The organism is Vibrio sp. 1731 (assembly GCF_033339955.1).
GTDB classification, from domain to species: Bacteria; Pseudomonadota; Gammaproteobacteria; order Enterobacterales; family Vibrionaceae; genus Vibrio; species Vibrio alginolyticus.
This window is the reverse complement of the sequence record NZ_JAWOVO010000023.1, coordinates 1-57,671: the sequence shown is the minus strand read 5'-3', so window position 1 is coordinate 57,671 and position 57,671 is coordinate 1. Positions and strand designations below refer to the sequence as shown.

Here is a 57,671-nt window from a genome sequence, read left to right as displayed (position 1 = left end):
GATGTCGCTGATGATGTGTCTTCCCTTCATCATTTCTCGTTAATAAGTGCGTTAGTTTTTGCTGACCGTTCTTGGTTGTCTAAGGAAGATTGGCAAGCGCTCAGGGACAGTGGTTTACTGCATTTGGTCTCCATTTCTGGTTTACATATTGGTATGGCGTTTACTTTTGGGCTAGTCGTGGGCGGTACCGTTCGTTATCTATTACCCCAATACCAGTTGTTACCTAGCTTATATGGGCTGATCTTCGCTGTTGCCTACGCTTGGTTAGCGGATTTCTCTCTGCCTACTACGCGAGCAGTGTCGGTATGCGTTGTTTACGTTCTCCTGAAGTATACTCTGGTGCACTGGACTTCTTGGCGAGTTCTTTTGCTTGCAGTATCTCTACAACTGCTTGTCCAACCTTTTGCATCCTACAGTATGAGCTTTTGGTTATCGTACCTCTCCGTTTGTGCGGTATTGTTCGCAATTAATTTGATTCGACATCAAAGGGGAGGTTGGAAAGCGCGATTAAAAGCGTTATTGCTTACTCAATTGATGTTGAGCGCTTTAATCGTACCTGTTAGTGGCCATTTCTTCTCCGGTTTTAGTTTGTCCTCAATAGCCTACAACTTGGTATTTATTCCTTGGTTCGGATTTATCGTTGTACCTTTGATGTTTCTAGCCCTGTTCTCATCTTTGTTTCTTGAAATGATAGCGAAGCCTCTGTGGCATTTGGTGGACTGGTCATTACAGCCATTGAGCACGTCAATACAGTACGCAGTAGGTTCTTGGCAACCCATTAGCATGGAAATGACAATGCTGGTTATGGTGATAGTGGTTTGCTTAATATTTCAACGGTTCATGTCTCAGTACGCGTGGTATTTGTTACTCGGCATCGTTATTAGTATCAAGTTTGCAGCGGAGTATGAACCGCATTGGCGTATCGATGTATTAGATGTAGGTCATGGCCTTGCAGTGGTTGTAGAAAAAGACGACAAGGTGTTGCTGTATGACACTGGTAAAGCATGGCAAAGTGGCAGTATCGCAGAGCAGGTCGTCACTCCGGTTTTGCATCAACGAGGTTATGAAAGCATAGATACACTGATTCTAAGCCATTCCGATAATGATCACGCAGGCGGCCGCTTTTTCATTGAAGATGCCTTTTCTCCACAGCGTAAACTTAGTAGTCAATTCTTTATCGGATATGAACCTTGCACTAGAGGCGACCAATGGAAATGGCAAGGATTAAAGATGGAAGTGCTCTGGCCTCCTGCACTTGTTCAACGTGCGTATAATCCGCACTCCTGTGTATTACGACTTACTGACCCTATTTCTAACTTTAGTATGCTTTTTACTGGTGATATTGAGGCCATTAGCGAGTGGATTTTGCTTAGAGAACCCGGAAAGTTACAAAGCGATGTGATGCTAGTCCCTCACCACGGGAGTAAAAGTTCATCGAATCCTCGATTTATCGAGGCGGTGAGCCCGAGTGTGGCGGTTGCTTCTTTAGCAAAAAACAATCGATGGGGAATGCCAGCGGAAAATGTCGTTGCTTCATACCGAAAGCTTGGCATTACTTGGCTTGATACTGGTGAGGGTGGTCAGGTAAGCTTCCTTATTCACCGTGATAATTGGCGCTCAGAAACCAAACGTAGCGATACATTTGAGCCTTGGTATAGGCAGATGCTGCGTAAGGGAGTAGAATGAGAGTCTTAATGTAAGAAAATAAAGCACTTCTATGTCGATAAATACTGATGAAACGACTTGGCAGACGTTTAAGCGTCTATGGCAATTTATTCGCCTTTATAAGTCAGGTCTTGTCGTTGCAGTCATTGCATTAGTTATTAATGCCATATCAGATACCTATATGATTTCCCTGCTAAAACCACTACTCGATGAAGGTTTTGGGAACGCTGAATCTGATTTTTTACGCACGCTTCCATTGATTATTTTTGCCATGATGTTCATCCGTGGCATAAGTGGATTTGTCTCCACCTACTGTTTGAGCTGGGTATCTGGCAACGTAGTTATGCAAGTCCGTCGCATGGTGTTCAATCACTTTATGCATATGCCAGTGTCTTACTTTGATAAGGAAAAGACGGGCAATTTATTGTCGCGTATAACCTACGACTCAGAGCAAGTGTCAGCGGCAACTAGCCAAGCGTTGGTGAGCATTGTCCGTGAAGGCGCAAGTATCATTGGTCTGTTAGTTTTGATGTTTTACAACAGCTGGCAGTTGTCGCTAGTGCTGTTTGCTGTTGCTCCCGTTGTAGCATGGGGTATTGGTGTTGTTTCTAAACGTTTTAGAAAAATATCCAAAAATATGCAGACCATGATGGGTAACGTAACTGCATCAGCAGAGCAGATGCTGAAAGGCCATAAAGTTGTGTTGAGCTATGGCGGCCAAGACATCGAACGTAAACGATTTGAAAAAGTCAGCAACCAAATGCGTCAACAAAGCATGAAGTTGGTGACGGCTCAAGCGGCGGCTAACCCTATCATCCAAATGATTGCATCACTTGCAATTGTTGCCGTTCTTTATTTAGCAAGTATTGATTCGATTAAAGAGCAACTGACTCCAGGTACATTTACTGTTGTCTTCTCTGCAATGTTTGGTCTGATGCGCCCACTTAAAGCGCTGACTAACGTTACTTCTCAGTTCCAACGTGGTATGGCCGCGAGCCAAACGCTCTTCGCGTTAATTGACCTCGAGCCTGAGAAAAACGAAGGTAAGTTGACAGTTGAACGCGCAAATGGCGATGTTTCAGTTAAAAACGTAAGCTTTACTTACACTGGTGCAGAAAAACCAGCATTGGAAAATGTCAGCTTCGATATTCCAAGAGGAAAAACGGTGGCGCTAGTTGGCCGTTCTGGCTCAGGTAAAAGTACCATCGCGAACTTGTTCAACCGCTTCTATGATGTTGACAGTGGATCTATCACATTAGATGGGCATGATATTCGTGATTACGAGCTAAAGAATTTACGCCAGCAATTTGCACTAGTATCGCAAAATGTTCATTTGTTTAATGACACGATAGCAAACAATATTGCGTACGCAACGGATGGCCAATATGAGCGCAGTGATATCGAGAAAGCGGCAACACTCGCGCATGCGATGGAGTTCATCAGCAAAATGGATGATGGACTTGATACCATGATTGGTGAAAATGGTGCTAGCTTGTCTGGTGGTCAACGCCAACGTGTTGCGATTGCGCGAGCTCTATTGCGTGATGCTCCAGTGCTGATTCTTGATGAGGCAACTTCGGCTTTGGATACCGAATCCGAGCGAGCTATTCAAGCTGCACTTGATGAGCTGCAAAAAGATAAAACGGTACTTGTAATAGCGCACCGCTTATCCACAATCGAGAAAGCCGATGAAATTCTTGTGGTTGATGATGGTGCCATCATTGAACGTGGCAACCACGCTGAGCTTATTAAGAAAAATGGTGCGTATGCACAATTGCACCGTATTCAGTTTGGTGAATAAGCGCGGTGATTGAAAAAATCTGGTTTGAAAACCATCCAATAAAATACCTCTTGTGGCCGCTTTTGTGGCCACTGAGTTTATTATTTGGAACGATAAGCAAGTCAAAGCGAAAGCAATACCAAACTGGCCGCAAGCAAGCTTATAATGCGCCAATACCTGTTGTTGTGGTTGGCAATATCACTGCTGGTGGCAATGGTAAAACACCAGTTGTTGTGTGGCTTGTTGAGCAACTACAGCAAATGGGCTTTAAGCCGGGGGTTGTTTCTCGTGGTTATGGGGCAAAGGCTCCTGCCTATCCGTTAGTGCTAAAAGAAGATACGCCAGCGAAGCATTGTGGCGATGAACCTAAGTTGATTCATCGCCGTACAGGAGCACCTGTTGCGGTAGATCCTGTGCGTTCAAATGCAGTGAAAGCACTGCTAGATTTGGATGTGGATATCATAATTACGGATGATGGATTACAACATTATGCGTTAGGCCGTGATATTGAGTTAGTGATTGTGGATGGGAATCGCCGGTTTGGGAATGAAAGCCTGATTCCATTAGGTCCTTTACGTGAAGGTATTGAGCGACTTAAAGAAGTCGACTTTATCATCACCAATGGCGGTCAAGCGCATACGGGCGAAATCGCAATGGCTTTAGCACCCTCTAAAGCTATTAATCTTAAGACTAAGCAACATGTGGATGTCTCGGAGTTGAAAGATCTCGTCGCATTTGCGGGCATTGGGCATCCTCCGCGGTTTTTTCATACACTAAACTCGATGAACGCAGATGTTAAAGTCACAAAAGGTTTTGCTGACCATCAAGACTTTGATCAACAAGAATTAGAAGCATTGGCTCAACAAGGGACCAATGTGGTTATGACCGAGAAAGATGCCGTCAAGTGCAGCCATTATGCGCAAGATAATTGGTGGTATCTGCCTGTATCTGCCCAGTTTGAATCAAACGATGCAGAGCAAATTTTAAATAGAATAAAAGAGGTTAAAGCGGCTTATGGATCACCGTCTACTTGAGATTGTAGCTTGCCCTGTTTGCAAAGGTAAGCTGACGTACGATAAAGATAATCAAGAGTTGATCTGCAAATTGGATCGCCTTGCTTACCCGATCAAAGAGGGTATTCCAGTTCTGCTAGAGCCTGAAGCTCGCACTATGAGCATGGATGAGGGACGCTAATGTCTTTTACGGTTGTCATCCCTTCGCGCTACGCATCGAGCCGTTTGCCTGGTAAACCGCTAGCGGATATTGGTGGTAAGCCTATGGTTCAGTGGGTTTATGAACAAGCGCTACAAGCGGGTGCGGAAGATGTCATCGTTGCAACTGATGACGAGCGTGTTGCGAAAGCGGTTTCGTCATTTGGTGGTAAAGTTTGTATGACCTCTCCCCACCACGAATCAGGTACGGAGCGTCTTGCCGAAGTTGTTGAAAAGATGGCTATTCCGTCAGACCACATTATTGTTAATGTGCAAGGGGATGAGCCTTTGATTCCGCCGTCCATCATTCGTCAGGTTGCTGATAACTTATCTGGGTGTGAAGCCCCGATGGCGACGTTAGCTGTAGAAATAGACTCGGAAGAGGAAGTGTTCAACCCGAACGCTGTTAAAGTTGTCGCAGATGAGCAAGGCTATGCGATGTACTTTAGTCGAGCAACCATCCCCTGGGATCGCGATAACTTTGCTAAACAAGACAAAACCATTGCCAACCCATTAATGCGTCATATTGGTATTTATGCTTATCGAGCTGGTTTCATTAATACGTATGTCAACTGGGCACCAAGTGCATTAGAGCAGATTGAGTGTCTTGAGCAACTGCGAGTGCTTTGGTACGGTGAAAAAATTCATGTGGCGGTAGCGAAAGAAGCACCAGCAGCAGGCGTTGATACGCCCGAAGATCTAGAAGCCGTGCGCGCGATTGTTGCAAAGCAAGCGTAACAAATGCTCATATAGATTTAAGAATAAACAAGGCTCCTGAATTAGGAGCCTTTTTGTTTTACTTGTATCGCGGTATTAGTTAAATGTTAGTGTCGTATTGGTTCCGTTTAGGGCAGGTCGCTAACACCTCTCGGTGACCGGTGTCTTTCACTTCTTGGAGAATGACATCAAAGCCCCATAATCGATACACGTGCTTTAGAACTTCTTCGTAACTATCATCAAGTGGGATGCGGTTGTGAGGAACGTACTGCAACGTAAGCGAGCGATCACCACGGACATCGACATTAAACACCTGAATGTTTGGCTCAAGATTAGATAAGTTATACTGAGCGGCTAGGGTTTCTCTAATGCGTTTATAACCCATCTCATCGTGTATCGCAGCGACTTCAATAAAGTTCTTATGATCATCATCGTTGATCGCAAACAACTTGAAATCACGCATTAATTTCGGAGAAAGGTATTGGCTAATAAAGCTTTCATCTTTGAAATTATGCATCGCGAAATGCACTGCATCTAACCAGTCGGTTCCTGCCAAGTCTGGAAACCACTCCTTGTCCTCATCAGTTGGTTCTTCACAGATACGCTTAATATCTCGGAACATGGCAAAGCCTAACGCGTAGGGGTTAATGCCATTAAAGTAAGGACTGTTATAAGGCGGCTGAGCCACGACACTGGTGTGGCTATGTAAGAACTCTAGAATGAACTTTTCAGACACCAAGCCCTCATCATAAAGATGGTTGAGTATGGTGTAGTGCCAGAACGTTGCCCAGCCCTCATTCATGACTTGCGTTTGTTTTTGCGGATAAAAATACTGACTGATCTTACGGACGATCCGAACAACTTCACGTTGCCATGGCTCTAACAACGGAGCATGTTTTTCGAAGAAGTAGAGCAAATTTTCCTGAGGCTCGCTTGGGAATCGCTCTTTAATGTCTTCCTCTTTCGTCTTGGCTGTTGGTACCGTGCGCCAAAGCTCATTAACTTGAGATTGTAGGTATGCTTCGCGTTCTTCTTGTCTTGCTTTTTCCTCTGTAATTGAGATTTTCTCTGGACGCTTGTAGCGGTCTACACCAAAGTTCATTAACGCGTGACAAGAGTCGAGAAGCTTTTCCACTTCTTTTACGCCATATCGTTCTTCACATTCGGCTAAGTACTTTTTGGCGAACAGCAGATAGTCGATAATAGAACTGGCGTCAGTCCACGTTTGGAATAGGTAATTACCTTTGAAAAAAGAGTTATGGCCGTAACACGCGTGCGCTATAACGAGTGCTTGCATTGTTACCGTATTTTCTTCCATCAAATAAGCAATACAAGGGTCGGAGTTAATCACAATCTCGTAGGCTAGCCCCATTTGACCATGTTTATAGTTCTGCTCTGTTTGGATGAATTTTTTACCAAATGACCAGTGATTGTAATTGATTGGCATGCCGATACTTGAGTAGGCATCCATCATCTGTTCTGAAGTAATCACTTCTATTTGGTTAGGGTAAGTGTCTAGGCGATAATGCTCCGCGACACGCTTAATTTCTTTGTGGTATCGCTCTAACAGCTCAAATGTCCAATCTGGTCCATCTGGCAACACTTTACTGTTACGCTTCTTAGGCGCCTCTCCTGAGAGGTTTCTCGTTGCGGTATTCATCGCTAGCCTCCTTACGCCGTTTCTTTTTGGAATAGTTCACGAAAGACTGGGAAAATATCCTCCACAGAGCGAATGTTTTTCATTGCGAAATTAGGAAACTCTTCAGTGAGTTTTTCGTACTCATGCCATAGAGTTTGGTGCGAGCGCCGTGTGATCTCTATGTAAGAGTAGTACTGACAGTTTGGAAGTAATTTGTTCACTAATAGATCCCGGCACCTTGGCGAATCATCTGCCCAGTTGTCACCGTCGGATGCTTGAGCTGCATATATGTTCCACTGACCAATCGGGTATCGCTCTTTTACTATTTCATCCATTAACTTGAGTGCGCTAGATACAATGGTGCCCCCGGTTTCTTGTGAGTAGAAAAATTCGTGCTCGTCCACTTCCTTCGCTTGGGTATGGTGGCGGATAAAGACGACTTCGACATTCTCGTAGGTACGAGTTAAGAACAAGTACAAAAGAACATAGAAGCGTTTTGCGATGTCTTTCGTTGCCTGATCCATCGAACCGGATACGTCCATTAGACAGAACATGACCGCTTGGCTCGATGGTACCGGGCGTTTCTCATAGTTCTTGAAGCGTAAGTCGAAGGTATCGATGAACGGCACGCTTTCGATTTTCTTGCGCAGTTCTTCAATTTCAGCCTTCAAGCGGTTCTCTTCAAACTGCTGAGCAGGTTCAATATTTTTGATGCGAGCAAGTTCGTCTTCTAACTCTTTAAGAAGTCGTTTCTTACCGGCAGTCATTGCAGTACGGCGCGCAAGAGATTGTTGCAGAGAACGTACTACGGCGATATTGGAAGGGATACCGGCAGTTTGAAAGCCTGCACGGTGTGTTTTCCATTCAGTGATTTTGGCAATTTGGTTTTTTTCTAGATTAGGCAGCTCGAGATCTTCGAACAAAATATCGAGGTACTCATCTTTTGATATTTGGAATACAAATTCGTCTTGGCCTTCTCCATCTGGACTGGCGTTCCCTTCTCCTGAGCCGCTACCCTGACCGCCACCTTTGGGACGCTCAATTTTATCACCAGCAATAAATTGATCGTTACCGGGATGAACTCGTTCGCGAACACCACCTTTGCCTTGATGAAATATAGGCTCATTGATGTCTTTGTGAGGGATAGAGACGTCTTCGCCCGTTTCCGTATTCGTAATCGAGCGTCGATTCACTGCGTCTGCTACCGACTCTTTTATTTGCTCTTTGTGGCGCTTCAAGAAGCGCTGTCGATTAACAGCGCTCTTGTTCTTGCCATTGAGCCTTCGGTCTATAAATTGCGCCATGAAATAGCCCTCTTCATGTTTCACAAGCGACCTAACTCAATACTGGGTTAGGATGACTTACGTACTCGTAGGTACCACTCAGAAAGTAGGCGAACCTGTTTCTCGGTATAGCCTTTTTCCATCATGCGAGCGACAAAGTCGTCGTGCTTCTTCTGATCTTCAGAAGAGGTTTTCGCATTAAATGAGATAACCGGAAGTAGCTCTTCGGTATTGGAGAACATTTTCTTCTCGATTACTGTGCGCAGTTTTTCGTAGCTGGTCCAAACCGGGTTTTGACCATTGTTATTCGCTTTCGCACGAAGCACAAAGTTAACGATTTCGTTTCGGAAATCTTTCGGGTTAGAAATACCAGCTGTTTTTTCGATCTTCTCTAGCTCAGCATTCAGTGAAGAGCGATCAAATAGCTGACCAGTTTCTGGATCTCGGTACTCTTGGTCTTGAATCCAGAAGTCTGCATAGGTGACATATCGGTCGAAGATGTTTTGGCCGTATTCAGAGTAAGACTCAAGATAAGCGGTCTGAATCTCTTTACCGATAAATTCAACGTATCGAGGTACTAGGTAGCCTTTCAAGAACTCGAGATATTTCTCTGCTGTTTCAGCAGGGAACTGTTCGCGCTCAACCTGTTGTTCAATCACATAGAATAGATGTACAGGGTTGGCTGCCACTTCGGTTTGGTCGAAGTTAAATACGCGTGACAAAATCTTAAAGGCAAAACGTGTTGAGAGACCGTTCATGCCTTCATCGACACCAGCATAATCACGATACTCTTGATAGCTTTTTGCCTTTGGATCCGTATCTTTCAGCGTTTCACCGTCGTATACGCGCATCTTAGAGAAGATGGACGAGTTCTCAGGCTCTTTAAGTCGAGAAAGAATACTGAATTGTGCCAGAGTCTCGAGTGTGCTTGGTGAACAAGGGGCTTGAGATAACTCACTGTTTTCGAGAAGTTTTTGGTAGATTTTGACTTCTTCTGAAACACGTAGACAGTAAGGTACTTTCACAATATAAACACGGTCCAAGAACGCTTCATTGTTCTTGTTGTTACGGAAGGTCTGCCACTCAGATTCGTTTGAGTGAGCCAGAATCATACCGTCGAATGGAATCGCAGAAAGGCCTTCTGTACCGTTGAAGTTGCCTTCTTGCGTTGCTGTTAGCAGCGGGTGAAGCACTTTGATTGGTGCTTTGAACATCTCAACGAATTCCATTAAACCTTGGTTTGCTTTACACAGCGCACCGGAGTAGCTGTAAGCGTCTGGATCGTCTTGCGAATAGTGTTCAAGCTTACGAATATCGACTTTACCAACCAATGATGAGATATCTTGGTTGTTTTCATCGCCTGGTTCAGTTTTGGCAATACCGATTTGGTCAAGGATAGAAGGGCGTACTTTCACTACTTTAAATTTGGTGATATCACCACCAAACTCGTGAAGACGTTTAGCGGCCCAAGGAGACATGATCGAGCGAAGATAACGGTGCTCGATGCCATACTCTTTTTTCAAAATATCGCCATCTTCTGTGGCTTTGAATAGGCAGAATGGATGGTCATTCACTGGGCTGCGTTCGCCGTTAGCAGTAAGAACATAAATAGGCATCTGTTCCATCAGAGCCTTAAGCTTTTCTGCAAGCGAAGACTTACCACCGCCGACAGGGCCGAGTAGGTAAAGAATCTGCTTACGCTCTTCTAGACCTTGCGCCGCATGTTTTAGGTAAGACACAATTTGTTCTATGGCATCTTCCATGCCATAAAAGTCTTTAAAGGTTTCATAACGAGAGATAACACGATTCGAGAAGATTCGGCTTAGTCTCGGATCTTTTGCCGTATCGATTATCTCTGGTTCACCAATCGCCATCAGTAGGCGTTCTGCTGCATTAGCATAAGCGCTTTTGTCATCTTTACACAGGGCTAAAAACTCCTGTAACGACATCTCTTCATCTTTTGCAGCTTCATATCTTGATTGATAGTGGTCGAAAATACTCATGTCGCTTTCCCCTTTAATAGTCAGTCTACCGACGAACGTTGATTCAGGCTTTCCACCAACAGTTATGCTCGTTGTTGTTTGAATATACGTCCTGTTATCACATTTGGTTCGTACAGAATGTAAGATTGGCGACACCAAAGACTTTGCTTTATGGACGGTTTTTTCGTTACAACGGTGAGCGGTGGATATGAATTTTTCAATCACAGCCTTTCTCTACTTAAGCCTAGTCGGGGATTTGCAATTTTGCTTAACAATTATGAATTTATTGTAAAAGTGACATTTGAATCACTCTTTTATTTAGGACGAATTTATGTCGTGAATAGGTGCAATAGAAATCAAATATTTGGCAAAGACGGAAGAGTCTCAGTGATTCGTTGTTCTACATTGAGCAAGGCAAGTGAAAGAGGTAGGAAGAGAGCAAAGTCTTAGATAAGTTTGTGACAGGGTAAATAACAAGGAGAGCGGGCGCTCTCCTCATTCTTAGATGACCATTTTATGCGCTGAAGATTTGCGCTAGTTCGTTTTCACATAAATGATACTGACGAGGGCAGTTACGCCAAGTTTGCAGCATACGGCGGTATTTATCTAGCATCGGCATTTGGCTGTTAAAGTGATGATCTGCCTTGTCAAACTGAGGGTACAAACCTTCAGAATCGATGAGAAAACGTACGTAATGTACTTGTTGCGCTTCTGAAGCGATATCAAATCCCAAGAACTTCAAGCGACGTTGATCCACGTTGCTGCGATCTTCATCGTCTAGCATGTTGTAAGATTCTTGCATCGCATGATACATCTCCATAACGTCGATGATCTCACGACATTCTGCTTCTGAGAGGCAGCCGAAATCTTTGTTCAACTCTCGCATTTGTAGTTCATAACCACGTTCAACGATCGTTTGTAAGCGTTTGTATTTGGCCGCATTACTTGGATCAAGTTGAGACATAAGGTTGTATTGGTTTGATAGAATCAAACGTTGAGCGTTTGACATTTCCATGGTGACCTCACTAGATATCTAATACATTTTTAATGTGCTTAGGTTAACGCTTAAGACATGAGTGAAACATGATCTCAACACATATTTAATACTAAAAAATGGCAAGAACTGTCACTTTTGACCAGTTTGAAAACACTTATTTATGGTAATGATTGTATATGTAGTCTCGGTCTGAAAATACTCTCAGCCACTCTGGCTTGAATACGGTTAAAACCGCCAGTGCCATACCATTTAATAGACCTTCTGGAAAGGCGAGCAACGGCACAAAAACAAAGTAGTTATGTTGAATGGTTTCCCAATCGTAGTGACCAACTGATAGGTGATAAAAAGAGTTAATGATGAGGTGCAGACTTCCTGTTATCGCGCCATTGAAAAATCCAGCAACGAAGATGAAAACAAAAATGTTTCGTGGCAAGTAGTGGTAACTCAGAAGAAACACTAAGTAACTAATGAAAATCGGAATTAGGGCAGATAGAACTAACGACGTGGGTAAGAGTAGCAAGGGCACATCATGTAGTAGGTGGTTGACCAACATAGCGGGAATGCTGAGTAGAAATGCCATGCGCCAACCATACATCATCGTCAGCGTTGTTAGTGCAAGAAAATGAATCTGTAATCCTTCTTTTACACCTGCTTGAGCGGCCCATAAAATACTGAAAAAGAAGAGCGTTGCAAAAACGAGGTGCTGAAATCCTTTCTCTTTTTCCAGTTTTGGCCAAACGACTTTTTTCCAATCTGGTAGGCAGTAGACTACTACTATCCAAATTGAGACAACAAGAGAGCCTAAGTTAAACAAATCCATGTTACTTCCTTCCTATGCGAACATGACGCAATCATTTCTATCGTTCTTTTTATACCTAAATGACCGCAGAGAAACTCACTGATAAGGCTTAGATATAATCAAAAAAATACCAGCAATAAGCTGGTATTTTAAAGAGGTTAGTCTTGCGGTTCACTTAGTATTTTACGTTATCGTTGTATTGAGCAAGAATGGATTGAATTTCATCCATGGTTTCTTTCGGTGGCGGGTTTACGCCTTCGAGTGGGTATTCTAAGCCTAACGCTTCCCACTTATGAGCCCCTAATTTGTGGTAAGGAAGTAACTCGACCTTTTCGATGTTATCCATGTCTTTAATAAATTCACCAAGCATGTGTGCTGCTTCTGGGTCATCTGTGTAACCAGGCACGACGACATAGCGAATCCATGTTTTCTTTCCGATTTTTTGTAAGTAACGAGCAAAGTCCAATGTGCGTCGGTTGGATACACCGATGAGATCTTGGTGCACTTCGTCTTTCATGTGTTTGATGTCAAGCATGACTAAGTCTGTTGCATCCAGTACTTCATCGATAACATCAGTGTGCTTACGAACATAACCGTTAGTATCTAGACATGTATGAATGCCCTCGGCTTTAGCTGCGCGGAAAAAATCACGTACGAATTCCGGTTGAAGCATCGCTTCGCCGCCAGAACAAGTAACGCCACCACCTGATGCATTCATGAAGTGGCGGTAACTTTTCGCTTCGGAAATGATTTCTTCAACCGTGACTTCTTTGCCATCATGCGTGTCCCAAGTATCGCGGTTATGGCAATACTTACAGCGCATTAAACAACCTTGCAAGAAGACGATAAATCGAATACCAGGTCCGTCTACGGTACCACATGACTCAAATGAGTGAATACGACCAGCTGTTGACATCTTTTGCTCTCATTACTAGTAAATTCTAGCTGTTATTTTATTACAAAAAGCAGGGTTAAAACAGCTTTGTCGGTACTAAAGGCAAGGTTATTTGAAGAAAGAAAATAGGTAGAGCCAATCTACATAAACGCTTGAACACGAGGTGGTTAATACCTACCCCGAGAACTTGCCGTGTATCTAGATTGACTTCGATGCTGGGATAATCCAGTTTTTAGAAAAAGGCGAACACGGAGAACGAGCCTGTCCCATAAACATCGGTTTGGGCTTCTTCATAATCCGGTGTTTTAATTGTAAAGGTGATGCTTGCACCGTAATTTTGGTTGTACCAAGATACTCCCGCGACGGCACTTGCTTGCCAATTTTGCAGTGTGACGTCGTATGGCGCTGACGGTTCAGGAATGCCAGGACGATCTCCTTCGATAGTCATGTCATTAAAGCGGTAACGACCTTCAAACCCGGTGAACAAGAACCAACTCGACGTGTTCTGAGCGATCATACTTGCTGAGAAAGGGCTTTCGACACTGATATTGGCGGCTCCGATGCTATTCGCTAGGTTTGTACCCCAACGAAACATGACGCCTTGAGAGACATCACTACGGAAGTTACCCGCATTGATGTCGTTAATGTTGGTGATCTCCCATTGTGTTTTTTGTTCTTCGCTGCGCATCAATTTGTTAAATACGCGGTAACCAAGGCTGAACGCCACTTTATCTTCAATCTGGTAATCCCAACCTTGAGGGTCCGTCGATCCTGTTATGCCGTGAACGATTTCTTGCGCCTTTTCTGATAGCGAACTTTCACCCGTAGTTCCTATGGTGAAATTGTACCGTACAGCTTTGTCACTCGTTAGGGAAAGGTAGTTGATTTCGGTGTGTAGGTAACCGGCATATGGGCGATCATTGATTAGTGGATAATCGGCTTCAATGTCGCTTGGAGTCCACATCTTGTGGCCAAGAACCAACTCTATTTTATCGATATTGGCGTGCTCTGAGTTAGCTAGACTCAGCCATTTCCATTGGCTTTCTTGTGTCAGTTGGTCTGTCGCGTAAGAAAGGAAAACACCATTCGTATAGTCTTGATCGACGCCAAAAATACCATCGTTGTCGATGGTAAAAGAAACCGTAGACTTAGTGGATGCTATTGCAACTGGAGAAAGAAGGGTAAGAATAATTAATTTACTAAATCTCATAGACTTTATTTGCTAACTTTTTTCGCATCATACGTAAGAATGCGGGCAAAAGTCTTTCGCGATATCACAACTTTCATTCAAGAAATAAAAAAAGGCTGATGCTACTTAGCATCAGCCTTTGTTGTATTACTAGAACGTTATTTCGCTATAGTCTTATAGAGACTCAGTGAATGTACGCGCGATTACGTCAGCTTGTTGCTCTGCAGTTAGAGAGTTGAAGCGAACAGCGTAACCAGATACACGGATTGTTAGCTGAGGGTATTTCTCTGGGTGCTTAACTGCGTCTTCTAGAGTTTCACGGTTAAGAACGTTCACGTTTAGGTGTTGACCACCTTCGATACCCGCTTCGTGGTGGAAGTAACCATCCATAAGGCCAGCAAGGTTAGCGCGTTGTGAACCCTCATCTTTACCTAGTGCGTTAGGTACGATAGAGAATGTGTAAGAGATACCATCTTGTGCGTCAGCAAACGGCAGTTTAGCAACTGAAGTTAGTGATGCTACAGCACCTTTCTCGTCACGACCGTGCATTGGGTTTGCACCTGGAGCAAATGGAGCACCAGCACGACGACCGTCAGGCGTGTTACCAGTTTTCTTACCGTAAACCACGTTTGAAGTGATAGTAAGAATTGACTGAGTAGGGATTGCATCACGGTAAGTCTTAAGCTTACGGATTTTGCCCATAAATACAGAAACAAGTTCACATGCAATATCATCAACGCGTGGATCGTTGTTACCGAATTTAGGGTAATCGCCTTCGATTTCGAAGTCGATTGCTAGACCGTCTTCGTCACGAATTGGCTTAACTTTTGCGTATTTAATTGCAGATAGTGAGTCAGCTGCAACAGATAGACCAGCAATACCACAAGCCATAGTACGTTTAACGTCACGGTCGTGTAGAGCCATTAGTGCCGCTTCGTAGCTGTACTTATCGTGCATGAAGTGGATAGCGTTTAGTGCAGTCACATATTGTTTCGCTAGCCAATCCATGAAGTGGTCCATTTTCTCCCACAGTTCATCGTAGTTAAGAACATCGCCTTCGATCTTAGGCATTTGCGGGCCAACTTGGATTTTTAGCTTCTCATCCACACCACCGTTGATGGTGTAAAGCATTGTTTTCGCAAGGTTCGCACGAGCACCGAAGAACTGCATTTGCTTACCAACAACCATTGGAGATACACAACATGCGATCGCGTAGTCGTCAGAGTTCATGTCTGGACGCATTAAGTCGTCATTTTCGTACTGAATAGAAGAAGTATCGATAGATACTTTCGCACAGAACTTCTTGAAGCCTTCAGGTAGTTGCTCAGACCAAAGAACAGTGATGTTTGGCTCTGGAGAAGGACCCATAGTGTATAGTGAGTTTAGGAAACGGAAGTTTGTACGAGTAACTAGCGTACGACCGTCAAGACCCATACCACCCATAGACTCAGTTGCCCAGATAGGGTCGCCAGAGAATAGATCATCGTACTCAGGAGTACGTAGGAAACGAACCATACGTAGTTTCATTACGAAGTGGTCGATCATTTCCTGAGCTTGTTCTTCAGTTAGCTTACCAGCCGCGATATCACGTTCGATGAAGATGTCTAGGAACGTAGAAGTACGACCTAGAGACATAGCCGCACCGTTTTGAGATTTAACAGCAGCTAGGTAACCGAAGTAAGTCCACTGAATAGCTTCTTGCGCAGTTTCAGCAGGACGAGAAATATCACAACCGTATTTTGCAGCCATTTCTTTGATTTGACCTAGAGCACGGTGTTGCTCTGCGATCTCTTCACGAAGCTGCATTGTCATTTGTAGGTCTTCGCCGTTCTCAAAACGCTCTTGTAGAGAAGAGAACTGCGCGAATTTATCCTTCATTAGGAAGTCAATACCGTATAGCGCAACACGACGGTAGTCACCGATGATACGACCACGACCGTATGCATCTGGAAGACCAGTCAGTACGCCAGATTTACGACACGCCATGATTTGAGGAGTGTAGATATCGAAAACGCCTTGGTTGTGAGTTTTACGGTATTCTGTGTAGATTTTTTTAACTTGTGGGTCTAGCTCGCGGTCGTAGGCTTTGCATGAACCTTCAACCATGCGGATACCACCGTTAGGGATGATCGCACGTTTTAGAGGAGCGTCAGTTTGAAGACCTACGATAGTTTCTAGGTCTTTTTCGATGTAGCCTGCATCGTGAGCAGTGATGGTAGAGATAACTGAAGTATCAAAATCAACAGGAGCGTGAGTCGCGTTCTCTTGTTTGATGCCTTCCATTACCTTAGCCCAAAGCTTGTTAGTCGCTTCAGTACCTTCAGAAACTAGGAAAGATTCGTCGCCTTCGTACGGAGTGTAGTTCTTCTGAATGAAATCACGAACGTTTACTTCGTTTTGCCAGTCGCCTGCAGCAAAACCTTCCCAAGCTTTAGCAAATTGCTCTGCCATGACATACCTACCTTTTTAGTAGAAAAAAATACGTACTGCTTCGCCGTTGAGCCAGCTATCCCCAGATAAAAGAGGGGAACAGTACACTCTTATGAATAACAATATTTATAGTCTTAAATTTACGTATTCGATTTACAAAACTATAAATATTGTCACTAGTATTAACGTTTCTCTTTTTAAGCAACAGTTAGAGGTTAAACTAAAATTTTTTTGCAAACCTTAAACTAAATCAATAAATCCTCAAAAATCTCGATAAAAATGGGGTAGCGACGAGCGCTACCCACAAATTTCTGGACTGCTAGCTTATAGCCAAGCTTGGATGCCATACTGGCCTTCAAGCATACCAACTGCAAGCATAGCAACTAAACAGATAACAAGTACGCTTACTGGGATCACAATCTTGTCTACAAATGATAGGCGAGACGCGCGCTCTTTATCTCCAATTAAACCGTTGTTATCTAAAAGCATAGTTAGTGCCCAAGCTAGAACTGGGTTAACAACGGCAGAACCAAAGATACAGATACCTGCTGCTTGTGAGTCTTTCGAGTCCTTCACCATCTGCATGCCAGCTTCAAGCAGTGGTAGAGATACACCAACGAGAAGAGCAACGCGCATAACTGGAGGCCATACTGCAACGTCCATAGGAAAACCAAGGATTGCAACAATAATACATAGAGAGCCTAGTAAGATGGCACCAGCAGGAATAGGGCGTTTCGCGATTGCAGCAGGGATCATGTAAGTCCCCCAAGATGATGTGATGTTACCACCACCCACTGCAGTACCAACCATTTGGCGAACGGAACACATTGTCATTGTGTCATCAACGTCCATCAGCACTTTCTCACTCTTACGTGGGTAGTTCATCTCTTGGAAGATACGGTGACCCAAGAAGTCAGGTGACCACATTGCTACCGCAAGAATCGCGAATGGTAGTGAAGCGATGAAGTGTTCCATATTAGGAAGACCAAGCATCCAACCTTCTTCTGTGGAACCCCACCAGTAGATTGGATTTAGGTTTGGAAGGCCTGTCTCGGTTACGAATTTAATATCGAAGCCTGCGCCAAGAGCAAGTGCGATTGCAAGCCCAGTGAAGGCACAAACAGGGATCGCTAGCCAGCGTTTGTTCACTTTAGCAAGGAACGCGTATAAGCCAATGGTAACCGCAAGAACAATTAGACCGATGTAACCCATGCTACCAGCGGCAACCGTATCGGATTGCAAACCAACAGCCCAAGCTTGAATAGAGTTAATTTGGCTCATGGTTCCGGTTAAACCTAGGAAAATAAGAAGGCCACCAGCCGTACCTTCAGAGGTGAGGTTAACCAGTTTTGACCCACCTTTTAAGAGGCTCAAAATCAAACCAAACACACCAATGAGAATTGCTAATGCAAGAGGGTGAGCACCAGCAAGAGCGATGGTACCAATAAGAGGGATCATTGGGCCGTGGTTGCCTGCTAGGTTGGCTTTAGGGTTAATAAAACCAGAGGCAAGTACACAGAAAAGAAGTGCAGGGATGAGCATTTCTACACGCGCAACTTCGATAGCAAAGTCCTTGCCTAAGTTTACGTGGTCCCATGCTGCAGTAAGACCTTCAGCCCAAGACATCATTACCGCAGAGTACATTGCGATAATACCGATAGTACCAGCAAGTGCTGGAACAAGGTCTTCAAGCTCAAAGCGGAAGTCACGACCTGGCAAGTTCAAGCCAAAACGACGTGGCTTCATAATTTGTAGTTCGTGGTCTAGGTAGTCTGAACGGCTTGCGAACTCAGATGCTGGACGATGAAGCTCACGGTAGCTCTTGGTCTCGATATCTGAATCAGAGTGCGTTTTGTTAACTGCGTCTGACATAGATTCCTCATATATTTAAAAGTTATGAATTCTTCATTCAATTGTGTTAATCCGCATCCTGCGGCACGCTTATGCTAGCTATTGTTAGATTTGTTACACGTCGACACTGTGCCTAAGCATAGCTAATAACTTATTGTGTTGAGGCACAAAAAAAAGCCTCATCTTTTGGCAGGAGTCTAGCAAGATAGCCATTTAGGGTGATTGATTTAGATCACTTTAAGAATGGTTGTGAAATAAAACTACAGAAAGTTTCTGGCATGCGAATGAGATGCGGAGATCTTGTGTAATTTCATTACACAAGTTGCATAAAATTAGAACTTTTTGTCCTTTTGCACGAGATGCAGATTAAATGTCAATATTCACGATGATTATATAAAGCTGGCTTTATTCTTGCTTTGGACAGAGCAAAGACAATTTTTTGGCTAATCATTGCCGCTCAGTTTAGGAAAAAGACATGAAACAGCTTAAAGTACTGCCACTAGTGGCAATCATCTCAGGGTTAATGGTCGGTTGCGGCGGCGGTGGCGGCGGTGGCGGTGGTGCAGCGCCGAAAACTGCGTTTACTTTTGATTTTGCTATACCAGCAACAATGACTGAAAGTGAAGCAACTACGAAAGGTTGTACTGTATATGACCACAAAACTGAACTGAACGGCGATAAAACGGTTTTAACCTATAGTGCAGCGTCAAAAGAGCAAGTGACCAACTATGTTATCGGTTACTACTCTGATGCCGATGGCAAAAGATCCGGAGACATTATCAAACCTACCACTGATAACTTTAAGTTTTATCTTGAAGATATCCCTGACGGCGGCTTTGTGACGTTTCAAGCAATAGAATTTAACGGCAAAGAAGCTCGCGTAAACACGTTTTCAAAAGAGTTCTTGCAAGATAAGAAACTACGTAATGCTACTTTTGCACTAAACCGAGACTCTTTGAACAAATGCTTTACTGGCGGTAACTTAGCAAGCAATAAGTTTACTAACTTAGATTACCGAAACGCTGAATCAGGTGGCGGAGATTACAACTTTGTCTCGCAAACCGATATTTTCACGTCTCCGAACCCTGATATGTTGCCTACTGATGAACTGATGGGGCTTAAAGGTGAACCAACGGCATTGTTTCAGTATGAATCAGGTTCAAGCGACAAAGCGCTTTACCAGTATGGTATTGGTTCGTGGGGAACTGGTGAGATAGCCTTAGTTAGAGCGGATAATACGTCAAACATTTATTCGTCTTCTGACTATACTTACGACTCGCTCAACATTGGCTTTGTTACTAACGGCTTTGCATATGACGCGTTGAAGCTGGATAAAACGGCCGTTGAATATAATCGCCCTAGTGCAACGAATAAAGAAACTTGGGTATACATGGCGTTCTCAGAGAATCAAGTTAATGGTTGGGAGTCTCTACTTAACGAAACGATCTCTGACGGATGGGATATTGACGTTGATCCGAGTGCTTACTTAAATATTGATAACCTGCCGAACACAAAACCAAGTGTATCAGCGCAAGGAAGTGCAGAGTCCGTGATTGATCTGGACATGGGCTTAACATCGTCTACTGAAGGCTTTACTCGTGTCGCTTACTTTGCAACTTCAGGCGACTACAGAGTCACACATCGCATTTTCACAACAAGTGATAGTGATTCTGTTGTTGTTCCAGAATTGCATTACTACAACTTCCCAACATCGGCCGTTAACGGTTTGAAAGTTTCAGCTTCGGACGATTTTAATCGCACTGCTTTGGTAGTGAATGAAGATAGTAATATTGATTCTAAAGTTTTCATGAGCTTCTTCTCCAATGGTGAAGCGTCAGAGCCTGAACTAGATGAAGACCTAGATGGCATCATTACTTCTGAAAAAGAAGGCTTAGAAAATGAAGTGACATTACGTACTTCAAACTCGTTGGTAGTCAGTCGTTTTAATTAATTCATTGCGACCTCGAATAGGTTTCAATTAACACTTTTGTAAATTTATTAAGCCCCTTTGAAAGGGGCTTTTTTATATTTAATATTCAACTTTTGAAGAATATGTTGCTATATATTGCATATTAATTTGTCTATCGTATCTTTCTATTCGAATTATTTAGGTTAATAATTTGTTGCAAGTTTCAAAGGGCGGTGCTAATTTGTTCCGAATTAGAGAGGGCGGAGTCCCTTAATTGCAGTGACAAAAACACAGGGAGTAGGGCGCATGAATGATGTACCAGCGCTAGATATAAAAGACCTGCACAAAACATTTGGACAAAATGAAGTTTTAAAAGGCATTTCACTTGCCGCGCACAAAGGAGATGTTATCTCCATTATTGGCTCTTCCGGCTCAGGTAAGAGTACCTTTCTCAGATGTATCAACTTGCTAGAAACGCCTACCGCGGGCGAAATTTGGGTAAATGGTGAATTAATCCAAATGAAGAACAGCAGAGCAGGTGAATCTGTTCCTGCTAATGAAAAGCAAGTCCAACGTATTCGCTCACGCCTGGCAATGGTTTTCCAAGGTTTCAACCTCTGGTCTCACCTAACCGTACTAGAAAACGTGATTGAGGCGCCTGTTCATGTCTTAGGCGTTCCAAAAGCTCAAGCGATTGAAAACGCAGAAGTCTTGCTTAAGAAGGTAGGCTTGTATGAGCGTAAAGATTATTACCCTGGGCACTTATCTGGCGGCCAGCAGCAACGTGCAGCTATTGCCCGTGCGCTAGCAGTTGACCCAGAGGTGATGTTGTTTGACGAGCCAACTTCTGCGCTTGACCCAGAACTTGTAGGAGAAGTTCTGGGGGTAATGAGAGATTTGGCAGATGAAGGGCGAACTATGCTGGTGGTCACGCACGAAATGGCGTTTGCGCGTGACGTATCAAACCATGTGATGTTTTTACATCAAGGCTTAGTGGAAGAACAGGGAAATCCAGCTAAGCTATTTACAAACCCGGATTCAGAACGATTACAGCAGTTTATCTCATCCATTTACTAATATTTGTTAGGCGGCAGACTATTGCCTCCTAAGCCAACACAACAAACAAAACGAAATAAAATAGCAATCACAGGAGTATGGAAATGAAAAAGTGGTTATTAGCAGCAACGATTGCTGCAACGGCAGTATCAGGTGTTGCCCAAGCGAAAGAATGGAAAACAGTTCGCTTTGGTATCGAAGGCGCTTACCCTCCGTTTAGCTGGACAGAAACTGATGGCTCAATAAAAGGCTTTGACGTAGACATGGCAAATGCACTCTGTGAAGAGATGCAAGTGAAGTGCAAAATCGTCGCTCAAGATTGGGATGGTATTATTCCTTCTCTGCTTGCACGTAAGTACGATGCCATCATCGCAGCAATGTCTATCACTGAAGAGCGCAAGAAAAAAGTCGATTTCACTGGCAAGTACGCACAAATCCCAAATAAATTTATCGCTAAGAAAGGTGCGGGTCTAGATTTTGATAATCTTAAAGATGTCAAAATTGGCGTGCAACGTGCGACGACACATGACAAGTACTTAACTGACAACTACGGCGATGATGTTGAAATTGTGCGTTATGGCTCTTTTGATGAAGCGTATCTTGATCTAGAAAATGGTCGAATTGCTGCCGTTTTAGGTGATGCGTCTGCTCTAGAAGAGGGTGTGATCAACAAAGCAGGTGGCGAAGCTTATGAGTTTGTTGGACCATCGTTAACCGATCCAAAATGGTTTGGCGAAGGTATGGGTATCGCTGTTCGTAAACAAGACAAAGATCTAACGAAGAAACTCGACGCAGCAATTATTTCACTACGTGAGAAAGGTGTTTACCAAGAAATTGCTGGTAAATACTTTAACTACGATGTGTACGGTGAATAAACCGTAATTAAGCGACCGTTGGCTTGTTCCTAGAAGTAGTCAACGGTCGATTTTTTGAGTTTAGGGATTAGGAACTCACCTATGCTAGATTTACAAGGATACGAAGCTTCGATTTTGAAAGGAGCTTTAGTAACAATAGAAGTTGCAGTGCTTTCACTCATTCTCGCCATGGTCTTAGGCATGCTTGGCGCATTAGCTAAGTTAGCGCCTTACAAATGGGCAAGGGCGATTGCCACTCTTTACACCACCGTCATTCGCGGCATTCCAGATTTGGTTCTGATGATGCTAATTTTCTTTGGTGGACAAATACTTTTAAATAACAGCCTTTACTCCATCAACGAAACGCTCAACGAGTGGTTTGCCTCGAGTGATCCAAACCATGAATGGACGTCTTACTTACCTGATTATATTGATGTCAGCCCATTTATAGCTGGTGTACTCACGATTGGTTTTATCTTTGGCGCCTACATGGCGGAGACTTTTCGTGGAGCGATCATGGCGGTGGACAAGGGTGAATTAGAAGCGGCGAAAGCTTATGGGATGAGTTCTGCTTTATCGTTTAGAAGAATCTTACTTCCTCAGATGATTCGTCATGCATTACCTGGATTTGGTAATAACTGGTTAGTGTTACTTAAGACCACAGCGTTAGTTTCCATTATTGGTCTGGATGACATGGTGAGAATGAGCTCATTGGCAGCAGGTACAACGAAAATGCCGTTCACCTTTTACATGGCTGTCGCGCTCATCTTTCTATTTTTTACCAGCGTTTCGACCGGGCTACTCAAGCTTGTTGAGCGTAAGTTCAGTATTCATGCGAGGTAAGTTATGGACTTTTCTTTGATTATTGAAAGCTTTCCAACTTATCTTCAGGGACTTTGGACAACAGTTTGGTTAGTGGGATTAGCGTTGGTTATTGGCTTGTGTGTCTCTATCCCATTAGCCGTGGCACGTAATAGTACCAATTACGCTCTAAGCTTACCTTCTTGGGGATTCATTTACTTTTTCCGTGGAACGCCGCTATTGGTTCAGCTGTATTTGATTTACTACGGTATGGATCAGTTTTTCCCTGTTAAAGATACCTTGTGGGAGAACGCTTGGTTCTGTGCTTTGGTCGCTTTTATTCTTAATACATCGGCTTACACCGCAGAAATTATTCGTGGTGCGATTAATGGTTTGCCGAAAGGTGAGGTGGAAGCTGCGAAAGCCTATGGCATGAGTAAGTTTATGACATACAGACGTATTATCTTGCCGAGTGCATTGCGTCGAGCATTACCAGCTTATTCCAACGAGGTCATATTTATGCTGCACGGAAGTGCAGTCGCGGGCATCGTTACCATCATGGATTTAACTGGTGCTGCGCGTCTAGTTAACTCGCGCTACTATGCACCATTTGAGTCTTTCCTGACGGCGGGGCTGTTCTACATGGCACTGACGTTTATGATTTTGTGGTGTTTCAAAGTGGCAGAGAAGCGTTTCTTAGCTTATCTACGTCCTTTAAGCTAATTATCAATAGAGGCAATAGCACCGGAATGGGTGCTATTGCTTTTGATAATTTTGTTATCTTCATTCCTATTTTTCCAGCCGATGTAAAAGACTCTTTCTTATTATTCATTAACTTACATTAACATTCGGTAAACTCATTGTTTAGTAAGTAAAAATGAAAAAAACAATTCTATCGTTGGGCATTGCCGCCTTAGTCACAGGATGTGGTGGGGGAGAGGGAGAATCACAACCTAATGCTCAAGTAAAACCAACGCCAGCTCCAGTTCAACAAGCTCTTGAAACTGGTAATGCACTGCTCGTTTCTGACCCGAGCGATTTCATTCGAGAAAGTCGTCAGGTTGTAGAAGCCCACAAGATGCAGTCGAATACGATCAAATCTGCAATTGCGAAAAACCTTTCAGGTCTTTATTGGGATCCAACCCATGATGCTGCGATCTTGACACCTCAGTATGGCTTCAACGACACCATCTTGATGACCAATAAGGCCATGGCAAGCGGTTACAAAGATCAAGCTCTGTCAATTGGCGTTGCCGGGGAAAAGTCTAATGGTCAACGTTACGCACTATTAGGTAGCAACCCATTTAGAACGGCACAACGTTTTCCCGACTCTTCCAACGCAGCGATGACGAAATGGTTAAGTAATCTGGTCACTTGGTTGTCGGGCGGAGTTACTTCAAACGTCGTCATCGCGCAAATGGACCAGTCTTATTACTTTCCGGATGAGCAAGCGACTCGGAATTGGCTAAAAGACAATGTTTCACAAGAGTTGGCGTTTAACGAGGCCAACCTATGCGATGGTTCGAAGCTACTTAGCTGCTTGCAAACCAATACTCCAAACTTATTGATCTTGTCACAGCATCTGCAATCTGGAGATACCAACAAACCAGTACTCGAGGCTCTGGAATACGCTGAGCAAGCCCAAATTCCTGTTCTATACCTGCATCGGGATGGAGGACTAACTGATCTTGGCCAAGACATTTTGGAAAAATTCCATGTTGATTATGTGGGAGATAACTATTGGCGTAAGTTAGGTTTGGTCGACTGGGAACCTTCATCGTTGATGAACGTTGTGCCGGACTCTGTCATCACACAACAAGCGCTGTTGTCTCGTTTTGAATCTCAAAATTTCAACGTTGACTTGTCAAAGTGTGATGACAAATCCTGCCCTGACACTGCGAATATGGACAGTCAATTTTATGCAGGGGCAAACAGCATTCGCCATTGGTTGCAAAAGCTTGATGAACAAAAAGTAGATTTGTTTAATCAAAACGGCTACCAATACGAAAAACTCATGGTATTGCTGGCTGATCATTATCGTCAAACGGTTGTCTTCCCGATGGACAAACAGTCAACCCAAACGACCGAATTCCTAAAGTCGTACTTTGCCGATTACGTGCAATACAACAGCCGAAGCGTGAACCCAAAACAACCAAATATGGGGAACTTCAGCCGTAGTGAGTTTAGCCCTGAAATAAAGAGAATCAGTGCAACGATTAATATGGAATCAAAGCGTAACTTCCGTTCGGCTGGTGTGTATGCGCTTCCTGGGGAAACTTTTACGGTTAAACGTAATGACAGCAATGATGTGGCGACTAAGATTGTCATCAACACTTTAAGAAGTGGTGCAACTCATGAGTTCAGCAAAGATGGATACACGCGACCAAAACTGCTGACTTCATTCGGCTATGAAGTGAAGCCGGGTGAAACCATCACGCTGACTTCTCCTTATGGTGGTCCAGTACAGGTTCACTTTGACAAAAATGATGTTCCGGTTGAACTGAAATTTAATCATGTGGCACAGCATCCAGTTTGGAGAAGTGAGAAGGACAACGACGCTTTTATTCAACAGTTAGAAGCCAATTTATTCGATTGGGCTGAACTGATCACGCCTGGATTTGAGGTACACTCTAAACGTGACAAAATGCTTGAATCTGTCAACGATGAGATGTGGTCGACACCAGCTGAAATGGCGCTAGCGACAGAAGAGTATGTTCATAACTACCCACATGTCTTGGCTGGTTTCCAAGGGCCGGGGATCGATGAGGTTCCGGAAATTATCCAGTATGCCAAAAATCAAGGTTGGGAAATCGCCAATATTGATATGGTGAAGCATATGAACGCTGACCAAGCGACGTGTGGTTATGGTTGTTCGGGTAACCCTTACGATGCTTACTGGTCATTCAGCCCACTCGGTCACGGTGATTTACATGAGCTTGGTCATGGTTTAGAAAAAGGTCGATTCCGATTTTCAGGCTGGGAAGGGCATTCAACGACCAATTACTACTCGTATTACAGTAAGTCTCGTTTCTTCCAGAATACGGGGAAAGTTTCAACTTGCCAAAGTTTGGATTTCAAAGGCCAGTTTGAATTATTGCAAGCAAGCCGAACTCAAGCGGATCCAAACGCTTACATGGCAGCGCAAAATCAAACTGGTTGGAGTTGGGGAGCTCGCGTTTACATTCAAATGATGATGGCGACGCAGCATGAAGGTGTACTGCAAAATGGTTGGCATTTATTGGCGCGATTGCACCTGATTGAACGTGAGTTTAACCGCTTAAAATCGGATGATGCGCTTTGGAATGAGAGACGATTGAGTATTGGTTTCGCCAACTACTCTCGTGAAGAGGCAAATAGCATCTCAAACAACGACTGGTTGCTTATTGCTCTGAGCTACATCTCTCAGCGAGACATGACGAGCTATTTAGATATGTGGGGCTTCTCGTTCACAGAAAAAGCGAAACAGCAGGTTGTGGCGCTGAATCTACCGCCGATGCCGCTCACTTACTTTGCAAGCAGCAATACCGGCTACTGTCTGAACGAATTTGCTCAAACACCGATAACTATTGATGGTCAAACGGTTTGGCCGCTGAATCAGTGATTAAATAGTAATTTGTATGAAAAAGGGAGACTGAGTCTCCCTTTTTATTGGACTAAGCTTAGCGTTGAGTCTCGCTTATAGCTTTGCAATAAATTACTTAAATGTCGACCAGATTGGTGCGTGATCTGAAGGCTTCTCGATACCACGAAGCTCATAGTCGATACCAGATTCAATACACTTTTCCGCTAGAGAAGGGGTTGCCAAAATGACATCAATTCGTAGGCCACGGTTATCATCAAAACCGCGAGAACGGTAGTCAAACCACGAAAATTGATCGTTCACCTCTGGGTATAGCTTACGGAAGGTGTCCACAAAGCCCCAGTCTAGTAAGGTTTTCAACCATTCGCGCTCTTCAGGTTGGAATGAACATTTACCTGTTTTTAGCCAACGTTTACGGTTTGGTTCGCCGATACCGATATCTGCATCAATAGGGCTGATGTTGATGTCACCCATAACAATCAATTGCTCGTCGTTATTGTGATGATCGTTTAGGTAGGTCATCAGATCTTTATAGAATTGGCGCTTGTATGGGAATTTGGTTTCGTGGCTGATGTTATCCCCTTGAGGGAAATAGCCGTTTAGCACAGTGACCTTTTCGCCGTTTTCATTTAAAAACGTTGCCATGATCATGCGCTTTTGATGTTCCTCGTTATCCGTCGGGAACCCTTTTTGTACGTGTAGAGGCTCTTGCTTACAAAGCATTGCTACGCCGTAATGTGCTTTTTGACCATGAAAATACACTTTGTAGCCCATGGCTTCGACAGCTTCAATCGGGAATGCTTCATCGTGAACTTTAATTTCCTGAAGACCAATCACATCAGGTTGGTGTTTGTCGATTAGCGCTTGGAGTTGGTGCAGTCGCGCACGTAGTCCATTGATGTTAAAGCTGATTACTTTCATTATTTATCCTTTTGGGGGCGTACTTTTTTATGAATAGTATCATTGTGTAAGAGCACTGAAAATGAGTCTCGGTGAAAGGATTGAAACGCTCTGAGCTACTTTGCTTTTAATTTGTTTTCTAAGTCGTTTTGCACGATCTTTAAAGCGTTAAGCGCAACTTCTGGATCTATCTCATTGCTCTCAAGCAAATAGATTAAATCGACAGCCAGTTTGATCTCTTCAGGTGCGTCATCTAAAGGCGAGGTTGGTTGATCAGCCATTATTGATGTTTTTCCCTATGTGTAATTTGGTTCTCTAGCTTAAGAAGTGCTGCTTCACAACGCGCTAAACGTTGCTCGGTTGCTAGTAATACTTTTTGAGCGTCGGCACGCATAAAACTCGGAGCGCTTTCGACAGCACGTTCTTTTTCTAACACCATCTCGCGCAAGCGTCTTGCCCACTCTTGGTGTTGAGCGAGTTCCTGATAAAGCACGTTGATAGGCTTGCGGAAATAGCTGCTATGTTTGATTTCATTCTTACGAATTTTAGTGGTAGAAATCTCGCGTTGAATTGCACCGATTTGCGCCACTAACCGTTCAGTGAGGTACTCAGCACGCAAAGCGGTGAGCTTACCTTCATTTTGCTCACGCACAATCGCATCCAGCGTGGCTTTTGCTTCTTTTACGCAAGGAGTAAGTAAGCGAGAGCGGCAACCAAATAAACGCTCATCAAAAAGCGGAACATGATGTTCGCCTCTTTGACGGTCAAGAACAGCGGCTTGCTTCGCCATTTGTTCTAGATTTTCCTGGAGTTGAGAAATGTTCATGACAAACCTACAAACCATGCGTCATAAGCCAATTTAATGGCTAGTATGCTGACGACAGTAACAAATACAGGACGAATGAATTTAGAACCAAATCTAATAGCGGAGTGCGCGCCAACAAAAGCACCAGCCATTAAACATACTCCCATTGTTAAGCCTAGCACCCAGTTGATGTGTCCGAGGAATGCAAAAGTGATCAAAGAGGTAAAGTTACTGGTAAAGTTCATTGCTTTTGCTAAGCCAGAGGCGAGCAAGATATTCAGTCGGTACAGCGCCATTGAACTTACTGTCCAAAAAGCCCCAGTTCCAGGCCCTGCGAGTCCGTCGTAGAATCCTATGGATAAGCCTTGCATGTACTGTTTTTTATGAAGTTTTGGGCAAGGCTCGGGTATTGGACTTTGATGAGCAGAGTGGGGCGTTTTATGAAAAACGGTATACAACGCTGCCGCCAAAATAACAAGCGGCAATCCTTTTTCCAGCCAATCCGTACTAATCGCATCTACAAATAGCGTACCTAATGTCGCTCCGAAGAGTGTCGCCACGAATGCACGCCGCCAGCATTGAGGCTTGAATAGACGTTTTTTGTAGTACGTAAATGCCGCAGTAGAAGAAGCAAAGGTAGCGGCAAGTTTATTGGTGCCTAGTGCAATATGAGGCGGCAAGCCCAGCGACAGTAGAGCAGGTACGGTAAGCATGCCACCACCACCGGCAACTGCATCAATAAATCCAGCGACAAAAGCGACAAGCGCCAACACCAACAGCATGGTTGGCTCAATCATTTCCATAAATGGTGATTCTTCTAATATTCTATTTTACGTTTAAATGGAGGTAGTGAGTCGATTAAGGCTTGTCCGTATCGCTTAGTGACTAGGCGTCGATCAAGAATCGTTACTCTACCAGAATCTCTCTCTTTACGCAGTAAGCGACCTACGCTCTGGATCAGCTTTTTGCTTGCGTCTGGTACAGTTATTTGCATAAACGGGTTTCCTCCTTTTTTCTCAATGTATTCGGAATGAGCCTGCTCAACAGGGGAGGTTGGAACGCCAAATGGAATTTTTGTAATCACCAAGTTTTCAAGTAATTCGCCAGGTAAGTCTAGCCCCTCAGAGAAACTGCCAGTACCAAATAAGACGCTGGTTTTATTTGATGCTATTAACTTTTTATGTTTTTTTAGAATTTCTTGACGTGAGCTTTCACCTTGAACTTGCAACGCCCAGCCTTTTTTTATGAACTCCGAAGAGAGTGCCTTCGCGACTTGGTTCATCTGCCAATAGGATGAGAATAATACTAAGTTGGCTTTCTTGTCTTCCAAGTACTTAGGCAATATCTCGATAAGATATTCAGTAAATTGAGGCGCTGGTGGTTCATATTTCATCGCAGGGATGAGCAATTCTGCCTGGTTTTGGTAATCGAATGGTGACGCAAGCGCTAAAAACTGAGTGCCTGATTCTGGTTTTCCATCAATACCAACCTGATGGCAAAAGTAATGGAAAGAGTTTAATGCACGCATCGTTGCGGAAACCAAAATGGCGCCAATACATCTGCTCCAAATCTGTTGGTCGAGTTGCCATCCAATTTCAAGTGGCGAAACACTCACAATGAAATCACCCTCGCGATCGGGGTGGGTTTCTAACCAGCGAGCTAAAGGCGCACCTTTTTCACGAGTTGGTTCAGCCATTAAATGCCATACTTGCGCTAGGTTTTCTAACCTTTGAATGTAGAAACCGAGCTCTGCAAGCGCTGGTTCAGCCAACCTTGTCGCAAGCTCCCCGTCTTTTACTCTTTCCGCAATAAGGTCGGCAATTTTTGCCACGCTCTGATTTGCTTTTTTACTGAACTGTTTTAGTTCTTTGGATTGGTTCTCTAGCCACTCAGGTAGTTCACCGTGTTCGAAGCGGTAGATACCCTCTTCAAATTGAGCTGGGTCGAACTGTTTGGGCAATTGAGTCAGTGCCGGTATCAAGTTCTGAACCGCGTCTTGAAGGTCGTTGCGAAATCGAGCTACGCGTTTCTCGTCTGCGAGTGATGAAAACTTACTAATCGACTGATTTAACTTCTCAAGCCATGCTGCCGCACCTTTTAAACTCGCAGATGCTGAAGCATGGTCACGAGCGACGTGAGGTAAGTGATGTGCCTCGTCGAAGACGTATATCGTATTTTCTGGCTCAGGTAAAATCACGCCGCCACCTAAATCTGCGTCTGCCATGACGAGAGAGTGGTTAGCAATGATGACATCGTTTTTATCCAACTCTGAGCGCGCTTTTTGGAATGGGCAGCCGCGGTGGCCTGGTAAACTGTTATTGCAACTGTGTTTATCACTGACAATCAGTTGCCAAAGCTTATCGTCGATGGGTTTAGGCCAAGAATCACGGTCACCGTCCCATTTACCTTGCGCAAGAGAGCGATGCATTGTTTCTAACAGCTCTATATCTTTTTGCTTAGGTTTGGTTTCAAACATGGCTAACTGGCCACCATCAGCACCGCTAGCAGTAGCGAGCTTTTCTGCACAACAATAGCGTTGACGGCCTTTTGCCAAAATAAAAGAAAACTCTCGGTCGGTAATCCGACGAAAAAGAGGGAGGTCTTTGTTTATGAGCTGCTCTTGCAGAGCGACGGTCGCCGTTGAGATAACCACTTTTCTATTGTTATGTACAGCCACGGGAATGGTCGCCATTAGATAGGAGAGCGATTTACCAATTCCAGTCCCTGCTTCTGCAACGAGTATTCGGTTAGATTTGTGATACTGACCGCACAGCGTTTTTGCAATCTCTGCAACAAGGTAGTTTTGTGCTCTTCTAGGCACAAAGTTATCAAGTTGATCTTGAAGGTTTTGATAGCTATTACGAATCGATTTTTGAATGTTACTGGTCAGCATACGGGCCTCAAATGCGTTGGAGGCGAATAGTAGCACACATCACTAGTTGTACAGTAGTTCACAAAACGGAATGCTTTTATAAGGAATGTAGATCTCCTTCACAAAAAAATATTGAACCTTATCTTAATGAAATTAATTTCATTATATGAAAAATATAAAACTCCAACTTGGTCTGATTTGTGGGTTTTTATTCTTTTTTTTGTTTTTTTAAATTTACTTATTGGATTAAAAAACCATTTGTTAATAATTTTGTAAATTACAAATAATAATGGAGATTGGTTAGATGTTCGTCGAATAAATAAAGGTAAACTTATCAAGTTATTGTTTTATAATGGCATTTTGTTTTTTTTACATTGGTATTTAGAAAATTTGACAGCCAGAATAATCTTTTGCACTCTTAGCTCCAGATTTTGAGGAGGTGCTGTATAACGTTTTGTTAACGCTCTACCTCAAACATATAAAAAAGGGAACCGGACAAGGATATCCCGAACTAAGAAAAGGCAGTGGATTAATTATGAAAAAAACTCTATTAGCACTAGCTGTAGTTGCGTCTGCAACTTCAGTGAACGCAGCTGAAGTATTCAAATCTGAAGAAGGTTCTGTAGATTTCTACGGTCAGCTACGTCCAACTCTTCTATTCACAGAAAAAACTGATCACACAGCAGAGCTAAACACTAGCTCTTCTCGTACTGGTGTGAACGCGGTTTACGTTGTTGACGAAAGCCTAAAAGTTCTGGGTGAAGTTGAAATCGGTGTTGCTCTAGGTGACAACTACGACGCAGGTGCTGATTCAAGCGAGCGTACAGATGACTCTGTATACGTACGTCGCCACATCATCGGTTTTGATATGGGTGATATGGGTACTCTTCGCTTCGGTAAAGAAGGTACTTGGGCTGATGACGTATACTTCGCAGATTACTCTTACTTCTTCGGTGGTAACGCAGCGGAAACTGCATACGGTCACGCTTGGAACAACGATTCTCAAATCAAATACGCTTACGAAAATGACGCGTTCTGGCTAAAAGCTGGTTACGCGCTAGGCGAAAAAGATTCTAACGAAGAAGTACTAGAAGTATTCGTTGGTAAATCTTTCAACGACCTATCTCTACACGCTGGTGTACTTACTGCGAACAACGACATCAACGTAACTAAAGAGAAAAAACTAGTTCTTAATGGTGTAGAGCAAACAGTTTCTCACACAGAGCGTACTGATAACGAAAACCTATCTTTTGAAGTAACTGCTGAGTACGCACTAAACGAGCACACTCTAGGTGCTACGTACTACTACAACGAAAACGAAGATAAGCTAGGTAAATCAACAGTTGATTCACACTACATCGTTGTAGCTGGTATGTTCGCTGTCGCTCCTAAAACAACTCTATACTCTGGTTACGAGTACCTAGCTCAGTCTACTGACGAAGCAGGTAAAGTAGACGCAGACTCTTCTTGGTTCTACGCTGGTGTTGAATACAAGTTCTCTAAATGGGCACGTGTATTCGCAGAAGCGGGTTACACTTTCGAAGGTACTGACTTCGACAACAAAGACACAGACGACGCAACTAACTTCGGTGTTGGTGCTCGTTTCTACTGGTAATCAATACCCAGTTTGATATTGTAAGACCCAGCTATATGCTGGGTCTTTTACTATGAAGATAAGGATGAAAAATTCTATGCAGTTATCATTAAAAGTGGCAATGGCACTGTCTATTTTTGCCAGTACAAACCTCTACGCTGCAACGACTTTAGTGGTTCCAGAAGACGTGAAGTTATTGGCCGTCAACATGGAGAAGCCAGATCTAGAAGGTGGTCTTTTTTCTAGTGAGAAGACAATCGAACTACCTGACGGAACGAATCAAATTGTCTTCAAATATCAACCTACATTCGAAATTAACGAAAACCTTAAGACGGTTTACAGTGATGTAATCGTTGCTAAATTTGATGCTGAAAACGAAAAGCTAACGTTTGAACTGCCAGAGTTTAAAACTCTTCGCCAAGCGCAAAACAACATCTCGCCTCTAGATTGGCAATTACTGGATACCAAAGGCCAACCTATTGCTTTGGTCGAAGATGTATTAGAGTCAGATGGTGTTCAAATTGGTCGTAATTACCCTCAAGAAACTCGTAACTACAATATTGCTGGCGGTATCGCGAGTGTTGCTGTTAGCTATGTAACTGTGAATCAGCATCAACAATCAGTAAGTGATATCGAGCCTCGAGTTGAGACTAGTGATACCCGTTCAACAGCCGCATCGAACGACAGCCCAATGGTTGATGTATTAAAGACGATGTACCAGAAAGCGTCTCCGGCGGAAAAAGAGGCCTTTAAAAACTGGCTTGCTGAGCAGTAATCCCTTAGTTCATTAGATAGGGCTTAACTGAAAAAGTACGAATCTAAAAAGCAGGCTTTAAGCCTGCTTTTATCTTTTCTGCTTATTAGAGAGAGATTTCTCTCCATTCACCAGGCATTAGGTCGTTAAGGACGATATCACCCATCGAATGACGAATGAGGCGCAAGGTAGGGAAGCCAATGTGCGCAGTCATGCGACGCACCTGACGATTTCTTCCTTCAATAATGGTAATGGCTAACCAAGTTGTAGGGATATTTGCTCGAAAACGAACAGGAGGCGTTCTGTCCCAGACTTGTGGTTCTGGAATAACTTCAACTTCGGCTGGTAGAGTCATACCATCTTTTAGCTCTACTCCCTTTCTCAATTTTTCAAGATCTTGCTCCTGAGGAGCGCCATCGACTTGAACCCAATAAGTCTTCGGCGATTTTGACTTTGGCTGCGTTAGCTTCGCCTGCAAGATGCCATCGTTAGTGAGTACCATTAAACCTTCGCTGTCTCGGTCCAATCGGCCAGCCGCATAGACATTTTTGATCGGGATATAGTCCGCTAACGTTTTGCGACCATCGCCATCGGTAAATTGACTGAGCGTATCGTAAGGCTTATTGAAAATAATGACTTTACGATCTTTAGGGGGCACTTTTGGCTTTTGGCTCTTTGTTGGGCGATTAGGGCGGCGGTCTTGCTGAGTACGAGTCTTCGAGCCATTGCGAGCTTCTGAGTGTTTAAAATGGCCCGTTTTAGACTGGTTACGACTGCGACCTTTTTCCTGACCTGTACGAGATGACATGTTAACTACCCTGCAAAAATGTAAATGAACTGTGTTTGAAAGTTTTAAGTTTTCTCATGATCGGATATGATTTGCGCGCCTAAAACTAACAAACGCGCACAGAATGATAGACTAATTCGTGTTATTTGTTTAATTATATCAGTGCACTCATGGATTCAGAGCTTAGAGCTTCAAACTACAACAAAGAGTGCGAACCGCATGTGGCGTTAGTGAGGAGACATGTACTGCTAACGCGCAGCAATGCGTCAATTAAACCAACTCAGACGCTGAGTTGATCAGCCAACAAGTTGATTAAAAAATAGGGAAATTTCATGCCTACAGAAAAACCTACAATTATCTACACCATCACTGATGAAGCGCCGGCGCTAGCAACTTATTCATTACTACCAATCATTCAATCATTCACAGCATCGTCTGGCATCAATGTAGATACTCGTGATATTTCACTAGCAGGTCGAATTATCGCTAACTTCCCAGAGCATCTAAAAGAAGAACAGCGCATTGGCGATGCGTTGACTGAGCTTGGTGAACTAGCTCAAACTCCAGAAGCAAATATCATCAAGCTACCTAACATTTCAGCTTCAGTTCCTCAGCTTAAAGCGGCGATTAAAGAGCTTCAGGCGAAAGGTTACGATTTACCAAACTACCCAGAAGAGCCGAGCACGTACGAAGAGAAAGCGATTAAAGCGGCTTACGACAAAATCAAAGGTAGTGCGGTTAACCCAGTACTTCGTGAAGGTAACTCAGACCGTCGTGCTCCGACTTCGGTTAAGAACTACGCGAAGAAAAACCCACACTCAATGGGTGCATGGTCAGCAGAATCTAAGTCCCATGTTGCGAGCATGTCAGACAATGACTTCTTTGGTAGCGAAAAGTCTACAACTATCTCTGGTGCAACAGAGGTCAAAATCGAGTTTGTCGGTAATGATGGTACAGTTAAAGAGCTTAAGTCTGCGTTCCCATTACTAGATAAAGAAGTCATTGATACTTCAGTAATGAAGAAGAAGGCGTTGGTTGAATTTTTCGAGAAAGAGATTGCTGAAGCGAAAGCACAAGACGTGCTGCTGTCTCTTCATATGAAAGCGACGATGATGAAAGTTTCTGACCCTGTCATTTTCGGCCATGCCGTAAAAGTTTACTACAAAGACGTTTTCGATAAGTACGGTAAGCTGTTTGAAGAGCTAGGTGTTGATGTAAACAATGGCATCGGTGATGTTTACTCAAAAATTGAGTCTCTACCTGAAGCGCAAAAAGCAGAAATTGAAGCGGCCATTCAAGCGGTTTACCAAACTCAACCAGAACTTGCGATGGTTGACTCTGATCGTGGTATCACAAACTTACATGTACCAAGTGACATTATTGTAGATGCTTCTATGCCAGCAATGCTTCGCTCTTCGGGTCAAATGTGGGGACCAGATGGTAAACAAAAAGACACCAAAGCGATGATTCCAGATCGTAGCTACGCAGGTATTTACCAAGCGGTTATTGATTTCTGTAAAGAGCACGGCGCATTTGATCCAACCACTATGGGTAGCGTACCTAACGTTGGTCTAATGGCTCAGAAAGCTGAAGAGTATGGTTCTCACGACAAGACATTCATTCTAGACGCTGCGGGTACTGTTCGCGTTGTTGATGCTTCAGGTAACGTACTGTTAGAGCAAGCGGTTGAAGAAGGTGATATCTTCCGTATGTGTCAGGTTAAAGACGCACCAATCCAAGATTGGGTTAAACTAGCAGTGACTCGCGCACGTGCAACAGGTGTTCCAGCTGTATTCTGGCTAGATGAAAACCGCGCGCACGATGCTGAGCTCATCAAGAAAGTAAACGCCTACCTACCAGATCACGATACTGACGGTCTAGAGATTAAGATCCTATCTCCTGTTGAAGCTTGTAAGTACTCACTAGAGCGTATGAAAGCGGGCCTAGATACTATCTCTGTTACAGGTAATGTTCTTCGTGACTACCTAACAGACTTGTTCCCAATTCTCGAGTTAGGTACGTCTGCTAAGATGCTATCTATTGTTCCATTGATGAATGGTGGTGGTCTATTTGAAACAGGCGCTGGTGGTTCTGCTCCTAAGCACGTTCAACAAGTAGAAAAAGAGAATCACCTTCGTTGGGATTCTTTGGGCGAGTTCCTAGCGCTTGCAGCTTCGTTAGAGCATTTAAGTGTAGCGACAAACAATCCTAAGGCTCAGGTTCTCGCAGATACACTAGATAAAGCGACCGGTGAGTTTTTAGACACCAACAAATCTCCGTCACGCAAAGTGGGTGAGCTAGATAACCGTGGAAGCCACTTCTATCTTGCACTTTACTGGGCGAAAGCGCTTTCAGAGCAAACGGATGATGCGGATCTTGCTGCTGAATTTGCACCAATTGCAAAAGCGCTGTCAGAGCAGGAAGAAACGATCGTTGCTGAGCTAAATAATGCGCAAGGCGTGAAAGGTGAGCTAGGAGGTTACTACTTACTAGACGATGCATTGGTTTCTAAATTGATGCGTCCAAGCGAAACCTTTAACGCAATCATTAACAAGTAAGTTAGTGTTAAAAAACACGTCGTTTTCGGCGTGTTTCCTATCCTGTAAGTGCGTTGTAAGTGTTCCTTTTGTAACACGTGCTCTAAATAGTAAGAAACCCGCTATCTTGGCGGGTTTATTTTTCTCTTCAAAACATCAACGTGGTGTTTCGAGAGCAATATTTTTATATTTCGACAGCGCTCTAATTATTTGGCTTGGCCTTCAAGAGGCACGACGCTACTCGCGTGACAGCCTTTGGGACCTTTTTCAATCTCGTAAGAGACTTGTTGGCCTGCTTTCAGTGTACGATAACCGTCCATCTGGATAGTTGAGTAGTGGGCAAAGATATCTCCCTCTTCTTCATCTGAACAAATAAACCCAAATCCTTTGGCATTGTTAAACCACTTTACTGTACCTGTAGCCATGCTTTACATCCCTCATGCATTTTTTACTGATGTTGTTACTGCAACCAAGTTATACCTTTAACTTGGTACTACCATTGTCAGCGAATGCCAACAAACGTCAAATCAATGATAAGTCACATTCATCAAACCACTTAAAGAAGAGAAGTTTCAAAATGATGATTTATGCATCGACACTTTCCACTGTAGTCAATGAATTTCGACAGTCAATAGCAGTGAGCAACAAACAGAAACATAATTGAAAACAAATCACTTTTGAGATTAACAAATTTGCAAACAGTTTTTCGTATATACGCAGAAGTTTAGTCAATTTGCCTATGAAGTGGCTCATACTGAAAAAGCCATACTGTCCGTGTTGCTTATGGGAGAAGAATCCTCTGACTGAATAAAAAATGAAGTTTTCGTGATAATTACCGTATTCTCAATGAGGAAGTGTGATCCAGATAGAAGATGATGGGGTGGTTTGCAATAGTCCAAAAGCAATAAATAGAAAGTTCTTTTATAAGAAAAAATGTGTAACTTATCGACAAGCATCTTTTATTTGCGCCGTATCAAGACGTGCATTAGTCTCTATATTAGGTAGCAACTTTTATCGATCAAAGATCGAATTCGGTGCCATAACTCACTACACCGCGCTGCACGCTTGTGGTAGATTGTTTTTATAGGTCGAAAACATCAACCCTTTGATACGATATCTTTAGATTGCCATGAGTAAAAATTTTGAATGGGTCACTCCGGACTCTGATCTTCTGGAGCGAGAAAGTACGAAAGTCCAGCCACCTAAGCTGTACAATGTCGTACTCAATAATGATGACTATACACCTATGGATTTCGTCATAGAGGTGCTTGAGCGATTTTTCTCACATGATATTGATAAAGCAACTCAAATCATGCTTCAGGTCCACTATGAAGGAAAGGCAATTTGCGGCACATACAGCGCAGAAATTGCCGAAACAAAAGTAGCGCAAGTTACGATGTACGCAAGGGAAAATGAACATCCGCTACTTTGCACTATGGAGCAAGCGTAAACAAAGAAGACTTGCTCGAACAACCCCAGTTGTTTTTTCGGGAGGTACTTATGCTAAATAAAGAACTAGAGTCAAGCCTTAACGGTGCATTTGCTCGGGCGCGAGATAAACGCCACGAGTTTATGACTGTCGAACACCTCCTACTTGCATTGTTGGAAAATGATGCAGCTAAGGAAGCCCTTCTAGCTTGTAAGGCGGATCTTGACGCTTTACGCAACGAACTCGATATTTTCATCGATCAAACTACGCCTCTTATCCCAGATAGTGATGAGACGCGTGAAACGCAGCCGACTTTGAGTTTTCAACGTGTACTACAACGCGCCGTCTTTCATGTACAGTCGTCTGGTCGTAATGAAGTAACAGGCGCCAACGTGCTTGTTGCTATCTTCAGTGAGCAAGAGTCGCATGCCGCTTACCTTCTGAAGAAAAATGACATCTCCCGATTAGATATTGTTAACTTCATCTCCCACGGTATTACTAAAGCATCAGGTTCAGGTGAGGATTCATCATCAGACTCGTTTAGCTCAGAAAGTGTTGAAGAGCCTAATTCTGAAGAACGCCTAGAAAGCTTTGCGACGAATCTTAATCAAGTCGCTAAAGATGGAAACATCGACCCACTCATTGGACGTGATAAAGAGTTAGAGCGCACTATTCAGGTACTTTGTCGACGCCGCAAGAATAATCCACTACTAGTGGGTGAGGCAGGGGTTGGTAAAACAGCCATTGCGGAAGGTCTTGCATGGAGAATTGTCGAAGGGCAGGTCCCTGAGGTCATTCAAAACAGCGTGATTTATTCACTAGATATTGGCTCTTTGCTCGCTGGTACCAAATATCGCGGTGATTTTGAAAAACGCTTCAAGGCGATTTTGAAACAACTTGAAAAAGAAGAAGATGCCATTTTGTTCATCGATGAAATACATACCATCATCGGTGCAGGCGCGGCATCTGGTGGTCAAGTCGATGCAGCAAATCTTATTAAGCCTCTTTTAAGTAGCGGTAAGTTGCGTTGTATTGGTTCGACGACATACCAAGAATACAGCAACATTTTCGAGAAAGAGCGTGCGTTGTCTCGCCGTTTCCAAAAGATAGACGTTGTAGAGCCTTCATTAGATGACACAACTAAAATCTTGATGGGCTTGAAGCCGAAGTACGAAGCTCACCATGAAGTACGTTATACCAATAAAGCACTGCGTGCCGCGGTAGAACTGTCGGCTAAATACATTAATGAACGCCATCTACCAGATAAGGCCATTGATGTCATTGATGAAGCTGGTGCTCGTAGTCGTCTTGCTCCTGCAAGCCGTCGTAAAAAAACGGTCGGAGTGGCTGATATCGAATCAATGGTTGCCAAAATGGCGCGAATTCCAGAGAAGTCGGTTTCTTCTTCAGATAAAGACATTTTGAAAAACTTAGATAGCAAAATGAAGATGTTGGTATTCGGTCAAGATAATGCGATTGATGCATTATCCGAGGCGATCAAGCTGACACGTGCAGGTTTAGGTGTAGACAACAAACCTGTTGGTTCATTCTTGTTTGCAGGCCCAACAGGGGTTGGTAAAACAGAGGTGACGGTGCAGTTATCTAAGCTTCTAGGTATCGAACTACTTCGTTTTGATATGTCTGAGTATGGTGAGCGTCACTCCGTAAGTCGCTTAATTGGTGCGCCTCCTGGTTATGTCGGTTATGACCAAGGTGGTTTGCTAACCGATGCTGTTATTAAGCACCCACATTCAGTCGTATTACTTGATGAGATTGAAAAAGCGCACCCTGATATCTTTAACCTGTTGTTGCAAGTCATGGATAACGGTACGCTAACGGACAACAATGGTCGCAAAGCAGACTTCCGTAATGTCATTCTTGTTATGACAACTAACGCAGGTGTGGCGGAAACCGAGAAGAAATCAATTGGTTTGATTCAACAAGACAACAGTCACGATGCAATGGCGGAAATTAAGAAGGTGTTTACTCCTGAGTTCCGTAACCGTCTTGATAACATCATCTGGTTTAACAGCCTTGATGAAAGCGTTATCCATCAAGTGGTTGATAAGTTCATTGTTGAACTGCAAGTGCAACTTGATGCGAGAGGCGTTTCAATGGAAGTATCGCAAGACGCTCGCCATTGGTTAGCACATAAAGGTTATGACAAAGCTATGGGGGCTCGCCCAATGGGGCGTGTTATCCAAGAACAGCTTAAGAAGCCTTTGGCTAACGAACTGTTGTTTGGATCTTTAGTTGACGGCGGTACAGTGAAGGTAACGCTGGTCAACGATACGCTTGAGTTTGAATACTTAAGTGAGAAAGAGACAGCGATGCATTAATCGTTAGTCGGTAACAAACGCAAAAGCGTACGAGAAGATCGTACGCTTTTTTTTATCTGAATTAAATCGGAAAAAATTGTGCAATAAAAAACGGAGCAGCTTGCTCCGTTTTTTATTGCATCCGAAAATCAGAGATTAACGAGCGCGGAAGACGATGCGGCCTTTTGACAGGTCGTATGGAGTCATCTCTACAGTTACTTTGTCACCCGTTAGGATACGGATGTAGTTCTTACGCATCTTGCCAGAGATGTGAGCAGTCACAACGTGACCGTTTTCAAGTTCAACACGGAACATAGTGTTTGGTAGAGTGTCAAGGACAGTGCCTTGCATCTCGATTACGTCTTCTTTAGCCATTTAATCCTCTTTAGAAATTAGGCAATATTAGCGGGCTATATTCTGCCGCTAAATAGTAATTATGTAAAGTTGAGGCGTATTCTACCCTCGCCAACGCTGATTTACTAGCCTTTGGTGGCGTTGAAAGCGTGTTTTGTAGCTCATTGCTGGGCACTCATCAATCTGATATCCCAAATATAGCCACTGTTGTTTGTTTTCTTGGCAGTATTTAATTTGATAAAGCACTGCTAACGTGCCAAGAGATAACTCGTAGTCAGGGTCAAAGAAAGTATAAAAAGCACTCGAGCATTGTGGCATCAAATCTGTCACCGCAATGGCGAGCAATTGATCTGATTCATCGTAAATGTGTAAAAACGACGTTGTCAGCCAGCTAGTTTGAGCAAATCGAGCAAACTCATCACGCTTTGGTGGGTACATAGTGCCGTTTTTATGCCGTTTGCAGATGTACCGACTGTAAAGCTCAAACCATTCCTCATCCATTTCAGGTTTCATTTCCCAGCGTAAAGACTGTGCTTTATTAAGCAGCCTCTTCTGACTTTTTGATAATCTAACGTCTGGAATCGAGACTCGAATTGGCTGGCAAGCGGTGCAATGCTCGCAATGCGGTTTATATATGGTATCTCCGCTACGACGAAAACCGTTAGCCATGAGCAACTGGTAATTTTCTTCAGTATGCAGCCTTTCATCAAGCGCCACCGCAACCCGCTCTTGCCGTTCAGGCAAATAACTACAAGGGTGATTATTCGTCAACCCTATTCGAATATGTTGTATATCCGTACTCATACTGAATCCTGCAAAACTTGGGGCTGATAGGCATCAAATAGTGTTTGCTTTTCTCTTAAAGATAGTAGTTTTTGCATAAATTCGTCACGCTCAAGTTCAAATGCGCCAAGTGATGCCAAGTGAGAATTCATAACTTGGCAATCGATTAATTGACCTTGCTTTGACGCCAAATGGTTGCATAAGTACCACAATGCAATTTTGGATGCGTTATCTTTTAGGCTAAACATCGACTCCCCGCAAAAAAGTTGGCCCACGCAGATGCCATATAGTCCGCCAATCAGGTTGTTGTCATGCCATACTTCTACAGAGTGACAGTGACCAAGTTTGGCTAACTCAATGTAGGAAGTTTGCATTTCCTCGTTGAGCCATGTTTCCTCTGCAGGGCGTGTTGAAGAACATAGTCTAATCACTTCTTCTGTCGCGAAATTGAGTGTTACTTTATAGTTATGTTTACGCTGAAATTTTTTGAGACTTTTAGATGGCTTAAACTGCAATGGGTCAAACACAGCGCGCGGAGAAGGGCTCCACCATAAAATAGGTTCACCAGGACCATACCAAGGGAAAATGCCTTGATAGTAACCATTGAGGATTCTCATGGGGTTTAAGTCACCACCAAAAGCCAGCAAACCATTGGGGTCGCTGAGTGCTTTATAGGGTGAGGGAAAGTTGAACGTTTCATCGAGTTCAGTTAAATAAATAGCCATAAGAAGTCGTTACCAACATTGGAGTCAGAGGAGTTTATGATGACCTGGTTAAGAAATATCGTAAAAGTATGGCTTGGGATCATACTGTTTTTACCACTTGTCGCCAACGCAGCCTATGAAAGAAATGTTGCCAAGCCAGTTAATGAAGTAGTTTACGGGAAGATTGACTCTGTCCGTTATATTACTCAACAAGAGGTTGTTCAATCGAAAAGTAACGGTTGGAAGACACTACTTGGTGCCACTATCGGTGGTTTAGTCGGTAATCAATTTGGTGGCGGTACGGGAAGAGAAGTCGCGACGGCAGTGGGTGCGCTTGCAGGTGCCGCAGTTGCTCAAAACCAAAGTAATTACCAATACACGGTTGAATATAAGTTAGTTGAGCTACTCATCAAAGTGAAGGGTGATAAGCTAATTAATGTCATCCAAGATGTTGATAAAAATATGTTATTTAGTCGAGGGGATGAAGTTCGTATTTTATATTTTGATGATGGAGTCAGGGTTGATATCACTTATTAACCCTAGGTTGTTTTAGTCTAACGAAGCCTAATCAGGCATGTACAGTCGGGCTGGCTTATCGTCAAATAAAGTCGAAATAGTTTGCTGTTTCGCCGTGCTTCTTTCGCTCTGATTTACATCGCTGGCAATGCCTTTAATTCTGTATCTTTAGGCTGCTTGAGGATATTCATAAATTAGCGCCGATTTACTCTGGTTTTGTCGTGTTTTTTTGGGTAGTCTGAATTCACGAAGAATTGTTTAGCCCTCATAAAAAATCGTATGTTGAGGGCACAAAGGATTATCAACTTTTAATGGAAAGCCTAACGTTACAACCTATCAATAAAATTCAAGGGGAAGTGAACCTTCCTGGCTCTAAAAGTGTTTCTAATCGAGCTCTTTTACTTGCTGCTCTTGCTAAAGGCAGAACTCGCCTTACTAATCTCCTCGACAGTGATGATATTCGTCATATGCTGAATGCGCTGACTAAACTAGGCGTTCAATACCAACTTTCCGAAGATAAAACAGAATGTCTCGTTGAAGGCCTTGGGCGTCCGTTTTCTGTCTCAGAGCCGGTAGAGTTATTTCTCGGCAATGCTGGCACTGCGATGCGACCATTAGCTGCGGCTCTTTGTCTTGGAGAAGGGGAGTATGTACTGACGGGCGAACCTCGTATGAAAGAGCGTCCAATTGGTCACCTTGTCACGGCACTGAAAGATGCTGGTGCGAACGTTGAGTACATGGAAAACGAGAACTTTCCGCCTCTCAAAATAATTGGTACTGGCCTAAAAGCAGGTACAGTTTCTATCGATGGGTCCATTTCAAGTCAGTTCTTGACCGCTTTCTTAATGTCTGCGCCATTGGCTGAAGGTGAAATTCGCATCAACATCGAAGGCGATTTGGTTTCTAAGCCTTATATCGATATCACCCTGCATATCATGAAGCAGTTTGGAGTCGATGTGATCAACAACGACTATCAAGAGTTTGTGATCCCAGCCGGTCAGCAATACATTGCTCCAGGTGATTTCTTGGTTGAAGGTGACGCGTCTTCTGCTTCTTACTTCTTGGCGGCGGCAGCCATCAAAGGTGGAGAAGTTAAAGTCACGGGTATCGGTAAAAACAGCATTCAAGGTGATATTCAATTTGCTGATGCGCTTGAAAAAATGGGTGCAGAAATTGAATGGGGTGATGACTACGTAATTTCACGTGTTGGTCAATTGAAAGGCATCGATATGGATTACAACCATATCCCTGATGCTGCAATGACCATCGCGACAACAGCGCTATTTGCCGAAGGCACTACCGCTATTCGTAACGTTTATAACTGGCGTGTAAAAGAAACAGACCGTTTGTCAGCTATGGCGACTGAGTTACGTAAAGTCGGTGCGGAAGTGGAAGAAGGGGAAGACTACATCATCGTCAAACCTGTCTCTCAGTTAAAGCATGCTGCGATTGATACTTACGATGATCATCGAATGGCGATGTGTTTTTCGCTGGTGGCACTTAGTGATACGCCTGTGACGATTAACGATCCAAAGTGTACGTCGAAAACGTTCCCTGACTACTTCGACAAACTTAAGGCTTTAAGCTGCTAAATATTCTGACCTAAAACAAAAAAGCCAGAGTGAATAACACTCTGGCTTTTTTGTTTCCCAATACTATTTAACCAGCGTAAATTCCTTAGAAAGGTGATGCGCTAAGTATTTGAACATATTGAATACTGCAGTCGTATTTGAAGTTGGTAAACCTTTGTCATCAAGGAAGTATTCACCTTTAAAAACTAAAACACCTTCTTTTTCTTCTACACTTGTTGCTCGCATTCCCTCGATGTAATCATCGTGCTCTTGGATGATTTGGTTAGCGATCAAAAGAAGGTCGAACTCTTCGATAAACGTTCTATCAGACATATTCTTTCTACCATTCTATTTAGTTAAGAATGCTGAGTATACCTACAACTAAAATGGGTTTGCATGATTAATTCAGTCAATCGTTCAGTAAGACTAAACAGATCAATTTTTAGAGTATAAGCATGATGCGGAGGAAGATGGCAGAGCATTGAACCAAACTATTTTGTGATGGGTAACAAAATTTATTGCATTGGATTAGCGGATGCTAAGTTTGCCTGTTTAGATATGCCGCTCAATACCTTTCAGAACCCTGTCTCTTTGAAGTATAAAGACGATGAATTGTCAACCAATCGGATCTGAATTTCAAAAAAGCAGTTGATCTTCTTTTCATCTCGCACAATAGTAAAAAAAGAAGCAATGAAATAGAACATTATGCGGGTGGCCTTTAAACAAGGTTTCTACCCGCATTATTATGAAGGACGTTAGAGTCAGTTATGGGTAAATCACTCGTTATAGTGGAGTCACCAGCCAAGGCAAAGACGATAAATAAGTACCTTGGTAAAGACTTTATTGTTAAGTCTAGTGTTGGTCATGTGCGTGATCTGCCTACGGCCGGTCAAAGCACTGGTGAGAAAAAAGCCGCAGCCATCTCAACTAAAGGGATGAGTCCGGAAGAGAAAGCGCGCGTTAAAAAAGAGAAAGACCGCAAAGCGTTGATCAAAAAAATGGGGATTAACCCATATCATGACTGGGAAGCGAATTACCAAATCCTTCCAGGCAAAGAAAAAGTTGTCAACGAACTACAAAAACTCGCCAAAGACGCAGATTGCGTTTATCTCGCAACCGATTTGGACCGCGAAGGGGAAGCAATCGCATGGCACCTTCGTGAGATCATCGGTGGCGATGAAGAGCGATACAAACGTGTAGTTTTTAACGAAATTACGAAAAACGCGATCCAACAAGCTTTCCAGACACCTGGCGAGCTGAACATGGATGGTGTAAATGCCCAACAAGCACGTCGCTTCATGGACCGTGTCGTTGGTTTTATGGTTTCACCTTTACTTTGGAAAAAAGTGGCTCGTGGCTTATCTGCTGGTCGAGTGCAGTCTGTTGCGGTGAAATTGTTAGTTGAGCGTGAGCGTGAGATTAACGCGTTTGTACCAGAAGAATTCTGGGACATTCATGCGAATACGAAAACGAAAGACAAAGCGGACTTTAAACTGCTTGTTGCGCAGAAAGACGGTTCTGCGTTTAAGCCAGTTAATGAGGCAGAAACCAAAGCAGCGATGTCTGTACTTGAGAATGCAAGTTACGAAGTATGTAAGCGTGAAGACCGTCCTACAAAGAGCAAGCCTTCTGCACCTTACATCACCTCTACGCTTCAACAGGCAGCGAGTACACGTCTGGGCTACGGCGTGAAAAAGACCATGATGCTAGCTCAGCGCCTCTATGAGGCCGGTTACATCACTTACATGCGTACTGACTCGACTAACCTAAGTGCCGAGGCTGTGGACGCTGTACGTGACTTTATTGGTTCTGAGTTTGGTGATAAGTACCTGCCAGCGAAACCATTGACGTACGGTAGCAAAGAAGGGGCACAGGAAGCGCACGAAGCGATCCGTCCTTCAAATGTGGGTGTTAAGGCGGAAGACCTGCAAGGTGTCGATGCTGATGCGCACAAACTTTACGCTTTGATTTGGAATCAGTTTGTAGCGTGTCAAATGACGCCAGCAGAATACGATTCAACAACCATCAGTGTAAAAGCGGCAGAATACACGCTTAAAGCGAAAGGCCGTATCCTTAAATTTGACGGCTGGACTCGTGTACAGCGTCCAATGGGCAAAAACGAGGATACAATCCTTCCTGCGGTACAACTTGGCGATAAGCTAAGCTTAGAGTCACTTGACCCTAAACAGCACTTTACAAAGCCACCTGCGCGCTACACTGAAGCAGCACTGGTTAAAGAGCTGGAGAAACGAGGTATTGGTCGTCCGTCGACTTACGCATCGATCATTTCTACGATTCAAGATCGTGGCTACGTGAAAGTTGATCAGCGCCGTTTCTACGCTGAAAAAATGGGTGAAATTGTTACTGACCGCCTTGATGACAGCTTTAACGATTTGATGAACTACGACTTTACTGCGCGTATGGAACAGAAATTGGACCAAATCGCTGAAGGTGAAGTGAACTGGAAAGCTGTGTTAGACAACTTCTTTGCTGATTTTACTGGCGATCTTGAAAAAGCGGAGCTGGATGAGTCAGAAGGCGGTATGAAGTTAAACCACATCGTCATGACGGATATCGAGTGTCCGACGTGTAGCCGTCCAATGGGCATCCGTACTGCTTCGACAGGTGTGTTCTTAGGCTGTTCAGGTTACGCGTTACCACCAAAAGAGCGTTGTAAGACAACCATCAACTTGGGTGACGAAGAAGGTATTATTAACGTTCTAGAAGAAGACGTTGAAACTGCAGCTCTTCGTGCTAAAAAGCGTTGTCCGATCTGTGAAACAGCGATGGACGCATACCTGATTGATGACAAGCGTAAGATGCATGTTTGTGGTAATAACCCGAACTGTGAAGGCTACCTTGTTGAATACGGCGAGTTCAAAGTAAAAGGCTACGATGGTCCAGTTGTTGAATGTGACAAATGTGGCTCTGATATGGTGCTTAAGAACGGTCGCTTTGGTAAATACATGGATTGTACGAGCGAAACGTGCAAGAACACTCGTAAGATCTTGAAGAATGGCGAAGTCGCGCCCCCGAAAGAAGATCCTGTTCATTTCCCCGAGTTGCCATGTGAAAACTCAGATGCGTATTTCGTACTTCGTGATGGTGCTTCAGGTCTATTTATGGCGGCAAGCAACTTCCCGAAATCGCGCGAGACACGTGCTCCTTTGGTTGCTGAACTGGCACGTTTTGAAGAGCGTTTACCTGAGAAGTTCAAATACCTAGCGACCGCACCGCAAGAAGATCCTGATGGTCGTCCTGCAGTTGTACGCTTTAGTCGCAAAACAAAAGAGAACTACGTTCGTTCGGAAGAGAATGGCAAACCATCTGGTTGGACAGCGCTCTTTGTTGACGGTAAGTGGGAAGTCACTGATAAGCGTAAAAAAGCGAAAGCATAAAAACGTACGATCTAAGTAATGTAAAAAGGCAGCGATATCGCTGCCTTTTTTGCGTTTTGTTTTTGCGTAAAGGCCACTGTGTTGTTCGTATAGATCTTTGCTGCTTTGACTGAGTTTTGCTGACGCGAGAAGATCCCAGTATCAATATTTCGTAGTCGCTGATGTATTTTTTATGTAAAAAATATTCGTTGTAACTTTCATTTTGCATTCACATATTTGTTATACATTGGGCTAAAAAATCGGCGGTGTAGTGAATCCGTTCGTAAATTGTTTTCACAATGTAATCGTTTGCTTTTCCATGTGTGATCTAGATATCGTCTTGAGTACGCAAGAGCTGTATGGTACACAGAATGGCGTATTAAAAATTGTAATTTAGAACCCGCTTAGATAATTTATTACAAAAATTAGTGCAACTGTGTGCATTGTTTGCGTCAAAAAATAAGGAAAGAGTGGACGTTGCATACTGGAAGTGCCGTAGCTTTTTTATCCGTGTTGTAAGAGTTCACAGAAACTCAGAGACGGTTGCTAAATGTATTCGCTTGACTCCCCGAGTATGACTCATTCAAGCGAGTACCAAATCCAAGCTATAACGATATGGAGAACAACAAATGGCTGGTGTTTTGGGAATGATTCTTGCTGGCGGTGAAGGCTCTCGTTTGAGACCTTTAACGGAATCTCGCAGTAAACCTTCGGTACCGTTTGGTGGTAGTTATCGATTGATCGATTTTGCTCTAAACAATTTTGTTAATGCGGATCTGATGCGCATTTACGTCCTAACCCAATTTAAATCTCAATCTTTATTCCATCACTTAAAAAAGGGGTGGAACATCAACGGCATTACAGACCGCTTTATCGATCCTATTCCCGCTCAAATGCGTACTGGTAAACGTTGGTACGAAGGGACGGCGGACGCGATCTATCAAAACCTGCGTTTTATGGAATTAGAGGAACCAGAGCAAGTTTGTATTTTTGGCTCTGACCATATCTATAAGATGGATATCAAACAAATGCTGAACTTCCACTCAGAAAAGCAGGCTTCTCTGACGGTATCTGCATTGCGCATGCCACTAAAAGAGGCGTCGCAATTTGGGGTTATCGAAGTGGATAGTGAAGGTCGTATGATTGGCTTTGAAGAAAAACCAGCAAATCCGAAATCGATTCCTGGTGACCCTGATTACGCTTTAGTTTCAATGGGTAACTATGTTTTTGAAGCTCAGGTACTGTTCTCAGAGTTGGTCGAAGATGCGGATAATGAAGCTTCATCACATGATTTTGGAAAGGACATCATTCCAAAGATGTTCCCTAGAGGTGATGTGTTCGTGTATGACTTCAGTACCAACAAAATCAGTGGCGAAAAAGAAGAGGTGTACTGGCGTGATGTCGGAACTATTGATGCGTACTGGCAAGCGCATATGGATCTGCTAGAAAAAGATGCTCCATTTTCGCTGTACAACCGTAAATGGCCATTGCACACCTACTACCCACCATTGCCACCTGCGACATTTACCGACTCTGATAATGGTCGTGTGCAGATAATCGATAGTTTAGTGTGTAATGGCAGCTATGTTAGAGGCTCAAGAATCGAAAAGTCGGTGCTTGGTTTTCGCAGTAATATTGCTTCTGCTTGCGATATCAGCGAATGTATACTTCTTGGTGACGTAAAAATTGGCGAAGGCTGTGTTTTACGTCGTGTGATTGTCGACAAGGATGCCGATATTGCTCCTGGTACTCAGATTGGTGTGAATCTTCAAGAAGATAAAAAACACTTCCACGTGTCTGAGGAGGGCATTGTTGTTATTCCGAAAGGAGCTCGAGTTGGCTACTAACAACTTATCTATTCTGTTTGTAGCTTCTGAGGTTGAAGGCCTCATTAAAAGTGGTGGCTTGGCAGATGTTGCCAAGGCACTACCGGAAGCCCTTCAAAACCTACAGCAAGACGTAAGAATTACCATCCCTGCGTACAGCAGTATTGATAAACTCGCAGACGCAGAAGTTGTATTAGAAACAGAATTAACATCATGGCCGCATACGGAGTATCGAGTTTTGCGGCTCATGTTAGGTCAAAATCCTGTTTACCTGATTGATTGTCCGCCGTATTTCAATCGACCATCAATGTATGCGGAGAACAACCAAGCGTATACTGATAACGGCGAGCGCTTTGCGTTTTTTAGTGCAGCATGTCTCGACATGTTACCCAAGCTCGCCTTTCAACCTAATATCATACACGCGAACGATTGGCACACAGGTCTTGTTCCATTTTTGCTCAAGCACAGGTATGGCAATGATCCGTTTTTTGCTCATACTAAAAGCGTCATTTCAATTCACAATGCGGTCTTTAAAGGCGTATTTAGTTATGAAGACGTGCAGTGTTTGCCAGAGTTTCATTGTAGAAACGTTCCCGATGCTGCGGTGAGTGCAACGCATATTACGATGCTCAAAGCTGGTGTAATGAATGCAGATAAGATAAACGCGGTCAGCCCTACGTACGCAGAGGAACTCAAAACAGAGCTTGGCAGTCATGGAATGGCTTGGGAGTTTCAGCAACGCGCGCAGGACTTAGTTGGTATTTTGAACGGTTGTGATTACAGTGCTTGGAACCCGGAAACGGATACTTACTTGCCAGTTAATTACTGCGCCGACCAGCAAAGTATGTCGCAAGGGAAGAAAGCTTGTAAAAAAGCATTACAACAACGACTAAATTTGCCCGAAAAAAATGTAGCTATGTTCGGTATGGTTTGTCGATTGACCCAGCAGAAAGGCGTTCATTACTTGTTGCCTGCTTTGGCCGATTTTTTGAAGCACGATGTTCAGCTAGTTGTCGTTGGGACCGGAGACCCTATTCTTGCCGCTCAGCTACGAGAGGTTGCCGTGCAGTTTTCTAGCAAATTTGCCTTTGTAGAAGCGTATGACAATGAACTTGCGCATATCGTTGAAGCTGGTTCTGATTTCTTCTTGATGCCTTCTGAGTTTGAACCATGTGGCTTAAACCAAATCTATAGTATGGCTTATGGGACATTACCGATAGTACGCGGTGTTGGTGGCTTAAAGGACAGCGTTAGCGATTATGATGTAAACCCATCTGAAGCAACGGGGTTTGTTTTTTTCGAACCGACACCGCAGGCATTGTTGTTAACGATGCTAAGGGCACTGTTGCTCTACGCTCAAAACGAGCCTGAAGTGAATAAAGTACAGTTGCACGCGATGCAACAAGACTTTTGTTGGCAAAAGGCCGCAGAATCTTATTTGCAGCTTTACCACTCAGCGTTAGTTTGACTTAAAATTGTAACGAAAGGCACCGAATGAGGTGCCTTTATTATCTTGAGTAAGGGGAGTGTGGTAGGATGGCTTTTTACTCAATAGCACGATCTTTTTGATACTCAATATGACTCAGCCGCTACTTTTTCATAAAACCTATTTGCACCCTACTAGTAATGAGTGGGTTGTATTTGTGCACGGTGCTGGTGGTAGCTCTTCTATCTGGTTCAAGCAAATTAAAGCTTACAAGCAACACTTTAACTTATTGCTGATCGATTTAAGAGGTCATGGAAAGTCAAATCAGTTACTTAAAGAGCTCATTGCTAACCGTTATACCTTTACGGAAGTTACCCAAGATATTTTGAAAGTATTGGACCATTTAAAGATCCAATCCGCTCATTTTGTCGGTATGTCGCTTGGTACTATTATTGTTCGAAACCTTGCTGAATTGTCATCAGAGCGCGTACGTTCGATGGTGCTCGGCGGTGCTGTCACAAGGCTTAACACTCGTTCTCAGATATTGGTGAAATTAGGTAATTTTTGTAAGCATATCCTACCGTACATGTGGCTCTACAAACTGTTCGCTTATATTGTTATGCCTCAAAGAAGCCAACGAGAATCTCGCCACCTTTTTATTCGCGAAGCCAAGAAGCTTTGCCAAAAAGAATTTAAACGTTGGTTTATTCTTGCTGCTGATGTAAATCCGTTAATGAAATATTTTAAAGATCGAGAGTTACCCATTCCGACTCTCTACTTAATGGGCGACAGGGATTACATGTTTATTAAACCTGTCAAAGAAATGGTTGCAGCACATAAGCTCAGCATTCTACGAGAAATCCCGAATTGTGGTCATGTATGCAATGTAGAGCGTCCAGAAGACTTCAATCAACATTCCATCGAGTTTATTAAACAGCAAGCAGCATGTGCTTAAAACTGAGTGCATCCACTGAATAGGAGAGCCGCTATAGCTCTCCTAATTGATATCCACATTGCCAACATGCACCAAATTGCCCTTCGTTTATTTCATGACATTTTGGGCATTGCCAATCTTGATACTCATGCCTATCGGATTGTTTTCGATATGCTTTTACTATTTCTTCAGCTTTCATCTTTTGTGCAGTGTCAAAAAGCCACACATAAGGATCGGTATCATCACCAAACGGCAGTTCTCCTTTTAAGCCGAAAATACCTTCTCCACGAACTTCACAGTAAATTTGTTCCACTTTAAGCAGTTCACATACAATGTGTGCTTCTGCTGGGTTTTTAGCGATAAATATTTTCATCAAAATACCCACTTCACCAATTACGAGTTTTGCTGACTTGGTGTCGGCCTTACTTTATTCATAACCCATTTAGTGATGATTGGAAATAGTCCCAATAGCGCAAAAGACGCTAATACTGCGGGTGAAACAATGCCCGATAGGCTTTCAATTGTTGCTAATTGAGTACCTGCATTCAGATATACGGCTGTGCCTGGCAGCATACCTATTTGGCTAGTGAGATAAAATCTACCTACAGACATCGGCGTTAAGCCCATCAGTAAGTTGATTAGAAAGAAAGGGAATACAGGGATTAGACGCAAGGAAAATAGATAAAAAGCTCCGTCTTTTTCGACACCTTGATTAATTGCGTTGAGTTTATTTCCGAATTTGTTTTGTACCCAGTCACGCAATAAGTATCGGCTGCTCAAGAAGGCCAGTGTTGCCCCCATAGTGCTAGCGAAAGAAACCAGTAGCAAGCTTGTCCAAAAACCAAATAAGGCTGCACCAAGTAAGGTGACTACTGCCGCTCCTGGGATAGAAAAAGCGGTAATTGCAATGTAGGTAAAAAAGTAAATCGCAGCCGAGAATACAAAATTCTGATCGATGTATGTAGTTAGTGCTTCTTGTTGGGCTTTTGCATTCTCTAAGGTTAAATACTGGCCAAAGTTAATACCTAAAAAGACGATAGCCGCTAGTAGGATGAGACCTAATATCAGTTTCTTATTCATAATTTTGATTCCAATTTGGGATATATGTAATAAGACAGTAGGAAAACCGAAAAAATTTCACAAAAAAACCGCAGATTAGACTGCGGTTTTACAAGATAGTTTTTAGGCCGACTTTTATTGGAGGCCGTTCATCAACTCATCTCGGCGAGCTTGAGGTACCACACTCCAATGAGTGCCGGTGATAGCACCTTCTAGTGCCCATAGCAACTCAATGTTGACGGTTGCAGAGTGCGTATCTCTTATCGCTTTATAGGCGTTAAGCGCACCTTCCTCTTCAAGCTTCTCTACGGATTCGATGCCGGCTTTTTTTAGCATGCGCTCGGTAGCCAGTCGTAAGTTAGGCAAATCTTTCAAACGGTTAGGCTTTGTACTTGCTTGCTGTTCTTTCTCAAGCTTTGCCTTTTTCAATGATTGATTCGCTACTTCGATTAAGCGTTCGCTTGATTCCCATAAATCGCTGGAAATAGCGTAGTACTTTGTAACGACTGGAAAGCCACGTTTTTTATAAACGTAAGGCTTTAGCCCTTGTTTCTCGAAGTCAGATGAAGTTTTTTGGTCTGCTCTGATATGAAGCTGATTGTTTACCACTAGTGCAAACATTGTTTCATCAGCGAATAGTCCGAAGCCACCAAACATTGAGCGCGACTTGATATTACCAAGTGCCTCAAATAGCTTCATAGAGTCTTTGAGTATCGGTTTATCCATGTTTTGTTATCTCGGTGTAATTAATATTACGCCACCAAAAGTCAGGTCCGAGAGAGTAGCAAACATGCGTAAAAACAATGTCATTACAGAGTAAAGTCATTGCTTACACACTGCCATCGGTAACCCCGCTACCTTCCATATCGTAATATGGTTCAGGCCGGAGGCTTTGCGTCCCACTCTTTCGAATGGTTTGCCCTGTGCGTGACACAATGAGCATACTTCTTATATTGAATTAACATCACGGTTTAGCGTTAAAAATGTGATTTTGGTTCAATAAAAATGATAGATTGAATGCTCTATTTTGCATATGGAAAGGTGCAAATTGGCCTTTGAAAAGGAGTTCTTAATATATATTACATTTATATAAAACAGGGAGTTAACGTTAGTCAATTGTTATTAGAGCGGTGTGAAGTATTAGAGAATGCTTAATTTTTCCAAAAAAATAAGCGCCCCTGTAGAGCGCTTATTTAACACGGTTAAATACAGTAAAATTTAGTTCATTTTTTTCACAGTATTTCGAATTACAAGCTCAGGTTGCATTTCGAAAATTCGTTTTTCGTGTTCTTTATCTTTGATACGCTCAAGTAGAATTTCGAATGCATTTTTACCAACACGACGTTTAGGTTGGTGGATAGTCGTTAGCGGTGGAGAGAAGTATTCTGCAAGCTCGATGTTGTCGTAGCCGATCACTGAAATATCTTCAGGAATTTTGATCCCGTTTTGTTGCAAGCGGCTCATTAGGCCTAGAGCCATTGTGTCGTTAAAACAGAATACCGCCGTCGGGCGCTTGTCCATTGCGGTAATTTTATCTGCAACTAATACGGCCGTATCACATTCAAAGTTACCTTCAAGGATCCAGTCTTCATTTACAGCTAGGTTCGCTTCGCTCATTGCGCGACGGAAACCTGCAATGCGCTCTTGGCAAGCAAGCTTTTCAAAATGACCGCTTAGACAAGCGATATCCGTATGGCCATTGTCAATCAGATGTTTGGTTGCAATGTAGCCACCTTCTTCTGAGTTATCCATGATCTTGTCTGCTTGTGAGCTCTCTGGGCCCCAATCCATGACCACTTTAGGAATGTCCGCATGACGGTCAAGCATCTCTTTTAGTTCTTCGGTTAAGTCAGAACACATCACTAGGATGCCATCAACGCGCTTTTCAGCCAGCATACGAATGTAATCGCGTTGTTTTTCGTAAATCCCGCCTGTGTTACATAAAATCAGAGTATAGCCTTGGCGGTAACAGTAGCTCTCAACGCCATCAATCACTTCTGAGAAAAATAGGTTAGTTGATTGAGTTACTAACATGCCAATCGTACGAGTTGAGTTGCATTTTAGGCTGCGTGCAACGGCACTTGGCGCGTAATTCAGCTCGTCAACGGCTTTCATTACTTTTTCTTGCGTTGCTTCTGCAACGAAACGCGTTTTATTGATAACGTGCGAAACTGTCGTAGTGGAAACGCCGGCTAAGCGAGCAACGTCTTTTATCGTGGCCATAAATGGTGTCCTGTATCGAGCTACTGAAATATGTCGTATTGGATGTACCTGATGCTCTAATGGTTTCACACCTAGCAATCTAAAATTGGCGCTAAGTGTCTCGGCAGCGGTTGATCCAAGTGCGACAAAAGGGTGCGTAGCAGCATCGGTCGATGAATTTTATCTTTTTTCTATCTGATGAGAAATTGCCATCAACCTGTTAAGAAAACACAAAAACCGCTATATTTCAGCGGTTTACATATAAATCATATTTAATCGTTTGCGCTCACATTTTAGCCCTATGTGGACTGACTAGCAATGTTTTCAGCAAGAGATTTGTGTATTTGAAGTCACATTTTGACTGCTAAATAACCAAGCGTCTTTGCGCTAAGTTAAGGCAAACGAATATTATACCCAAGTTACTTACAATTGGTCACTTTCAGGCATACAGGAAGCCCGATAGGCAGGCTCCCTAAAAATAGGCGGCAATTATTCACCAAGAAGGTAGGCGCTGTCTAGTTTACAAAATGCAACTAATAGTTTCGCGACACTCGAGTAAAATCCAAATTCGTCGAATTTTTTACATTTGTCTGAAAACTGAGGTAACCAAGACATCAATTGTTGCTGGATAAAGTCGTTTTGTTTAACGAAGGCTTCTTCCATGTGTTTTTCTTGTTCAAGCTCGTTTGAGCGGATAATCATGTTCCCGAGAAAGTCGAGCTCAACGGCTAAGTGATCCGCAGGTTCCTTTAGGTTTTCGTCTACTTGAACGCCAAATTCAGCCATCAACTTTTCCATTTCCTCAGCTGGCTTGTCATTCAGTAAACCTGATTCACCAATGTACATGGATGCGTAAGGAAGAGCGCCGTATTTTTCTGTCTTCAAAAACAGTTCACAAAAGTCAGCTGCAAGCTCTAGTTGTGCATCTTCACGATCTTGTAACCGATTCAATGCATCAACTAGGCTATCAACAGCTGGTTTCAGCGACTCATTTTCACCTAAACCTGCGAGAAAACTGCGAATTTCAACACTGTGATAGGCTTCCAATTCTTTCTCTGTTAGTTCTTTTGCGAACAAGCTCGAAAACCACCAGTAAATTTCAGCGCGTTTTTCATTAAAAGCTTTCACTTCTTGCATTTTGGGCTCCTGAATGATGCTTCAAGTCATGCATCACAAAGTCAATTAGGGATATCCCCTAAGTGTAATCAATTAAAATGAATAGCAGTAACTATAATTGTTATGTTTTATGGTCAAAAATGACCGTTTATTAATAGCAATGGGCAAGCTTGTTTTGAATCAATAAAAACGCTAAATCTTGCGTTTTAATGTATCTATGACTAGAAATGTTACTAGTTATGAATAGAATACGTCTTGGATAATAAGAAGACAGAAAAGTGGTGTAAATGAGCTATCACGTATTAGTCGTAGAAGATGATGTTGTAACTCGTAGTAAGCTTGCGGGATATTTCCAAAATGAGGGCTACCAAGTCAGCGAAGCAGAGAGTGGCGCAGAAATGCGTGAAGTTTTGCAAGCGGGCGATGTAGACCTGATCATGCTGGATATTAACCTGCCTGGTGAAGACGGCCTGATGCTTACTCGTGAGTTACGTAGCCAATCGGATATTGGTATCATATTAGTAACAGGACGCACGGATAGCATTGATAAAATCGTAGGCCTAGAAATGGGTGCTGACGATTATGTGACAAAACCTTTTGAACTGAGAGAGCTGTTAGTTCGCGTTAAAAACTTGCTGTGGCGTATTTCAGCAGCGCGCAGTGGCAGCTCGAAAGCGAATGAAACCAGTGAAGAGCACATTGTGCGCTTTGGGGAGTGGACATTCGACATTCAACGTCGCGCACTTAGCCGCAACGGTGAGCCAGTAAAACTAACTAAAGCAGAGTATGAACTTTTGGTGGCATTATCGTCTTACCCTAACCAGGTGTTAAGTCGTGAGCGTATTTTGAACATGATCAGCCATCGAGTGGATGCGCCGAATGACCGCACCATTGATGTTCTTATTCGACGTATGCGCGCAAAAATGGAGTTCGATCCTAAGAACCCACAGATTTTTGTAACGGTACACGGCGAAGGCTATATGTTTGCTGGTGACTAGTTGGAACATAACTCAATCGTAAAAAGAAAAAGGAGAGCTTCGGCTCTCCTTTTTTGTGGCTTCTGTGCCGTCCTAAATAAGGTTGACACTTTCTACCCCCAAAATTGGAGAGTGTTATGAAATCAACAACTAAAAGAACTCAGCGCGATTACTCCCTCGCTTTTAAACTCA

At 43.3% G+C, this 57,671-nt stretch carries 48 protein-coding genes and 1 riboswitch (1 of these 49 running past the window's edge); of the genes, 23 read left to right on the top strand and 25 right to left on the bottom strand.

Annotation, left to right across the window (positions count from 1 at the left end; all coding sequences use genetic code 11):
* The 5 genes in view from R7035_RS20845 to kdsB are tightly spaced (at most 31 nt apart) and all read left to right on the top strand, a layout consistent with a single transcriptional unit that may run on beyond the window.
* Nucleotides 1–1,686 carry the 3' portion of a DNA internalization-related competence protein ComEC/Rec2 gene (locus R7035_RS20845; protein WP_262652175.1) on the top strand. The gene continues 570 nt to the left of window position 1, outside the view, so 1,686 of the gene's 2,256 nt are visible here — the last part of the coding sequence; its start codon lies beyond the left edge, outside the window; it ends in the stop codon at nucleotides 1,684–1,686.
* A 31-nt stretch (nucleotides 1,687–1,717) separates the two neighbouring features.
* The gene (gene msbA, locus R7035_RS20840) at nucleotides 1,718–3,466 is read left to right on the top strand and encodes a lipid A ABC transporter ATP-binding protein/permease MsbA (protein WP_186584398.1); all 1,749 of its coding nucleotides are present in this window, start codon (nucleotides 1,718–1,720) and stop codon (nucleotides 3,464–3,466) included.
* 5 nt (nucleotides 3,467–3,471) lie between these two features.
* Entirely contained in the window at nucleotides 3,472–4,479 is a 1,008-nt protein-coding gene (gene lpxK / locus R7035_RS20835) for a tetraacyldisaccharide 4'-kinase (RefSeq protein WP_017820019.1), read from the top strand.
* Entirely contained in the window at nucleotides 4,460–4,639 is a 180-nt protein-coding gene (locus R7035_RS20830) for a Trm112 family protein (protein WP_005378451.1), read from the top strand. Before lpxK ends, R7035_RS20830 begins: the two co-directional genes overlap by 20 nt.
* Nucleotides 4,639–5,394, top strand: coding sequence for a 3-deoxy-manno-octulosonate cytidylyltransferase (kdsB, locus tag R7035_RS20825; RefSeq protein WP_053349434.1), 756 nt, complete (start codon nucleotides 4,639–4,641; stop codon nucleotides 5,392–5,394). Before R7035_RS20830 ends, kdsB begins: the two co-directional genes overlap by 1 nt.
* Nucleotides 5,395–5,473: 79 nt before the next feature.
* On the opposite strand, the gene R7035_RS20820 is transcribed toward kdsB, so the two are convergent.
* The 9 genes from R7035_RS20820 to R7035_RS20780 all read right to left on the bottom strand — a co-directional run bounded on the left by R7035_RS20820 (nucleotide 5,474) and on the right by R7035_RS20780 (nucleotide 18,459).
* Complete coding sequence (locus R7035_RS20820; RefSeq protein ID WP_005378449.1) at nucleotides 5,474–7,033, bottom strand: SpoVR family protein; 1,560 nt, start codon at nucleotides 7,031–7,033, stop codon at nucleotides 5,474–5,476.
* 11 nt (nucleotides 7,034–7,044) lie between these two features.
* Entirely contained in the window at nucleotides 7,045–8,316 is a 1,272-nt protein-coding gene (locus tag R7035_RS20815) for a YeaH/YhbH family protein (protein ID WP_186584396.1), read from the bottom strand.
* Between the two features lie 47 nt (nucleotides 8,317–8,363).
* Nucleotides 8,364–10,298: a PrkA family serine protein kinase gene (locus R7035_RS20810; RefSeq protein WP_005378447.1), complete on the bottom strand. Its 1,935-nt coding sequence runs from the start codon at nucleotides 10,296–10,298 to the stop codon at nucleotides 8,364–8,366.
* 493 nt (nucleotides 10,299–10,791) lie between these two features.
* Nucleotides 10,792–11,292 (bottom strand): YfbU family protein, encoded by a 501-nt coding sequence (locus R7035_RS20805; RefSeq protein ID WP_005378446.1) that lies wholly within the window; start codon nucleotides 11,290–11,292, stop codon nucleotides 10,792–10,794.
* Nucleotides 11,293–11,428: 136 nt separating this feature from the next.
* Nucleotides 11,429–12,094 (bottom strand): energy-coupling factor ABC transporter permease, encoded by a 666-nt coding sequence (locus tag R7035_RS20800; RefSeq protein ID WP_318146248.1) that lies wholly within the window; start codon nucleotides 12,092–12,094, stop codon nucleotides 11,429–11,431.
* A gap of 154 nt (nucleotides 12,095–12,248) precedes the next feature.
* Entirely contained in the window at nucleotides 12,249–12,989 is a 741-nt protein-coding gene (gene pflA, locus R7035_RS20795) for a pyruvate formate lyase 1-activating protein (RefSeq protein WP_005378444.1), read from the bottom strand.
* Between the two features lie 211 nt (nucleotides 12,990–13,200).
* Nucleotides 13,201–14,178 (bottom strand): lipid A deacylase LpxR family protein, encoded by a 978-nt coding sequence (locus tag R7035_RS20790; RefSeq protein ID WP_005378443.1) that lies wholly within the window; start codon nucleotides 14,176–14,178, stop codon nucleotides 13,201–13,203.
* 153 nt (nucleotides 14,179–14,331) lie between these two features.
* Nucleotides 14,332–16,608 carry a formate C-acetyltransferase gene (gene pflB / locus R7035_RS20785; RefSeq protein ID WP_005378442.1) on the bottom strand — a complete coding sequence of 759 codons (2,277 nt, stop codon included), beginning with the start codon at nucleotides 16,606–16,608 and terminating at the stop codon, nucleotides 14,332–14,334.
* Nucleotides 16,609–16,911: 303 nt separating this feature from the next.
* A complete protein-coding gene (locus R7035_RS20780; RefSeq protein ID WP_005378441.1) occupies nucleotides 16,912–18,459 on the bottom strand; it encodes a DUF3360 family protein in 1,548 nt (515 codons plus the stop codon).
* A 454-nt stretch (nucleotides 18,460–18,913) separates the two neighbouring features.
* On the opposite strand from R7035_RS20780, the gene R7035_RS20775 reads away from it, so the two are divergent.
* The 6 genes from R7035_RS20775 to R7035_RS20750 all read left to right on the top strand — a co-directional run bounded on the left by R7035_RS20775 (nucleotide 18,914) and on the right by R7035_RS20750 (nucleotide 26,659).
* A complete protein-coding gene (locus R7035_RS20775; RefSeq protein WP_053307480.1) occupies nucleotides 18,914–20,389 on the top strand; it encodes a hypothetical protein in 1,476 nt (491 codons plus the stop codon).
* Nucleotides 20,390–20,653: 264 nt separating this feature from the next.
* Nucleotides 20,654–21,424 (top strand): ABC transporter ATP-binding protein, encoded by a 771-nt coding sequence (locus R7035_RS20770; RefSeq protein WP_054729268.1) that lies wholly within the window; start codon nucleotides 20,654–20,656, stop codon nucleotides 21,422–21,424.
* Between the two features lie 83 nt (nucleotides 21,425–21,507).
* On the top strand, nucleotides 21,508–22,278 hold the full coding sequence (locus R7035_RS20765) for an ABC transporter substrate-binding protein (RefSeq protein ID WP_005378437.1): 771 nt from the start codon (nucleotides 21,508–21,510) through the stop codon (nucleotides 22,276–22,278).
* Nucleotides 22,279–22,359: 81 nt separating this feature from the next.
* Nucleotides 22,360–23,100: an ABC transporter permease gene (locus R7035_RS20760; protein WP_005378436.1), complete on the top strand. Its 741-nt coding sequence runs from the start codon at nucleotides 22,360–22,362 to the stop codon at nucleotides 23,098–23,100.
* A gap of 3 nt (nucleotides 23,101–23,103) precedes the next feature.
* On the top strand, nucleotides 23,104–23,781 hold the full coding sequence (locus R7035_RS20755) for an ABC transporter permease (protein ID WP_005378435.1): 678 nt from the start codon (nucleotides 23,104–23,106) through the stop codon (nucleotides 23,779–23,781).
* A 154-nt stretch (nucleotides 23,782–23,935) separates the two neighbouring features.
* The gene (locus R7035_RS20750) at nucleotides 23,936–26,659 is read left to right on the top strand and encodes an ImpA family metalloprotease (RefSeq protein WP_054576375.1); all 2,724 of its coding nucleotides are present in this window, start codon (nucleotides 23,936–23,938) and stop codon (nucleotides 26,657–26,659) included.
* 93 nt (nucleotides 26,660–26,752) lie between these two features.
* On the opposite strand, the gene xthA is transcribed toward R7035_RS20750, so the two are convergent.
* From xthA to dinG, 5 genes are all read right to left on the bottom strand, one after another.
* Nucleotides 26,753–27,559 (bottom strand): exodeoxyribonuclease III, encoded by an 807-nt coding sequence (xthA, locus tag R7035_RS20745; protein ID WP_005378433.1) that lies wholly within the window; start codon nucleotides 27,557–27,559, stop codon nucleotides 26,753–26,755.
* Nucleotides 27,560–27,654: 95 nt separating this feature from the next.
* Nucleotides 27,655–27,819: a pleiotropic regulatory protein RsmS gene (gene rsmS, locus R7035_RS20740; protein ID WP_005378432.1), complete on the bottom strand. Its 165-nt coding sequence runs from the start codon at nucleotides 27,817–27,819 to the stop codon at nucleotides 27,655–27,657.
* Nucleotides 27,819–28,364 carry a primosomal replication protein gene (locus R7035_RS20735; protein ID WP_033905048.1) on the bottom strand — a complete coding sequence of 182 codons (546 nt, stop codon included), beginning with the start codon at nucleotides 28,362–28,364 and terminating at the stop codon, nucleotides 27,819–27,821. The genes rsmS and R7035_RS20735 overlap by 1 nt, the downstream gene beginning before the upstream one ends.
* On the bottom strand, nucleotides 28,361–29,146 hold the full coding sequence (locus tag R7035_RS20730) for a sulfite exporter TauE/SafE family protein (RefSeq protein ID WP_005378430.1): 786 nt from the start codon (nucleotides 29,144–29,146) through the stop codon (nucleotides 28,361–28,363). Before R7035_RS20730 ends, R7035_RS20735 begins: the two co-directional genes overlap by 4 nt.
* A 14-nt stretch (nucleotides 29,147–29,160) precedes the next feature.
* Complete coding sequence (dinG, locus tag R7035_RS20725) at nucleotides 29,161–31,236, bottom strand: ATP-dependent DNA helicase DinG (protein WP_169628367.1); 2,076 nt, start codon at nucleotides 31,234–31,236, stop codon at nucleotides 29,161–29,163.
* 514 nt (nucleotides 31,237–31,750) lie between these two features.
* On the opposite strand from dinG, the gene R7035_RS20720 reads away from it, so the two are divergent.
* Complete coding sequence (locus tag R7035_RS20720; protein WP_005378424.1) at nucleotides 31,751–32,830, top strand: porin; 1,080 nt, start codon at nucleotides 31,751–31,753, stop codon at nucleotides 32,828–32,830.
* Nucleotides 32,831–32,906: 76 nt separating this feature from the next.
* Nucleotides 32,907–33,584: a DUF2057 family protein gene (locus R7035_RS20715; RefSeq protein WP_017820027.1), complete on the top strand. Its 678-nt coding sequence runs from the start codon at nucleotides 32,907–32,909 to the stop codon at nucleotides 33,582–33,584.
* Between the two features lie 85 nt (nucleotides 33,585–33,669).
* Here R7035_RS20715 and R7035_RS20710 read toward each other — a convergent pair whose 3' ends face one another.
* Nucleotides 33,670–34,371, bottom strand: coding sequence for a pseudouridine synthase (locus tag R7035_RS20710; RefSeq protein WP_262652174.1), 702 nt, complete (start codon nucleotides 34,369–34,371; stop codon nucleotides 33,670–33,672).
* 311 nt (nucleotides 34,372–34,682) lie between these two features.
* On the opposite strand from R7035_RS20710, the gene R7035_RS20705 reads away from it, so the two are divergent.
* Nucleotides 34,683–36,908, top strand: a complete 2,226-nt coding sequence (locus R7035_RS20705) for an NADP-dependent isocitrate dehydrogenase (protein ID WP_005378404.1) — start codon at nucleotides 34,683–34,685, stop codon at nucleotides 36,906–36,908.
* A gap of 185 nt (nucleotides 36,909–37,093) precedes the next feature.
* Here the strand turns inward: R7035_RS20705 and cspD are convergent, their stop codons facing one another.
* A complete protein-coding gene (gene cspD, locus R7035_RS20700; protein ID WP_005378407.1) occupies nucleotides 37,094–37,312 on the bottom strand; it encodes a cold shock domain-containing protein CspD in 219 nt (72 codons plus the stop codon).
* Between the two features lie 704 nt (nucleotides 37,313–38,016).
* On the opposite strand from cspD, the gene clpS reads away from it, so the two are divergent.
* A complete protein-coding gene (clpS, locus tag R7035_RS20695; protein ID WP_005378419.1) occupies nucleotides 38,017–38,337 on the top strand; it encodes an ATP-dependent Clp protease adapter ClpS in 321 nt (106 codons plus the stop codon).
* 50 nt (nucleotides 38,338–38,387) lie between these two features.
* On the top strand, nucleotides 38,388–40,655 hold the full coding sequence (clpA, locus tag R7035_RS20690; protein ID WP_262652173.1) for an ATP-dependent Clp protease ATP-binding subunit ClpA: 2,268 nt from the start codon (nucleotides 38,388–38,390) through the stop codon (nucleotides 40,653–40,655).
* Nucleotides 40,656–40,790: 135 nt separating this feature from the next.
* Here clpA and infA read toward each other — a convergent pair whose 3' ends face one another.
* The 3 genes from infA to aat all read right to left on the bottom strand — a co-directional run bounded on the left by infA (nucleotide 40,791) and on the right by aat (nucleotide 42,496).
* Nucleotides 40,791–41,009, bottom strand: a complete 219-nt coding sequence (infA, locus tag R7035_RS20685) for a translation initiation factor IF-1 (RefSeq protein WP_001040192.1) — start codon at nucleotides 41,007–41,009, stop codon at nucleotides 40,791–40,793.
* An 81-nt stretch (nucleotides 41,010–41,090) separates the two neighbouring features.
* On the bottom strand, nucleotides 41,091–41,792 hold the full coding sequence (locus R7035_RS20680; protein WP_005378346.1) for an arginyltransferase: 702 nt from the start codon (nucleotides 41,790–41,792) through the stop codon (nucleotides 41,091–41,093).
* Nucleotides 41,789–42,496 carry a leucyl/phenylalanyl-tRNA--protein transferase gene (aat, locus tag R7035_RS20675; RefSeq protein WP_005378347.1) on the bottom strand — a complete coding sequence of 236 codons (708 nt, stop codon included), beginning with the start codon at nucleotides 42,494–42,496 and terminating at the stop codon, nucleotides 41,789–41,791. The genes R7035_RS20680 and aat overlap by 4 nt, the downstream gene beginning before the upstream one ends.
* Before the next feature lie 39 nt (nucleotides 42,497–42,535).
* Here aat and R7035_RS20670 point away from each other — a divergent pair, with 39 nt between their 5' ends.
* Together R7035_RS20670 and aroA are read left to right on the top strand one after the other, a co-directional pair.
* Nucleotides 42,536–43,012 (top strand): glycine zipper 2TM domain-containing protein, encoded by a 477-nt coding sequence (locus tag R7035_RS20670; RefSeq protein WP_005378348.1) that lies wholly within the window; start codon nucleotides 42,536–42,538, stop codon nucleotides 43,010–43,012.
* A 290-nt stretch (nucleotides 43,013–43,302) separates the two neighbouring features.
* A complete protein-coding gene (gene aroA / locus R7035_RS20665; protein WP_005387883.1) occupies nucleotides 43,303–44,583 on the top strand; it encodes a 3-phosphoshikimate 1-carboxyvinyltransferase in 1,281 nt (426 codons plus the stop codon).
* 63 nt (nucleotides 44,584–44,646) lie between these two features.
* On the opposite strand, the gene R7035_RS20660 is transcribed toward aroA, so the two are convergent.
* Nucleotides 44,647–44,895 carry a YciN family protein gene (locus R7035_RS20660; RefSeq protein WP_005387884.1) on the bottom strand — a complete coding sequence of 83 codons (249 nt, stop codon included), beginning with the start codon at nucleotides 44,893–44,895 and terminating at the stop codon, nucleotides 44,647–44,649.
* A gap of 434 nt (nucleotides 44,896–45,329) precedes the next feature.
* On the opposite strand from R7035_RS20660, the gene topA reads away from it, so the two are divergent.
* The 4 genes from topA (at nucleotide 45,330) to R7035_RS20640 (ending at nucleotide 52,146) form a co-directional block, all read left to right on the top strand.
* The gene (gene topA / locus R7035_RS20655) at nucleotides 45,330–47,960 is read left to right on the top strand and encodes a type I DNA topoisomerase (protein WP_005378351.1); all 2,631 of its coding nucleotides are present in this window, start codon (nucleotides 45,330–45,332) and stop codon (nucleotides 47,958–47,960) included.
* Between the two features lie 608 nt (nucleotides 47,961–48,568).
* Nucleotides 48,569–49,786 (top strand): glucose-1-phosphate adenylyltransferase, encoded by a 1,218-nt coding sequence (glgC, locus tag R7035_RS20650; RefSeq protein WP_017634726.1) that lies wholly within the window; start codon nucleotides 48,569–48,571, stop codon nucleotides 49,784–49,786.
* Nucleotides 49,776–51,233: a glycogen synthase GlgA gene (gene glgA, locus R7035_RS20645; protein WP_262652171.1), complete on the top strand. Its 1,458-nt coding sequence runs from the start codon at nucleotides 49,776–49,778 to the stop codon at nucleotides 51,231–51,233. The genes glgC and glgA overlap by 11 nt, the downstream gene beginning before the upstream one ends.
* A 109-nt stretch (nucleotides 51,234–51,342) precedes the next feature.
* The gene (locus R7035_RS20640) at nucleotides 51,343–52,146 is read left to right on the top strand and encodes an alpha/beta fold hydrolase (RefSeq protein ID WP_005378354.1); all 804 of its coding nucleotides are present in this window, start codon (nucleotides 51,343–51,345) and stop codon (nucleotides 52,144–52,146) included.
* A gap of 31 nt (nucleotides 52,147–52,177) precedes the next feature.
* Here the strand turns inward: R7035_RS20640 and R7035_RS20635 are convergent, their stop codons facing one another.
* From R7035_RS20635 to torD, 5 genes are all read right to left on the bottom strand, one after another.
* Entirely contained in the window at nucleotides 52,178–52,498 is a 321-nt protein-coding gene (locus R7035_RS20635) for a DUF2007 domain-containing protein (protein ID WP_017820033.1), read from the bottom strand.
* Nucleotides 52,499–52,518: 20 nt separating this feature from the next.
* Nucleotides 52,519–53,205 (bottom strand): TVP38/TMEM64 family protein, encoded by a 687-nt coding sequence (locus R7035_RS20630; RefSeq protein WP_005378366.1) that lies wholly within the window; start codon nucleotides 53,203–53,205, stop codon nucleotides 52,519–52,521.
* A gap of 114 nt (nucleotides 53,206–53,319) precedes the next feature.
* The gene (locus R7035_RS20625) at nucleotides 53,320–53,910 is read right to left on the bottom strand and encodes a TfoX/Sxy family DNA transformation protein (RefSeq protein ID WP_318146247.1); all 591 of its coding nucleotides are present in this window, start codon (nucleotides 53,908–53,910) and stop codon (nucleotides 53,320–53,322) included.
* Between the two features lie 115 nt (nucleotides 53,911–54,025).
* Nucleotides 54,026–54,115: riboswitch (cyclic di-GMP riboswitch) on the bottom strand.
* Between the two features lie 287 nt (nucleotides 54,116–54,402).
* Nucleotides 54,403–55,407, bottom strand: coding sequence for an HTH-type transcriptional repressor PurR (gene purR, locus R7035_RS20620; protein WP_005378368.1), 1,005 nt, complete (start codon nucleotides 55,405–55,407; stop codon nucleotides 54,403–54,405).
* 468 nt (nucleotides 55,408–55,875) lie between these two features.
* Nucleotides 55,876–56,523 (bottom strand): molecular chaperone TorD, encoded by a 648-nt coding sequence (gene torD / locus R7035_RS20615; RefSeq protein WP_005378369.1) that lies wholly within the window; start codon nucleotides 56,521–56,523, stop codon nucleotides 55,876–55,878.
* Between the two features lie 266 nt (nucleotides 56,524–56,789).
* Between torD and torR the strand changes: the two genes are divergently transcribed.
* Nucleotides 56,790–57,500, top strand: coding sequence for a two-component system response regulator TorR (gene torR / locus R7035_RS20610; protein WP_005378370.1), 711 nt, complete (start codon nucleotides 56,790–56,792; stop codon nucleotides 57,498–57,500).
* Nucleotides 57,501–57,671: the final 171 nt, after the last annotated feature.

Bases quoted from the DNA above. Each gene is read 5' to 3' on its own strand.
- R7035_RS20815 (WP_186584396.1), bottom strand. From the start codon at position 8,316: ATGGCGCAATTTATAGACCGAAGGCTCAATGGCAAGAACAAGAGCGCT.
- torD (WP_005378369.1), bottom strand. From the start codon at position 56,523: ATGCAAGAAGTGAAAGCTTTTAATGAAAAACGCGCTGAAATTTACTGG.
- dinG (WP_169628367.1), bottom strand. From the start codon at position 31,236: ATGCTGACCAGTAACATTCAAAAATCGATTCGTAATAGCTATCAAAAC.
- R7035_RS20760 (WP_005378436.1), top strand. From the start codon at position 22,360: ATGCTAGATTTACAAGGATACGAAGCTTCGATTTTGAAAGGAGCTTTA.
- R7035_RS20720 (WP_005378424.1), top strand. From the start codon at position 31,751: ATGAAAAAAACTCTATTAGCACTAGCTGTAGTTGCGTCTGCAACTTCA.
- pflA (WP_005378444.1), bottom strand. From the start codon at position 12,989: ATGTCAACAGCTGGTCGTATTCACTCATTTGAGTCATGTGGTACCGTA.
- R7035_RS20640 (WP_005378354.1), top strand. From the start codon at position 51,343: ATGACTCAGCCGCTACTTTTTCATAAAACCTATTTGCACCCTACTAGT.
- aroA (WP_005387883.1), top strand. From the start codon at position 43,303: ATGGAAAGCCTAACGTTACAACCTATCAATAAAATTCAAGGGGAAGTG.
- R7035_RS20735 (WP_033905048.1), bottom strand. From the start codon at position 28,364: ATGAACATTTCTCAACTCCAGGAAAATCTAGAACAAATGGCGAAGCAA.
- R7035_RS20705 (WP_005378404.1), top strand. From the start codon at position 34,683: ATGCCTACAGAAAAACCTACAATTATCTACACCATCACTGATGAAGCG.
- aat (WP_005378347.1), bottom strand. From the start codon at position 42,496: ATGGCTATTTATTTAACTGAACTCGATGAAACGTTCAACTTTCCCTCA.
- torR (WP_005378370.1), top strand. From the start codon at position 56,790: ATGAGCTATCACGTATTAGTCGTAGAAGATGATGTTGTAACTCGTAGT.
- R7035_RS20625 (WP_318146247.1), bottom strand. From the start codon at position 53,910: ATGGATAAACCGATACTCAAAGACTCTATGAAGCTATTTGAGGCACTT.
- glgC (WP_017634726.1), top strand. From the start codon at position 48,569: ATGGCTGGTGTTTTGGGAATGATTCTTGCTGGCGGTGAAGGCTCTCGT.
- R7035_RS20770 (WP_054729268.1), top strand. From the start codon at position 20,654: ATGAATGATGTACCAGCGCTAGATATAAAAGACCTGCACAAAACATTT.
- R7035_RS20775 (WP_053307480.1), top strand. From the start codon at position 18,914: ATGAAACAGCTTAAAGTACTGCCACTAGTGGCAATCATCTCAGGGTTA.
- R7035_RS20820 (WP_005378449.1), bottom strand. From the start codon at position 7,033: ATGAATACCGCAACGAGAAACCTCTCAGGAGAGGCGCCTAAGAAGCGT.
- R7035_RS20765 (WP_005378437.1), top strand. From the start codon at position 21,508: ATGAAAAAGTGGTTATTAGCAGCAACGATTGCTGCAACGGCAGTATCA.
- R7035_RS20710 (WP_262652174.1), bottom strand. From the start codon at position 34,371: ATGTCATCTCGTACAGGTCAGGAAAAAGGTCGCAGTCGTAACCAGTCT.
- R7035_RS20680 (WP_005378346.1), bottom strand. From the start codon at position 41,792: ATGAGTACGGATATACAACATATTCGAATAGGGTTGACGAATAATCAC.
- topA (WP_005378351.1), top strand. From the start codon at position 45,330: ATGGGTAAATCACTCGTTATAGTGGAGTCACCAGCCAAGGCAAAGACG.
- R7035_RS20790 (WP_005378443.1), bottom strand. From the start codon at position 14,178: ATGAGATTTAGTAAATTAATTATTCTTACCCTTCTTTCTCCAGTTGCA.
- R7035_RS20805 (WP_005378446.1), bottom strand. From the start codon at position 11,292: ATGGAAATGTCAAACGCTCAACGTTTGATTCTATCAAACCAATACAAC.
- R7035_RS20660 (WP_005387884.1), bottom strand. From the start codon at position 44,895: ATGTCTGATAGAACGTTTATCGAAGAGTTCGACCTTCTTTTGATCGCT.
- R7035_RS20630 (WP_005378366.1), bottom strand. From the start codon at position 53,205: ATGAATAAGAAACTGATATTAGGTCTCATCCTACTAGCGGCTATCGTC.
- xthA (WP_005378433.1), bottom strand. From the start codon at position 27,559: ATGAAAGTAATCAGCTTTAACATCAATGGACTACGTGCGCGACTGCAC.
- rsmS (WP_005378432.1), bottom strand. From the start codon at position 27,819: ATGGCTGATCAACCAACCTCGCCTTTAGATGACGCACCTGAAGAGATC.
- R7035_RS20750 (WP_054576375.1), top strand. From the start codon at position 23,936: ATGAAAAAAACAATTCTATCGTTGGGCATTGCCGCCTTAGTCACAGGA.
- infA (WP_001040192.1), bottom strand. From the start codon at position 41,009: ATGGCTAAAGAAGACGTAATCGAGATGCAAGGCACTGTCCTTGACACT.
- R7035_RS20755 (WP_005378435.1), top strand. From the start codon at position 23,104: ATGGACTTTTCTTTGATTATTGAAAGCTTTCCAACTTATCTTCAGGGA.
- R7035_RS20830 (WP_005378451.1), top strand. From the start codon at position 4,460: ATGGATCACCGTCTACTTGAGATTGTAGCTTGCCCTGTTTGCAAAGGT.
- cspD (WP_005378407.1), bottom strand. From the start codon at position 37,312: ATGGCTACAGGTACAGTAAAGTGGTTTAACAATGCCAAAGGATTTGGG.
- R7035_RS20800 (WP_318146248.1), bottom strand. From the start codon at position 12,094: ATGGATTTGTTTAACTTAGGCTCTCTTGTTGTCTCAATTTGGATAGTA.
- R7035_RS20780 (WP_005378441.1), bottom strand. From the start codon at position 18,459: ATGTCAGACGCAGTTAACAAAACGCACTCTGATTCAGATATCGAGACC.
- kdsB (WP_053349434.1), top strand. From the start codon at position 4,639: ATGTCTTTTACGGTTGTCATCCCTTCGCGCTACGCATCGAGCCGTTTG.
- clpS (WP_005378419.1), top strand. From the start codon at position 38,017: ATGAGTAAAAATTTTGAATGGGTCACTCCGGACTCTGATCTTCTGGAG.
- pflB (WP_005378442.1), bottom strand. From the start codon at position 16,608: ATGGCAGAGCAATTTGCTAAAGCTTGGGAAGGTTTTGCTGCAGGCGAC.
- msbA (WP_186584398.1), top strand. From the start codon at position 1,718: ATGTCGATAAATACTGATGAAACGACTTGGCAGACGTTTAAGCGTCTA.
- R7035_RS20810 (WP_005378447.1), bottom strand. From the start codon at position 10,298: ATGAGTATTTTCGACCACTATCAATCAAGATATGAAGCTGCAAAAGAT.
- R7035_RS20635 (WP_017820033.1), bottom strand. From the start codon at position 52,498: ATGAAAATATTTATCGCTAAAAACCCAGCAGAAGCACACATTGTATGT.
- R7035_RS20670 (WP_005378348.1), top strand. From the start codon at position 42,536: ATGACCTGGTTAAGAAATATCGTAAAAGTATGGCTTGGGATCATACTG.
- clpA (WP_262652173.1), top strand. From the start codon at position 38,388: ATGCTAAATAAAGAACTAGAGTCAAGCCTTAACGGTGCATTTGCTCGG.
- purR (WP_005378368.1), bottom strand. From the start codon at position 55,407: ATGGCCACGATAAAAGACGTTGCTCGCTTAGCCGGCGTTTCCACTACG.
- R7035_RS20715 (WP_017820027.1), top strand. From the start codon at position 32,907: ATGCAGTTATCATTAAAAGTGGCAATGGCACTGTCTATTTTTGCCAGT.
- R7035_RS20730 (WP_005378430.1), bottom strand. From the start codon at position 29,146: ATGGAAATGATTGAGCCAACCATGCTGTTGGTGTTGGCGCTTGTCGCT.